Genomic DNA, 56,144 nt, shown 5'->3' with positions numbered 1-56,144 from the left:
AGGCCGGGGTCCGCGAGCGGATTACGGGTGTGTCCCTGCATGAGCGCACCGGCCGCGCCGAGCGCGAGTCCCGCCAGGACACCGAGCAGCGTGCGCGGCACCCGCAACGAACGGACGATCAGGTGATCCGGCACCCCCGCGGGATGGAAGATCGCGTCCCACACCACACCCAACGGAATCGAACGCGCACCGAGGGCGACGCTCGCGACGCAGATCACAGCCAGAAGAGTGAGGAGCAGGGCTCCCGCTGTCGCCTTTCCAACACGAACTTCCACTGTGGACATCCGCCATCCTATGCTCCGGTTAGGAAAGCCTAACCGCACAGAAAGAGTGACCCATGACCCCACCCCGGCGCGCAGCCGTCGCCTTCGCCGTGACCGCCTGCCTGGCACTCTCCGCATGCGGTGGCGGGGCTCAGGAATCCGCCTCCACCGGCACCGGCCAAAGTGGATTCCCGCGCACCGTCGAACACGTGATGGGGTCGACCACGATCGACAAGCAGCCCGCCACCGTCGCCGCGCTGGACTCCAGCTACGTCGACGCGACGCTGGCGCTCGAGACGAAGGTCGTGGCGTACACCAAATATCGCAACTACGACAAGCTGCCGGACTACCTGGGCGACGACCGCAAGTACGCCGAGGGCGCCAAGGAGATCGGCGCGCTGGAAAGCCCGGACATCGAGCAGCTGTACGACATCAAGCCGGATCTGATCGTTTCGGCGAAGGTGCGTCACGAGAAGTTCTACGCCGAGTTCGGCAAGGTCGCGCCCACGGTGTTCAGCCAGACCACCGGCGCCACCTGGAAGGACAACATCCGGATGCTCGGCAAGGCGCTGGGCAAGGAAGCCTTGGCGGAGCAGAAGATCAAGGCTTACGAGGAGCGGGCCCGCAAGGTCGGCGACGCGATCAAGGCCAAGCTCGGCAAGCCCGCCGCGGTCTCGGTGGTCCGCTTCGTCGAAGGCGAGCCGACCGTGCGGCTCTACAGCAGCGCGTCGTTCCCCGGGACCGTGATGGCGGACGCCGGTTTCCAGCGGCCCGCCGGACAGCCGGACAACAAGACGAAGATCTCCAACGACCTGAGCCAGGAAGAGATCGGGAAACTCGACGCCGAAGCGATCTTCGTCGCCACCTACGCCGACGAGACCAAGCAGGCCGAAAGCCCCAAGACGAAGTTCCAGTCGAACCCACTTTGGGGCACCCTCAAGGGAAAGGTGATCGACGTCAACGACACCACGTGGTTCACGTCGGTCAGCCTGCAGGGCGCGCACGCCATGCTGGACGACATCGCGAAGCAGTTCGGCGTGGACTCGTTCCGCGCTTAGTCCTTTGTGGACCGAACCGTCACAGCCAATGCGGCAGTGGCGGCGCGGTACCGTCCAAAGTGGATCCATCGCTGCGGCCGGTGATCCACGCCAGGACGTCACCCGGGGAGCCGGTCAGCGTGACCGGCTCTCCGGCACCCATCCGCCATTCGTGACGCGTCCCGTCTTCGCCGACGGCGACCAGCAGGACCGAGGGCAGCTCACCGCCGTACATGCCGATGGCGTTGCCGACGACGATCTCGAACTCGTCGCCGAGCAACTCCGCGACCCGCGCGAAGTCGTAGCCGAGATCGAGATCCGCCAAGTGGATGGCGGTCTCGGAAAGCCTGAGCCACAGCACGAACTCCGCCGGGATCTCACGCCCCTGCCGGGCACGCACGCGGACCGGCCAGGCGTCGTCCGGCATGCTCGACGCGACTTCGACGAACCGCGCCGCGGACGCGACGACGTCTTCGGCGATCTCCTCGGCGGACCGGTACGCACCCTTCTCGATGTCGTCGTCCCTGGCCGCCTCGCCCGCGTACATCGGCGTCTCGACACCCGATTTCGCCCAGGTGAGCAGGTTGACCAGGCCGTCGGCGTTGCGCGCCAAGTGGGACAACAGATGCGCCCTGGTCCAGCCGGGCAACCCGCTGGGGGCGTGCACGGCCGCCTCGTCCATCTGTCCTACTACGCGCGCCCATTCTTCGTGAAGGGCGCGGACGCGGTTCAGCAGCGCGTGTGCGCGTTCGGAGGCTGTCACTCCCCCAACTTAGCGCCGAAGTGCCGCCGGCGCGGCCGCCGGAACCGCCGGATTCTTCGGCGCGATCGGTTCAAGCCGCGCATACGGCGATTCCTGCGACGGCCTGCTGTCCTTTTCACCCTTGTTGGGCCAGAACGAGAAGGCCCGCTCGGCCTGCGCGGTGATGGTCAGCGAGGGATTCACGCCGAGGTTGGCCGTGATCGCCGATCCGTCCACAATGGACAAGCCGGGATAGTTGAAGACCCGGTGGTACGGGTCGATCACGCCGTTGTCGGCCGTCGTGCCGATCGGGGCGCCACCGATGAAATGCGCCGTCAGCGGGATGTCGAAGATCTCGCCCCAGGTGCCGCCCGCCATGCCGCCGATACGCTCGGCGGTGCGGAGGTTGGCCTCGTGCCCGGCGGGGATGAAGCTGGGGTTCGGCTCGCCGTGGCCCTGCTTGGACGTGTACTTGCGGCGGCCGAAGAGCCCGCGCTTGGTGTACGTGGTGATGGAGTTGTCGAGGCTCTGCATCACCAGCAGGATCACCGTGCGCTCGCTCCAGCGGTAGCCGTTGAGCAGCTTCACGGTCTGGACCGGGTGCTTGACCATGAAGTTCACGGCCTGCCGCCAGCGCGGGACCGCCGAGTCGCCTTCGGTGGCGATGGTCTGGAGCAGGCTCATCGCGTTGCTGCCCTTGCCGTAACGGACGGGCTCGATATGCGTGTTGTCGTCGGGGTGGATCGACGACGTGATCGCGACGCCGCGGCTGAAGTTCCGCTCCTCGTCGACCGAGGTGCGGGCGGCGCCGATGATGGCCTCGGAGTTCGTGCGGGTCAGTTCGCCGAGACGCGGCGAGAGCTTCGGCAGCTTGGCCGTGTCGCGCATGCTGTGGAGCAGGTTCTGCGTGCCCCACGTGCCGGCCGCGAGCACCACCTGCCCCGCGGTGAGCTTGTGCCGGAACTTGCGCGAGGTGGTCCCGGTCTTCCTGATGCTCACCTCGTACCCACCTGCGTTTAGCGGGCTAATCGCGCTCACGGTGGTCAGGGGGATGACCTTCGCGCCGTCCTTCTCCGCGAGGTAGAGGTAGTTCTTGACCAGCGTGTTCTTGGCGCCGACGCGGCAGCCGGTCATACAGGCGCCGCATTCGGTGCAGCCGGTGCGCGCCGGGCCCGCGCCGCCGAAGTACGGGTCCTCCGCGCGCTCCCCCGGCTTGCCGAAGTACACGCCGACGGGCGTCGGGTGGTACGACTCCGGCACGCCCATGTCCGCGGCGACGCCCTTCATGACGACGTCGGACGGCGTGACGCTGGGGTTGGTGACGACGCCCAGCATCCGGCTGGCCTGGTCGTAGTGCGGGCCGAGCTCGGACTCCCAGTCGGTGATGTGGGACCACTGCGGGTCCACGTAGAACGGCTTCAGCGGGCGGTACAGCGTGTTCGCGTAGACCAGCGAGCCGCCGCCGACACCCGCGCCGGCGAGCACCATGACGTCCTTGAGCATGTGGATGCGCTGGATGCCGTAGCAGCCGACCTGAGGCGCCCAGACGTAGCGGCGAAGGTCCCAGGACGTCTTCGCGAACTCGTCGTCGGCGAAGCGGCGCCCCGCCTCGATGACGGCGACGCGGTAGCCCTTCTCGGTCAGGCGCAGGGCGGCGACACTGCCGCCGAACCCGGAGCCGACGACGATCACGTCGTAGTCGAAGTCGTCTTCAGTGGTGGTGTTACTCGCAGTCACACCCTCGACTGTAACCCCGGCCACCCCTTCTGACCAGAGGTAAGTTACTCGCCGGTTACCTTCCACTCGGATGGTGCATGCTCGGAGTCGTGATCGACGATTTCGCGAAGGAATACCTGCACAGTGACCTACGAGAGATCCGTGAAGCGATGCTCCGGAAGCTCGACGGGCTCTCCGAGTACGACATCCGGCGTCCGCTGACTGCGACGGGGACCAACCTTCTCGGCCTGGTCAAGCACCTGGCGGCGTGGGAGGCCCGGTACTTCGGCGAGGTCTTCGATCGGCCGTTCCCCGGGGCGATCCCTGAGCGCGGCAGCGACTTGTGGGCGACCGAGCACGAAACCCGCGAGGAGATCATCGACCGTTACCGGCGCGTCTGGGAGCACTCCGACGCGACGATCGCCGCGCTTCCCGTCGACGCGCCCGGCCGCGTGCCGTGGTGGCCGAGGCCCGACGTGATGCTGTTCAACATCCTCGTCCACATGCTCACCGAGACCAGCCGGCACGCCGGGCACGCCGACATCCTGCGAGAGCACCTGGACGGCTCCGTCGACCTGGCCCCCACCAAAGACCCGGCCTTCTGGAAATCCCGCCATTCCGAAATCACCCGCGCCGCCCGGGCGGCCTCAGAGCGCCTTTAGCGGGCTAAACGCGACACTGGTGGGGCACATGGGGCAGGTGTGACTATTGGGCACGTGAACGCAAACCGGCCCGGATCGCGTTTAGCGGGCTAAACGCGATCCGGGCCGGGAAGCGAGGGTCAGCGGCGAACGGTCAGGCCCACCCGCTGGAACTCCTTCAGGTCCGAGTAGCCCGTCTTCGCCATCGCGCGGCGAAGCGCGCCGAAGAGGTTCACGACACCCTCAGCGTCCGAGGACGGCCCGAACAGCAGCGTCTTCAGGTCGACGGCGTAGTCCGGCCCCAGCGCCACGCGCGAACGCGGCAGCGACGGGTGCGCGGCCGCCGACGTCCAGTACAACCCCTGCCCCGGCGCCTCGGAGGCGGCAGCCAGCGGCGCGCCCAGCATGACCGCGTCGGCACCGCAGGCGATGGCCTTGGCGATGTCGCCGGACGTGCTCATCCCGCCGTCGGCGAGCACGTGGACGTACCGGCCGCCGGTCTCGTCGAGGTAGTCGCGGCGCGCGGCCGCGGCGTCGACGATCGCGGTCGCCATCGGCGTCCCGATCCCGAGCACGCTGTCGGTGCTCGTCACGCCACGGCTGGCTCCGTGGCCGACGATGACGCCGGCCGCGCCGGTGCGCATCAGGTGCATCGCGGTGCGGTAGTCGCTCACGCCGCCCGCGATCACCGGGACGTCGAGCCGCCCGATGAAGTCCTTCAGGTCCAGCGGCTCGGCGTCGCGCTGGACGTGCTCGGCCGAGATGATCGTGCCCTGCACGACGAGGATCTCGACGCCCGCCGCCAGCAGATCCGGCGTGAGCTCGGCGGCGTGCTGCGGGCTGACCCGCGCGGCCACCGTGACCCCGGACTCGCGGACGGTCTTGATCGCCTCGGTCAGCAGGTCCAGCCGGATCGGGGCGGAGTGCAGCTCCTGCAGCTCACGCACGATCGCGGTCGGGTCCTCGGTGTCCTCGGCCGCCCGGACGAGGCGGAAGATCGCGTCCTCGACGTTCGGGTGCCGCGCCCAGAGCCCTTCGGCGTTGAGGACGCCCAACCCGCCGAGCTCGCCGACGGCCACCGCGGTTCCCGGCGACACGATCGCGTCGGTGGGGTGCGTGACCAGCGGCAGCTCGAACCGGTACGCGTCGATCTGCCAGGCGGTGGACACGACCGAAGACGACCGGGTGCGCCGCGACGGCACGATCTCCACGTCATCGAGGTCATACGCCCGCCGCGCGGTGCGGCCCATGCCGATCTCGACCAGATCCCGCACGTCAAGTCCCTTCTCACCGACGACCGTTACACCCCATTGTCGCTAGGCCGCGTGGGTGACCTGCGCACGGGGCACCCGAACCGGGCCGGAAGTCACACCAGCCCCAGGTGCCCCACCCGTTTCACGTTTAGCCCGCTAAAGGCGCTCGGGGTCAGAACGAGACCTTTTCGACGGAGTCGGTCCGGAGGACGGATTCCTGCGCGAAGGCCTTCTTGTAGTCGGTCCGGATCTCCTCGATCTCGCGGTTCGCGTCGCGATCGGTGAACGGGTACACGACGACGATCACCTTCGACCTCTCCCGCGAGATCACCCCGTCCGAACCGCGCCACTGGCCGCGTCCGGTCAGCTCGGTGAATCCGTCCGGGAACCTCGGCGTGACGGCCTTGTCGGTGAACGCGGCGAACTCGGCGTCGGTCAGCTCCCCGCCGCCCGGCTTCGTCGTCCCGAAGTACAGCTCGGTGCGCTTCCACAGCTCACCCGGCGACGCCTGGAGAGCGACGGTCTCGGGTGCGGACGGCGCGGCGGAGGCGGCGGGGACGGCTGAAGCCGCCACCCCGCCGCCGAGCCCGAGGGCAGCGGCGGCGAAGACGGCGAGCGCGGTTCGGCGCGACGTGAAAGACATCGGGTTCCTCCCAGGAGACTTGATCAGCGGGCCAAGTCTCCCGGGAACGGAACCGGATGGGTAAGTGTCCTAAGGGGCGGACTAACGGGTGGTGTAGTTCGGCGCCTCGACGGTCATGGTGATGTCGTGCGGGTGGCTCTCCTTGAGCCCGGCCGCGGTGATCCGCACCAGCTGCGCCTCCTGCAGCTCGGGGATCGTCGACGCACCCGCGTAGCCCATCCCCGACCGCAGCCCACCCACCAGCTGGTGGACGACGTTCGCGAGCGGCCCGCGGAACGGGATCCGCCCCTCGATGCCCTCGGGGACCAGCTTGTCCTCGCTCAGCACGTCGTCCTGGGCGTAGCGGTCCTTCGAGTAGGACTTCGCCTCGCCGCGGGACTGCATCGCGCCCAGCGAGCCCATGCCGCGGTAGGTCTTGAACTGCTTGCCGTTGACCAGGATCAGGTCGCCGGGCGATTCGGCGGTGCCCGCGAGCAGGCTGCCGAGCATCACCGTGGACGCGCCGGACGCGATCGCCTTCGCGATGTCACCCGAGTACTGGATGCCGCCGTCGCCGATCACCGGGATCCCGGCCGGGCGCGCCGCCTGGTCCGCCTCGTAGATCGCGGAGATCTGCGGTACGCCGACCCCGGCGACGATGCGGGTGGTGCAGATGGAACCGGGGCCGACGCCGACCTTGATCCCGTCCGCGCCCGCGTCCACCAGCGCCTGCGCCCCGGCCCGGGTCGCGACGTTGCCGCCGACGATGTCGACGGTTTCGCCCAGTTCCTTCTTCAGCAGCGCGACGGTCTCGACGACGGCGCGGGAGTGCCCGTGCGCGGTGTCGACCATCAGCACGTCCACCCCGGCATCGGCCAGCGCCATCGCGCGCTTGTGCCCGTCCGGGCCGACCCCGACGGCGGCACCGACGATCAGGCGGCCGTTGGTGTCCTTGGAGGCGTTGGGGTACTGCTCGGTCTTGACGAAGTCCTTGACCGTGATCAGCCCGCGCAGCTTGCCCGCACCGTCGACGATGGGCAGCTTCTCGATCTTGTGGCGGCGCAGCAGCCCGAGCGCGGCCTCCGCGGTGACACCGACCTGCGCGGTGACCAGCGGCAGCTTCGTCATCACCTCGTGCACCGCGCGGGTGTGGTCGACCTCGAACCGCATGTCGCGGTTGGTGATGATGCCCACCAGCGTCCCGGCGGCGTCCGTGACGGGCACGCCGGAGATCCGGAACCGCGCGCACAGGGCGTCGACCTCGGCGAGGGTGTCCTCGGGCGAGCACGTGACCGGGTCGGTCACCATGCCCGCTTCGGAGCGCTTGACGACCTCGACGGCGGCCGCCTGGTCGTCGATCGGCAGGTTGCGCTGCAGCACGCCCATCCCGCCCTGGCGCGCCATCGCGATGGCCATCCGGCCTTCGGTGACCGTGTCCATGGCGGCGGAGACCAGCGGGATGTTCAGGGTGACGTTGCGCGAGAGCCGGGTGCGGGTGCTGACCGCACTGGGCACCACGTCGGACTCGGCCGGCAGCAGCAGCACGTCGTCGAAGGTCAGCCCGAGCATGGCGAACTTGCTCGGGACGGGGGCGGTGACGCTGTCGCTGGTCATAGCAGGCGAAGGGCCTTCCTGGCGGTGATGGAGGGAAGCCGCCGTGGCTGGTGGCATCGTGGCGGGGGCCTGCTCCTCATGATATCCGGGCCGGGCGGCCGCCCGGCCCGGGTGGGCGCCCGGTAGCGTGCAGGCGTGCCGCAAGATGCGTTGCCCCCAGACCCGTTCGCGGATGACCCGGACGACCCGGCCCGCGCGTTCATCGACGACGCCGACCGGCTCGACGAGCCGATCAGCGACGAAGAGCGCACCGAGTTGCTGGCCGACCTCTCCGATCTCGCCGTGTACCAGGCGCTTCTCGAGCCGCGCGGAGTACGCGGGATCGTGGTCGACTGCGGTGAATGCGACGAACCCCACTATCACGACTGGCATCTGCTGCGCGCCAGTCTCGAGCAGCTGCTCGCCGACGGCCGCATGCGGCCGCACGAGCCCGCGTTCGATCCGAACCCCGGCGACTATGTGAGCTGGGACTACTGCCGCGGCTTCGCGGACGGTGTCACAGCCAACGAAAGCGCCTACTGATCGCGTTTAGCCCGCTAAACGCGATTTGAGCCGGAAAGAGAAAGGGCCTGGTGAGAGAGATCTCACCAGGCCCTTTCGGCGTTCTGGGGTGTTACGGCGTCTCGACGGCGGCCGCGGGAGCCTGCGCTCCGGCGCCCGGCGACGGTTCGTTCCGCGAGCCGCCCGGGTCGTTGCCCGAGGCCGGCGGCGTGGTCGACGTCGTGGGCGGCGGAGGCTCACTGGTCGTGGTCGGCGGAGTCGGCGAGGGAGTCGTGGTGCCCGGCAAAGTCGTGCCGGGGTTGCCGCCTCCCGGCAGCGACGTCGGCGGAGCCGTCGGCTGCGTGGTGGGCTGCGGGGTGGTCGCGACCGGAGTCTGCGAAGGCGACTGCTGATCCGGGGGCAGCGGCTGCTGACCGGGGTTCTGCAGCTGAGCGCTCAACTGACGGTGTTGTTCGAGCAGCTGATCGCGGTTCTCTTCGTCGGTCACCTGGTTCAGCGCGGCCTGGGCCTCGTCGAGCGCCTTGCGTGCGTCGTCGAGGCGCCCGCCGGCGAGCGCGAGGTTGGCCTTCTCGAGATCGAGTTTGGCCGCCGCGGCGGCCTCGACCGACCGGGCGTGGTCGGCGTAAAGCACCTTGGTCAGGCCCCAGAGAGTGTCACCAGGCTGCGCGTCCTTCGCGGCGAGACCGGTACCGGCGAAGGCGATGGCCAGGACGGCCGCGGCGGCGGCCACCGGGACCAGCAGCCGGCGTCTTCCCCCGTGTTTACGGGCGAGCGCGGCGGTCTTCACGGTGACGACGGCGGTGTCGACGTCGACGAGTTCCGCCAGCGGCTCACTGTCGATGTCACGACGCCAGGCCAGCAGCAGGGCGTTGAGCTCTTGATCGCCGAGGTCGTCGGCCATCTTCGGATCCGAGCCGCCGAGAGCGTCGAGCAGCGCGTCATCGGCCTGGACGGCCGACAGATCAGCTGCGAACTCGGCTTCCGAGGGCGTCAGCCCTCTCTCGAAAGCCGTCAGTTCACGATCGGTCCCAGGGGAGAACCGACGGTCGCGATCGGTCACTCAGATCACCTCCTCAGCGGCCAGAACCTTACGTAGGCGCGCGAGGGCGCGATGCTGGGCCACCCGGACGGCGCCGGGGGTGGACCCCACGGCCTCTGCCGTCTCTTCGGCGGACAATCCCACGACAACCCGCAGGACCACGATCTCACGCTGTTTGTCGGGAAGGACGCGCAGCAGCTGCGACATGCGCTCGTTCAGCTCGCCTTGGAGAGCACGCTGCTCGGGACCGACGCCGCCCTCGACCTCGTCGGGGACTTCGGCGACCGGCTCGGCGCGATTTCGGGCCGCGGCGCGATGCGCGTCGGCCACCTTGTGCTGGGCGATCCCGTAGACGAAGGCCAGGAACGGGCGGCCCTGATCACGGTACGAAGGCAATGCCGTGAGCACCGCGAGACACACCTCCTGAGCAACGTCGTCTGCGGAAGCGAACGAACGCTCCTGCCTGCCAACCCGAGCGCGGCAGTACCGCACTACCAAAGGACGGATGGCCGCCAGCAACCGCTCGACCGCTTGAGGATCACCCTCAACAGCAGCGGCGACCGGCTCATCCAGTCCGTCCCCCACATTGGCCATCGCAGACAACAGTCCCAGTGTTACGTATAGGCGTGCAAAGAGTCCGGCGTGTGACTTCGGAGACCACTACCGGTGACAGCTACAGTACCGCCCGGGTCCGACACCTTCACTGACGGCCGTCATCGGCGCGCCGCCTTTCCGGCGAGCACGCTGAACCCGGGTCCTTCCTGGTTCCCTTCGCTCGTAGTCGAACTTTCAACGAGCCGGAACGCAGTGGGGTACGACGGTCCGCCCGGAGGCGGACTCGCTCGAGCAAGAGTGCCCGAGCGTCGAACATAAAAGCACGAAGCGTGACAGGGAACACAGGTACGGGCCAGGGGTACTCCCCCGGCCCGTTCGTCACCCGTTGTGCAATCTGACCGATGAAATCAGGAAAGCGTTGTCAGGAAACAAGTCCACGGCGGAATCCGTGGGCGACCGCCTGAGCGCGGTCCCGAACGCCGAGCTTGCGGAACAAGCGGCGCGCGTGGGTCTTCACGGTGTCTTCGGACAGGTACAGCTCGCGGCCGATCTGTCCGTTGCTCTTGCCCTGGCTCATCCCGCGGAGCACCTGGAGCTCGCGCTCGGTGAGCTGGACGCCGGGGTCGGACGGCTGGCGCGGCGCCGGCACCGAGGTGCTGGCGAGCGTGTGCGCCAGTGCGGCGACCAGCTCGGGACGCGAGGCGTCCCAGCGCAGGTAGCCGCGCGCGCCGCCGGCGATGGCGGCGGCGATGCTGCCCGCGTCGTCCGGGGCGCCGAACACGATCACGTTCGCTTGGGGGTTCGCAGAGACGAGCCGCCGGGTGGCTTCGACGCCAGTCGGGACAGCGCGCTGGGTTCCGACCAGCACGACGTCGACCGGCTGACGGGAGTACCGGGCCAGCAGCTCGTCACCGTGCGCTACGCAGTCGATGCGACTGACCCCTGGGACCGCGGACATCACTCGAGTGAGCCCTTCGCGGACACTGCGTCGGTCGTCGCAGATCAAGACCGTCGTCACGGGGTTTCCTTCCTGCAGCCGGGTGACATTCCACTTCCCCTATCGGACGCTTTAGCCCGAACCTTGACACGATCCGGTGGCTTTTTTTGAAAGTTCTTAGCCCGGTTGCCGGAATGGGCCCTCCAACAGGCTAGACGCCCTCAGAGGGGGACCCACGGAGATTCCCGGGCGAGCCACCTCCCGCAAGGATCCGCATGCCGTAACACTGCGTGCAACAGTTCGGCACTTCTGGATCGATACTCATCGGCGTGTCCTGCCCCGAAGTCCGCCTCGAGCAGGCACGCCACCCACAGAAGTGAATTGAATTCGTATTTCTCGGCGGTTTCGCGCGCGCTCTCTACCAGCGCTTTCGCGCGATCCCGCTCAGCGGAACCGCCATTCGCGATCGTCACGGCGAGCACAAGGCTCGATTTGACGACATGTCGGCACGCGCCCCTGGCATGCGCGGTTTCCCACGCCATTTCCGCCGGCGCGATGGCCGCCCCGGAAATGTTACCCGCCAGTTCGATTTCCGCGCCCACCCAACCGGCCCTGGTCCGGGTCCGCCAGTTGCCGCAGTGCACGTCCGCACGCGCGACCAACCGCCGGGCGGCGGTCAGCCTGCCGCGCCCGAGATTGTCCGCCGCGAGCCCCAGGAGGGCGTCCGCCCGCGCGCCCTCGGCGTCCAGACCGTCGGGGTCGGGCTCACCTGGCGGCTCCGTGATCACCAGCGCGAGCGCCTCGCCGTCGAGAACGAGGGCCGCCGCGTGCCCGCCCAACTGCCGCCGATGCGACGCCAGCGTGCTCGCGGCCAGCGACGCGAACACCGGGCCACCGTTCGCGCGCAACCCGTTCAGCAGGGTGGCCGCCGCCGCGTACCGGCCGCGGGCACCGAGCCCGATCGCGGCGAGCAGCCGTCCGCGAGGCGACGCGGGCACCGCGAACGGGTCCGGCGGCGGCACGCCGTCACCGAACGCGGCGGACCGCAAGGACGATTCCATGCGTCCTTTCTATCGCCTCGCACCGACAAGAACGTGCTCGATCCGGTCGGCGGCGGTCGTCAGTTCGCCGAGTAGTTCGATCTTGTCCGGGAGCGTGGCGGGATCCCAGCCGGGACCGCACGCGAACAGCCTGCTGCGCTGACGGCCGCGGGACACCCTGGCGAACAGTCGCGGGTCCGCGGTCGCCCGCCGCCCCGACCACAGGACGACCGCCGCCGGGACACTGCGGCGGACGGTCACCGCGAGTACTTCGGCGGGCAGGGACGCCCCGAACAGCTGGGCGCCGATCCGACGTCCCGCCAGCGCCGCGGCGAGGGCGTACATCGGCATGTTGTCGCGCTCGTCGGGGACGCAGGTCAGCAGGACCGGGCGTTGGTTACGCGGCTCGCGGAGCACCGGCGTCGCGCGGACGAGGGCGGCGTACACGCATTCGGCGAGCAGGTACTCGACCTCCGCTCCGGCGCTCACCCCGCGCCAGCGCGCACCGAGTGCGGTCAGGACCGGCGACACGACACCGGTCCAGGCCGGCAGGACGCCGAGTTCGCGGATCGTGTCGGCGAGCATGCGCTGGACCGCGCCGAAATCCATCGCGAGCGCGGCCGTGCTCAACCGCCTGGCGAGGCGGGAAGGGACGTCGTGATCTTCGGCGGCCGGCGCGGCGGCCTGCTCCGCCACTTGGACGACGGCGGATTCCGGGGGCTCCGTCGCCATCCTGGGCATCTGCTCGAGTGCGTACTTCGCCGCTTCGGCCGTCGAGGCGCCGCGAAGGAGCGCGCGCTGCATCAGTTCGAGACGGCCGATGTCGGAGCTGCCGTAGCGGCGGTGACGACCGTTGGTGTGGCGGCTCGGCCCGACGCCGTATCTGCGGTCCCAGGTGCGCAGGGTGGACGGTGCGACCCCGAGCCGGCGAGCGACGGAGGCCACCGGCAGGGTGGGTTCTTCACTGCTGGTCCGAGATCCCACTCGACCCAATATCCAGGCAGGCCGGGACAGGGGCAACCGGAGCGGAAAGTACGGCTCACACATCCGGGGGATGCCTAACGGCTGAATCGTCTTGAATCTCTTGAACAAGTATTGGCGCGCTTCTAACGTTACCGCCGTTGCACCGAATGGAGTATCCGCAGCGCAGCAGAGCAGGTAAACGCTTCGACCGGATGACGGAGGCGGTCAGGATGGCGGACACACGCAGGCTCCCGGGGCCCAACGCGGATGTATGGGACTGGCAGCTCGAAGGGTCGTGCCGAGGCATGGACAGCGCGTCCTTCTTTCACCCTGACGGCGAGCGCGGGCCGGCCAGAGCCCGCCGCGAGGCGCGGGCCAAAGCCGTGTGCCTGGCCTGCCCGGTACTGGCGATGTGCCGGAACCACGCACTCGCCGTGCACGAGCCGTACGGGATCTGGGGCGGGCTGTCGGAATCGGAACGCGAGCACATCATCAAGGCGGACAAGCGCCAATTGAGCATGTCGAACGGCTGATCCGGCCGAGTCGGCAACGCGGAAGGGCGGCATCCGGGTGGGGTGCCGCCCTTCCGCATGTCCGGGCACCGGATCGCGTTTAGCCCGCGAAACGCAGGTCGGCGCGAGAGCACCGTCAGATCGCAGTTAGCCCGCGAAAGTCGCTCTGCCCGCGGTCGCGCCCCACCTCGGCGCCGGATCGCGTTTCGCGGGCTAAACGCGATCCGGGCGCGGGAGAGGGGCGGGAAAGCAAAACGGGGCGGCCCTCCGAGTGGAGTGCCGCCCCGCTTCGGGGTGGAACTAGTGCGCGTGGCCGTGACCGGCCGCGGCGGGCTCCTCCTCGACCGGCTTCTCGACGACGGAGCTCTCCGTCGTGAGCACGAGCCGGGCGATGGAAGCGGCGTTCGCCACCGCGGACCGGGTCACCTTGACCGGGTCGACGATGCCGGCGGCCAGCAGGTCGGTGAGCTCACCGGTGGCGGCGTTGAAGCCGTGCCCCCAGTTCTGCTCCTGGACCTTGTTCACGATGACCGCACCCTCGTGGCCCGCGTTGGTCGCGATCCAGAACAGCGGGGCGGACAGCGCGTCGCGGACGATGCGCACACCGGTCGCTTCGTCACCCTCGAGGCCGAGGCCGCCGTCGAGCTCCTTGACCGCGTGCACCAGAGCCGAGCCACCGCCGGGCAGGATGCCCTCTTCGACGGCCGCCTTGGTCGAAGCCACGGCGTCCTCGATGCGGTGCTTGCGCTCGTTCAGCTCGGTCTCGGTGGCCGCGCCGACCTTGATCACCGCGACACCGCCGCCGAGCTTCGCCAGCCGCTCCTGCAGCTTTTCGCGGTCCCAGTCGGAGTCGGTGTTCTCGATCTCCTTGCGGATCTGCGCGACACGGCCCGCGATGTCGTCCTTGGTGCCGGCACCGTCGACGAGCGTGGTGTCGTCCTTGGTGACGACGATCCGGCGGGCGTTGCCCAGCTGGGCCAGCGTGGTCTCGGACAGCTTGTGCCCGATCTCGGCCGAGATGACCTCACCGCCGGTGACGACCGCGAGGTCGTCCAGGAACGCCTTGCGGCGGTCGCCGAAGAACGGCGCCTTGACCGCGACGGCGGTGATCGTCTTGCGCAGCGAGTTCACCACGAGGGTGGACAGCGCTTCGCCGTCGACGTCCTCGGCGATGATCAGCAGCGGCTTCTTGGCCTCGACGACCTTCTCCAGCACCGGGAGCAGGTCGGCCAGCGACGAGATCTTCTCGCGGACGAGCAGGATGTAGGCGTCCTCGAGGATCGCCTTCTGCTCCTCCGGGTTGGTCGCGAAGTGCGCCGAGAGGAAGCCCTTGTCGAACTGGACACCCTCGGTGATCACGAGCTCGGTCGCCAGCGTGGACGACTCCTCGATCGTGATGACGCCGTCTTCGCCGACCCGCTCGACGGCCTCGCCGAGCAGGGCGCCGATGGCCGCGTCACGCGAGGTGACGGTGCCGACCTGGGCGATGTTGTCGCGGCCCTTGACCGGGGTCGCCTTCTCCTTGAGCACCGCGATGACCTTCTCCGCGGCGGCCTCGATGCCACGGCCGACGGCGGTCGGGTTGGCACCGGCGGCGACGTTGCGCAGGCCGACCTTCACCAGCGACTGCGCGAGCACGGTCGCGGTCGTGGTGCCGTCACCGGCGACGTCGTTGGTCTTGGTGGCGACGCTCTTGGCGAGCTGGGCGCCGAGGTTCTCGAACGGGTCGTCGAGCTCGATCTCGCGAGCGACGGTGACGCCGTCGAGGGTGATGGTCGGGCCACCGAACTTCTTGTCGAGCACGACGTGGCGACCGCGCGGGCCGAGGGTGACCTTGACCGCGTCGGCGAGCTTGTTCACCCCGCGCTCGAGCGCGCGACGAGCGTCCTCGTCGAAACTGATCTGCTTGGGCATGGCCTGTTCCGCTTACCTTCCAGTTCTAAAGCTCGGAAAACACGAACGCCCCGTTCCCCGGCAATGCGGGGCCCGGGGCGTCATGCGCTGAGAGCGGACGTCAGTTGATGACGGCCAGCACGTCGCGAGCGGAAAGGATCAAGTAGTCCTCACCGTTGTACTTCACTTCGGTGCCGCCGTACTTGGAGTAGATGACGACGTCGCCGACGGAAACGTCGAGCGGGACGCGGTTGCCCTTGTCGTCGATGCGGCCCGGGCCCACGGCCAGAACCTTGCCCTCCTGGGGCTTCTCCTTGGCGGTGTCGGGGATGACGAGGCCGGAAGCGGTCGTCTCCTCGGCCTCACTCGTCTGGACAACGATCTTGTCCTCGAGCGGCTTGATGTTCACGCTCACCGGGTTGACCTCCACGGTCGTCGAAAGCGTTGGCAGGATGAGTTACGGCTCCTACCACCCCCGCCGTCGCGGGTGCCGGGGCGTGTTCGGGCCGTGCAATTAGCACTCTAGCCATGTGAGTGCCAGCTTCGCAAGGAGGGTCCGCTCACCTTGTCCGCGAGCCCCTGACCGGCCGTTTTGTTCCGCCCCGGTTCCACCGGAGCGCGTTTAGCCCGCGAAACGCAGGTCGGCGAGGTCGGTCACCAGGGCATCGGGAGCCAGGGCGGCGAGGGCCCGGCGCTTCGCCGGCGTCTTCGCGAGAGCGATCGAGGCGACACCGGCGGCGCGAGCGGCCAGGATGTCCGCGGCCGAGTCGCCGACCATGACGCACTGTCCCGGCGACGTGCCGAGCGCCTTCACCGCTGCGTCGAGGAGCGCGGGCTCGGGCTTCAGCCGCGCCGGGTCGCTCGTCGTCCGCGCGCTGATCCCGCGAACGAGCTCGGCGAGGTCGTGCAGCCCCAGGAACGCCCTGACCGCGTCGACGGAGTTGTTGCTGACGATCGTCACCGTGAACCCCTGCGCACGCCAGTCACGCAGCACGTCCGCGACACCGGGCGACGGCGAGACCTGCGCGACGGCCTCCCCTTCGAAACGGCTGAGCTGTCGCTCGACGACGTTCGCGGCGTTCGGCCCGCATGAGGCCGCGAACCGGAGCACGTCGAACGGATCGGCCGAAGCGATCACCTCGGGTTCGACGAGTCGTTTCAGCCTGTCGGCCACCTCCCTCGCCGGAAGCCGGGCGAACACGTCGCACACCGGGCCGTCGAAGTCGAGGAAGACGTGGTCCTTCTCCCGCAGAAGCTCCCGCACCCCACCCATGCCCCCCACCTTGCCACCGACCTGCGTTTAGCCCCCTAATCGCGATCCGGAGGGGCCTTACGGACCAAGCCGGTTTCTGGTTAGGTTCCGACCATTGGGGTCGGTCCTGTTCAGCAGACCTAGTCACTGGGGGTATACGCCCATGCCGCGTCCCTTCCGTCCCGTTTCCCTCGCGCCGCCCCGGCGCCGGTCCAGACGGACCGCCGGGCTCGCGATCCTCAGCCTCACCGCCGGTCTCCTCGCCGCTGTCCCCGCTGAAGCCGCTCCGGCGGATCAACAGCGTCAGCGGGACTTCGCGGCCGCCGCGCAGGAGTTCGGCGTTCCCGAGAACGTCCTGCTCGGCGTCTCCTTCCTGGAGTCCCGCTGGGATTTCAACGCCGGCACCCCGAGCACGTCCGCCGGCTACGGCCCGATGCACCTGACCGACCTGCGCGAAGCGGGCACGGGCACGCATCACGACGACGGCGAGGAGGATCCGCGCGGCGACGACGCCCGCACGGCGAAACTCCCGGTGACGCCGGCGCCGAAGCCTCCCCCGCCCGGTCTCCAGACCATCGACGAGGCGGCCACGCTGATCGGCCAGGACGTCGCGACGCTGCGCACGAACACCACGCAGAACATCCGCGGTGGCGCCGCGCTGCTGGCGAAGTACCAGCGCGAAACCGGCGACTGGAGGGCCGCCGTCGCGCGCTACAGCGGCGCGAAGGACGCGGAGGGCGCGCAGTCCTTCGCCGACGAAGTCTTCGACACGATCTCCAAGGGCGTCAGCCGCAGGACCGACGACGGTCAGAACGTCACCCTCGCCGCGTCACCGGTGAGCCCGGCGCGCGCCGAGGCGGAAGCCCCGAAGACGGAGTGCCCGAAGAAGGTCTCGTGCCTTTCGGTGCCGGCGCCGTACCAGGAGCTGCCGAACAACGACTACGGCAACCACGACAAGGCGGACCGGCCGAAGAGCCAAAAGGTCGAATACATCATCATCCACGACACCGAGGGCTACTGGGACACGGCGATGGACCTCGTCCGTGACCCGACCTACGTGAGCTGGCACTACACGATCCGTTCGTCGGACGGCCAGATCGCGCAGCACGTGCCGACCAAGGACGTCGCCTGGCACGCGGGCAACTGGTACGTCAACGCGAAGTCCGTCGGCATCGAGCACGAGGGCTTCGCCGCGAAGGGCACTTGGTACACGGAGGCGATGTACCGCACCTCCGCGAAGCTCGTCGGCTACCTCGCGCGGAAGTACGACATCCCGCTCGACCGCGCGCACATCCTCGGCCACGACAACGTCCCCGGCACCATTCCCTCGACCATCAAGGGCATGCACTGGGACCCGGGCCCGTACTGGGACTGGGCGCACTACTTCGACCTGATGGGCGCGCCGCTGTCCGGTTTCGGCCGCCCCGGCTCGCCGCTGGTGACCATCACGCCGGACTTCGCCACGAACCAGCCCGCCTTCACCGGCTGCGAGACCGCGGGAAAGCCTTGCCCGGCAAGGGGTTCCGGTTCGGTCGTGCTGCGCAGCGAGCCGAACGACACGGCACCGCTGCTGAAGGACATCGGCCTGCGCCCGGACGGTTCGGCGAGCACGATGGCCGTTTCCGACATCGGCAGCCGCGCGGAGACCGGGCAGCGCTACGTCGTCGCCGAACGGCGTGACGGCTGGACGGCGATCTGGTACCTCGGCCAGAAGGGCTGGTTCCGCGATCAGCGCACGACGAGCCCGGCGTTCGGCCTGGTCGTCACGCCGAAGCCGGGTCTGGCGACCGTGCCGGTGTTCGGCCGCGCGTATCCCGAGGCGGAGGCGTACCCGGCGAACGTGCCGGTGCAGCAGGTGATCCCGCTGCCGTACACGTTCTCGGCCGGGCAGCGGTACTCGCTCGGCAACGTCCTCGGTTCCGAGTACTACTCGGCGACGACGTTCGACCCGGCGAACCACGTGGTCGTCAAGGGCAAGACGAAGTACGTGCAGATCCAGTTCGGACACCGCATCGCGTTCGTGAAGGCGGACGACGTCCGGATCCTGCCCGCCGTCTGAACCCGTCCCCGGGGTCAGGAGTCCAGCGCGACCTTGACCCCGGGGGCGTGCTCGGTGTTCCGCCGCGTCTTCGACCAGCCGTTGCGGCCGCGCACCAGCCGGAACAGCGCCCGCCACGACGTGATGTAGAACGTGTAGATGTACAGCGCGTAGGCGAAGCCCATTCCGATCCCGCGCAGGAAATTTCGGCTCTTCAGGCATTTGAACTGGTAGATCGGGCCCCACACGATGAACGGCAGCAGCCCGAAAGAGCCGTAGATCGCGAACAGGATCCACGCGCCGTCGTCGGCGAACCAGGTCCACACCTGCGCCGGATCCCCCGCGGTGCTGAAGAGCAGCAGGATGAACGGGATCGGGTACAGCAGCGAGCCGAGCAGCTGCATCCACGGCTGCGCGAGGTAGTACATCATCTCCGCCGCGCCCAGCGTGCTCACATGCGGCGAATCCCAGATCCGCCGGAGATACCGCGAACACTGCATCGTGCCCTGGCCCCAGCGCGTGCGCTGCACCAGGAATCGACGCAGGCTGTACAGACCTTCCTGTTTCACATGGGAATCCGGCGTGTAGCCGGTCCGCCAGCCCGCGGTCAGCAGGTGCACGCCGAGTTCGAAATCCTCCAGCAGCGAACCGCGCCACGGCTGCTCGTCCGGCCCGGCGATCGAGTCCAATGCGGACAGTCGCGTGAACTGACCGTTGCCGCCCATGGAGATCGTGCCGGTGAACCCGCGCGAGGTCTGGATGGCCGCGATGGCCGTGCGGAACTCGAGATCCTGCATCTGGGCCAGCTTCAGCCCGAACGCGCGGGAGAACCAGTTCTTCCCCGGCGGACGGGTGCCCGCGTTGCCCATCCAGACGTCGAGTTGCACGGCGCCGATCGTCTCGTCGCCGAAGAGATGGTCCGCGGCGCACACCTCGAGGCAGTTCTCCGCCGGCCGTCCGTCCGCGTCGACGACCACGACGACCACGTCGTCACGGCTCGCGTCCGGGCCCATCCAGTCGTTGAGCGCCTGATAGGCCGCGTTGAGCGCGTCGCCCTTGCCCGTCCTCGCTTCCGGACGGCGGCGGGGGACGAGGTGCAGATACGGGTCGTAGCCGCCGTTGCGCCGCCAGATCGACCGGACCACGCGGGCCGTGCGGTCCTCGGAGTCGTCGTCGACGACCCAGACGTGCGCCTGCCGGAACGTCGAACGCAGGTACCGCACGGTTTCCCGGATGACGGTCTGTTCGTCCCGGCAGGGAACGAAGAAGTGCCAGGTGAAGTCGTCGGCGTCACCGACGGGCGCGGGTTTGCGCCGCAGGTACGGCACGACGATCACGACGACGTACACGATGAACGCCACGCTCATGGTGAGCGCGAAGGCCTGCGTGATCGCGAGAAGGATCTTGATCGAGCCGCCGCCCATCAGGCGGTCCCGCGTTCGGCGCGGGGCTTGCGGGTGCTCAGCCAGACGAACAGGACGAGGGCGACCGCGCCACCGAGGACGCTGACCATCGAGCCGAGCAAGGTGTGACCCCAGTAATAACCCTCGTCGATACCCATCACGTTCACGAGACCGACGATGGCCAAAACCCTCATCTGATTGACAAGAATGACGACGATCGCGGAAATCGCCAACGAAGTGAAGAGCCGCTTCGCATTTCCCGGACGGAAATACAACATGACGGCGGTCACCAGCAGCAGTGGCAGCAACATGAATGCCGACGAGCATTCCGGAGTCATTCTTAACCCGAGTGGAGTATCGCCCGACAACCCAAAGTAGACAGTCTCGCGTTCACCGGCGACGAAGACACCCGATGTGGTGATGACCCTCAGTATCAGACCCGAGAGCTGGACCTCGAACACCCGGTACAGACGTTCGGCCAGCACCAGGCCGACCGCGACGGCGATCACCGCCAGCACCGCCATACGCAGCGTAAACCGGTGGTGACTCGGCAAAGGAGCGCTCGCAACGGCCACGGTGACCCTCTCAGGAAAGACGCAGCAGACGACGGGGATCCGGCGCAGCGGACAGGAACTCGCCGACGAGAGTAAGTCAGCGAGAACCGGCCCTTTCGACCGGGGTTCGCATTTCCAACGTGATCATGGGCCCTTTCGGCACGATCGTGGAAAAACTGACTAGGCCGAAAGAGTGATGCGTTCGGCGACCTGCGGCAATTTCTTCGAGGACCACCCGATCCGGTGATCCTCGCAGTTTTCCGTTCAATTTAAGAAACACTCGGCGATAGACGATCCGCGAGCCGAGTCAGGCCAGCTGAGGATTCGTCCGCAACGGTTGTGCCCTCGTGCCGACCGCAGACTAGAGAAACCCCCACGAATCAATTCGGAGGACCAGTTGAAGAACACGCACCTCTTGCGACGAGGCGGAGTACTCGCCGCTGTGGTGGCGAGCGTGGCTCTCGCCGGTGCGGTGCCCGCCTCGGCGGCCCCCGGCGACGGCTCCGCGTATGGCGTCAAGGTCGATGTGAAGCTCCTCGGCCTCGACGCGGTGAAGGCCGGGCCGCTCGCCGAGGCGAAGACCTCCGGGCCGACCACCAACAGCCTCGCGAAGGCCAACCTCACCGGTGTGCTGACCGCGGGCGCGATCAACACCGAGGCCAAGCGCGACGACAACTCCGGTGCCGTGACGGCCAAGGCCAGCACCGCCGACGTCGGCTTGCCGCTGCTGAAGGGTGCCCTCGGCGACGTCGGCATCAAGGTCGTCGAAGCCACCTGCACCGCGACCCAGAAGGGTGTGCAGGGCGCGACGAACCTGGTCGGCGCGAACCTGGGCAGCGCGGGCGCGGTCGACGCGACGCCCGCCCCGAACACGCAGATCAAGGTCGGCCTCGGCACCGTCAACGTCGCGACGATCATCCTGAACGAGCAGATCAAGAACCAGGACGGCAGCCTCACGGTCAACGCCATCCACGTGAAGCTCCTCGGTGACGCCCTCACCCCGCTCGGTTCCGGCGACGTGATCGTCTCGTCGGCGACCTGTGGCCCGGCCGGTCTGCCCGTGCCGCTCGCTTCGGGCGCGGGACTGTGGATCGGTCTCGGCCTGCTCGGTGCCGTCGCCATCCCGGTCGGCATCCGCGTGGTCCGCAACCGGCGTCCGGCGACCACCGCCTGACCAGGGTGAAGTGAGGTCGAAATGTACAAGTTGCCTGGCGCCGGAGTCGGCGTCGCCGGTGGCGGGGTGGGTGCCCTCGCCGCCACCGGGGCCGATGTCGGCTGGTGGCTGGCCGTCGGCGTGATCCTGCTGGTTCTCGGAACCATCGCGGTCATCGCGGGCTACCGCCGCACGAAACGGCTCGGCGAGATGGGGAACTGACGCTCCCCTGGACGGAACGGCCGCCGGCGTGGGCCCCTCGCACGCCGGCGGCCATCACCCGCGTTGATGCGGGACACTCGAATACGTGGATGAGGAGCGCGAACGCGTGGATGTGATGTTGCTGGCCGGGACGCGGCCGGAGGCGGTCAAGCTCGCGCCGCTGGCGCTGGCACTGGCGGAGCACCCGCACCTACGGCCCTTCGTCGTCCACAGTGGACAGCATCCAGGCATGGTCGAACAGGCGCTGATCCCGTTCGGCCTGCCTGTCGACGCCTGGCTCGACACCCCGCCCAGGGCCACCGGCACCCAGGCGGAACTGGTCTCCGGCCTGCTTCCCGCGCTCGACGAGGTGCTGCGCCGGGTCGCGCCGGCCGCGATCGTCGTCCAGGGCGACACGACGACGGGACTCGCGGGCGCGCTCGCCGCGTTCTGGCAGGGCATCCCGGTCGTGCATCTGGAAGCGGGACTGCGCACCCACGACCTCGCCGCGCCGTTCCCCGAAGAGGGGACGCGGCAGATGATCTCGCGTATCGCCGCCCTGCACCTCGCGCCGACGCCGGGCGCCGCGGCCGCACTGCGCACGGAAGGCGTTCCGCGCCAACGGATCGCCGTCACCGGCAACACCGTCGTCGACGCCGTGATCGCGATCGCCGAACGTGATCTCCCCGCGCGGGACACCGCGCTCGCCCTACTGGAGATGGAAATCGCCGAGGCGGGTGAGCGGCTCGTCCTCGTGACGTCGCACCGGCGTGAGTCCTGGGGTGAGCCGCTGAGCCGCACGCTCGCGGCCATCGAACTGATCGTCGCGGAACACAGCGACGTCCAGGTGCTGTTCCCGGTGCATCCCAATCCGGCCGTGCGGGACCAGGTGACGGCCGCGCTCGGCGGGACGCCGAGGGTGACGATCACCGAACCGCTCGAATATCCCGATCTCGTGCGCGCGCTGCGGCTCGCCGAGCTCGTCCTGACCGATTCCGGTGGTATCCAAGAGGAAGCGCCGACGTTCGGCACACCCGTCCTGGTGCTTCGCGACGTCACCGAACGACGTGAAGCGATCGAGTCCGGCTGCGCCTGGCTGGTCGGGACGGACACCGGTCTCATCGCCGACACCGCGGCGAAGATCCTGAGTGGCGATCTGCATCCGACGCACGCCGGAAACCCTTACGGAGACGGCAATGCCGCCGCGTTGTCGGTGGCGGCACTGGAGGAACTGCTCAATCTCGCCCCGGCGCCGCGCACCGCCGCCGAATCCCGCTAGATCGAGACGATCTGCACCGGCAGGGCCGGGTTGGCGGAGAAGTCGAGTGAGGCTCGCGGCCGTCCGGCGGCGACCACGTGCGCACCGAGCGCGGCGATCATCGCGCCGTTGTCCGTGCACAGCCGCGGCCGCGGGACACGCAGGGTGATCCCGGCTTCGGCGCAGCGCTCGGCGGCGAGTTCGGACAGTCGTGAATTCGCCGCCACGCCACCGGAGATCACCAGCGTGTCCACGCCGTGTTCCTTCGCCGCGCGGATCGCCTTCATGGTGAGGACGTCGGCGACGGCCTCTTGGAACGACGCGGCGACGTCGTCGACGGGGATGTCCTCGCCACGACGCTCCGCGCCCTCGACCCAGCGCGCGACAGCGGTTTTCAAGCCGGAGAAGGAGAAATCGAACTTGGCGTCGCGCGGACCGGTCATCCCCCGGGGGAACGCGATGGCCGCGCCGTCGCCGTTCTTGGCGGCCTTGTCGATGGGCGGGCCGCCCGGGTACGGAAGGCCGAGGACGCGGGCGACCTTGTCGTAGGCCTCGCCCGCGGCGTCGTCCACAGTGGACCCGAGCTCGGTGATCTCGGACGCGATGTCGTCCACCAGCAGCAATTGCGTGTGCCCGCCCGAGACGAGCAGGGCGAGGCAGCGCTCGGGCAACGGGCCGTGCTGGAGCGTGTCGACGGCGATGTGCCCGGCGAGGTGGTTGACGCCGTAGAGCGGGATGTCGAGCGCGGCGGCGTACGCCTTGGCGGCGGCGACGCCGACGAGCAGCGCACCGGCGAGACCGGGCCCGGCGGTGACCGCGATGGCGTCCACATCGGACAGTTTCAGCCCGGCCTTGGCGAAGGCGCGTTCGACCGTCGGGACCATCGCCTCCAGGTGCGCGCGGCTGGCGACCTCGGGCACGACGCCGCCGAAGCGGGCGTGCTGGTCGACGCTGGAGGCGACCTCGTCGGCGAGGAGTTCGACCGTGTTGTCGTCGTGCAGGCGGACGAGGCCGACACCGGTCTCGTCGCACGAACTCTCGATGCCCATGATGATGCGCGGCATCAGCCCGCCACCTCGTCTCGGACCTGGGCCCGCGGGCGGGCCATCGTGTAGGCGTCGGCGCCGGAAGGCTGGTAGTAGCGCTTCCGGAGGCCGACGCGTTCGAAACCGTGCCGCTCGTAGAGCGTGATCGCCGCGTCGTTGTCGGTGCGGACTTCGAGGAAGACCGGCGCGGCGAGCTCGTCCGCGCGGTCGAGCAGCGCTTTCAGCAGGATGGTGCCGATGCCCTGGCGCTGGTGGCCGGGGTCGACGCCGATCGTGTGGATGCTCGCCTCGTAGTCGCCGCGACGGCCGACGACGGCGAGCCCGGCGTACCCGATGACCTCATCGGTCTCATCCGGACGGGCGACGAGATAGTGGCCGCCGGCGTCGAGCTCCGCGTGGAAGGCGTAGGCGGTCCACGGAGAATCGCCGGGGAAGAGAATCTTCTCTATCTCGACACAGCGCGGGATGTCCTTGCGGCGTAAGGGTTCCAGCCTCACGGCGTGGTCACCTTCTTGCGCGCGGCCGGTTCGACGGCGTCGGGGCGGCGGAGGTAGAGGGGGGTGAGCGGCGCGGGCTCTTGGTCGAAGTCGGCTGCTTTGACCAACCCGAGAGGCGACGGGAAGCGCGGTTCGATCGGCTGGACTCCGAGGGCGTCCGCGTAGAGGAGGGCGCCGTCGCCCGCCGCGACCTTGATGGTGGTCTCGAGGTCGGCGGGTCGCTCGACGTGGGGGCCGTCGGTGCGGGAGCCGTCGGCGGCGTACGCGGCCCAGTAGACCTCGCGGCGCCTCGCGTCGGTGAGGACGAGGAAGGGCGCTTCGCCGGGGGCGACGTCGGCGGCGATCGCGTCGAGGCTGCAGACCGGGTAGGCGGGGATGCCGAGGGCGTGAGCGAGCGACGCGGCGGTGGCCATACCGGCGCGAAGGCCGGTGAAGGGGCCGGGACCGACGCCGCAGACGATGGCGTCGAGGTCGCGAAGCGTGACGCCCGCGGCCTTGACGGCTTCGAGGGCGTGCGGCGTGATCAGCTCGCCGTGGGCGCGCGGGTCGACCGTGACGCGGTCGCCGCGTGACTCGAGGGTGTCGCCGTCCAGGGCGACGAGGCCCGCGGTGACCGCCGGGGTCGAGGTGTCGATGGCCAGTACCAGCACGGTTACCCAGCCTACGACCAGCGCCCCGGAGCGCGTTTAGCGGGCTAAACGCGATCGGGTGGCGTGGCCGCTCCCCTGGCCCCGGCTCGCGTTTAGCCCGCTAAAGGCGACGCGCACCGGCCCTGCCGCCGGCCCCCGCACCCCGCACCCCGGATCGCGATTAGGGGGCGAAACGCGATCTGGCGCCCCTGCCTGCGGATCGCAGTTAGCCCGCTAAAGGCGCTCCGGTGGGCCTTCACCTTCCGGACCCACAGATCGCGATTAGGGGGCTAAACGCAGGTCGGCGGGGGCGTGTGAAGCAGGTCGCAGGGGGCGGGCGGCCTGGGCGGTACGGTTCCGAGAGCGGGGTTCCTTGGCGCCAAGCGCCCCGGCCGGCGGAGTCGAGCAGGAGGTCACACGTGCCCGATCGGTTGTTCCCCACGCTGGCGAGCGGCCCCGACAAGGAGGCGCTCCGCTTCGGCGACACCTCCCTCACCTACGCCGACGTGGCGGCCATCGCCGGCACACTCGCCCGCGATCTGCCGGCAGGCCGCGTCGCCGTCTGGGCGACGCCCTCGGTGCATACCAGCGTCGCCGTGATCGCCGCCCTGCTCGCGGGCGTCCCCGCCATCCCGCTCAACCCGAAGATCGGCGAGCGCGAACTCGCGCACATCCTCACCGACAGCGAACCCGTCCTCGTCCTCGCCGAGCCAGGCGCCGACCTGCCGACTGGCCTCGACGGCCTGCCGCGACGCGACATCGTCCTCGAAGGCGCACCGGTCGCTCTCCCAGCGGAACCGGACGCCGAAACCCCGGCGCTGATCGTCTACACCTCCGGCACCACCGGCCCGCCCAAGGGCGTCGTCCTCCCCCGGCGCGCGATCGCGATCACCCTCGACGCGCTCGAGGACGCCTGGGCATGGACCGCCGACGACGTCCTCGTCCACGGACTCCCGCTGTTCCACGTGCACGGCCTGATCCTCGGCATCCTCGGGCCGCTCCGGCGCGGCGGCTCGGTCCGGCATCTCGGTCGCTTCTCCACCGAAGGCGTCGCACGCGAGCTCGCCACCGGCGCGACGATGATGTTCGGCGTCCCGACGATGTACCACCGCATCGCGGGCGAAGTCGGCGAAGACCCGTCGCTCGCCAAGGCGCTGAGCAGCGCTCGCCTGCTCGTGTCCGGTTCGGCCGCGCTGCCCGTCCACGACCATCAGCGCATCACCGCGGCGACCGGCAGGCGCGTGATCGAGCGCTACGGGATGACCGAAACCCTCATGAACACCAGCATCCGCGCCGACGGCGAGCACGTTCCCGGAACAGTCGGCGTCCCGCTGCGCGGCGTCGATCTGCGCCTCGTCGACGAAGCGGGCGAGCCCGTCGAGGAGGTCGAGACCGTCGGCGAGATCCAGGTCCGCGGGCCGAATATGTTCACCGAGTACCTCAACCGCCCCGACGCCACCGAAGCCGCCTTCGACGACGGCTGGTTCCGGACCGGCGACATGGCGACCCGCGACGCGGCTGGGTACGTGAAGATCGTCGGCCGGAAGGCGACAGACCTGATCAAGAGCGGCGGCTACAAGATCGGTGCGGGCGAGATCGAGAACGCGCTCATGGAGCATCCCGGTGTCGCCGAGGTCGCCGTGACCGGCGAGCCCGACGACGACCTCGGCGAGCGCATCGTGGCCTGGGTGGTGCCCGAGGGAGAACGTCCGGCGGAGTCGGAGCTCGCCGACCATGTCTCACGCCTGTTGTCGCCGCACAAACGGCCGCGGGTGGTCCGCTATCTGGAAGCGTTGCCGCGCAACGACATGGGCAAGGTCATGAAGCGGGCGCTCGGATGAGCAGGCCCTCGGCGCGGTCTGTCATCAAGGAGATCGCGACCGGTTTCGAGGATCTGGACGTTCCGCGTTCCGAGGAGCCGGACGACGGGCCGATCGACTGGCCGGGCTATCGCTCGGCGCGCGAGGCCGCCGAGGAGCGGACCGGCGAGAGCGAATCCGTGCTCTGTGGGACCGCCATGATCGGCGACGTCGAGGCGGTGGTGATCGCTTTCGAGTTCGGCTTCCTGGGCGGCTCGATCGGCAGGCGGACCGGAGATCGCGTCGAGGCGGCGTTTGCGCGGGCCGTGGCGTCCCGATTGCCAGTGGTGTCGCTGATCGCGACCGGCGGCAGCCGCATGCAATACGGGATGCGGGCGCTTTCGCAGTTGCAGCGCATCGCGCGGGCGGCGGCCGGGGCTCGGTCGGTGCCGCAGATCTCGGTGCTGCGCGATCCGACCACGGGTGGCGGCTGGGCGACGCTCGGTGCGAGCGCCGACGTCGTCCTCGCACTGCCCGGGGCGCAGGTCGGCTTCGCCGGTTCTCGCGTGCGGCCCGCCGGCGCATCCCCGGAGGCATACACGGCAGAGGCGAAACTCGCGTGGGGCCAGGTCGATCAGATCGTGACGCCGGCCGACCTTCCTTCGGCATTGGAACGGTGGCTGCGCCTGCTGACTGCGTCGACGGCGGACGCCGCCGAGCCGCCCGGAGCGCTCGGATCCACGGACCTGCCCGACAGTGGCTGGGATGCGGTCCAGGCGGCACGCTCCGCCGAGCGACCGCGGGCCGCGGAGTACCTCGACGCGCACTTCGACTGGCGAGAGGAGCTCTCAGGCGACAGGTGCGGCGGAGTCGACTCAGGTGTCTTGTGCGGTTTCGGCTGGCGAAGCGGCCGAGCGATCGCGTACGCGGCACAGTGCGGAACGGCGACGCTGCCCGCGGGGTTCCGGACCGCGGCGCGTCTGGTGCGGCTCGCGTCGAGGCTCAGGATCCCGGTGCTCACCCTCGTCGACACTCCCGGAGCGGCGAACGACGAGGCGGCCGAGCGGGCCGGTGCGGGCGCGGCCATCGCGGAGTTGTTCGAGGCGGTCGCGAGCGCGGCCGTGCCGATCACGACGCTGGTGATCGGGGAAGGCGGATCCGGGGGCGCGCTCGCGTTCGCGGCGCCGGGGTCGACCTGGGTGACACCCGACGCGTACTTCTCGGTGACGTCGCCCGAGGCGGCCGCGGCGATCCTCAAGCTGCCCGCCGACGAAGTTCCCGCACTCGCCGACCGACTGCGGCTACGCCCCCAAGACCTGGTCGACCTGGGAATCGCGCGTTCCGTCGTGCGCCCCGCGGATCGCGTTTAGCCCGCGAAACGCAGGTCGCCCCGCACAGATCGCGATTAGGGGGCGAAACGCAGGTCGGGCGGCCGGATCGCGATTAGCCCGCTAAACGCAGGTCGGGCGTGCGGGTCGCCCAGGAGCCGTGGGGCTCCAGGGTGACCAGGCGGACATCGTCTTCCCGGCGCTCAAGACGTACGACGAGGTAGTCGTCCGACAGACGCTCGGCTGCCCCCTCGCCCCATTCGACGACCAGGGCCGACCGCTCGAGTTCTGTGTCGAGGTCCAGGTCGTCCAGCTGCGAGAGATCCCCGCCGAGCCGGTACGCGTCGACGTGCACCAGCGCGACCCCGGCCGCACCCGCCGGATGCACCCGCGCCAGCACGAACGTCGGCGAGCTGACCCGCCCGCCGACCCCGAGACCGTCCGCGATCCCGCGGGTCAGCGTCGTCTTGCCCGCCCCGAGCGGCCCGGCGAGCAGCACCAGATCGCCCGCACGCAGCGAACGCCCGAGCTCGCGCCCGAAGTCCATCGTCGACTCGGGAGTCGGGAAAGCGAAATTCATCAGCGTTGCCACCACCAGGTCCGCCGTTCGGAAGTCTCACCATCGGTGCCCGTGCATCGTTGCACCAAGTCGATCAGGTGGCTGTTCACCAGCTCGGGTTGTTCCAGCTGCACCATGTGTCCCGCGCCGCGCACGCGCACCAGCTCCGCGTCCGGCAGCTCCGCCGCGATCCGCTCGGCGTGCGCGATCGGCGTGAACCGGTCGGAATCACCGCCGACGACCAGCACGTGCGCGTGCTTCAGCCCGGCGAGCGCGGCGTACCGGTTGTGACTGCCGAGCGTGTCGACGAAGTTCACGAGCCCGCGCACCGGCGTCACTTCGAGCATTTCCAGCATGAAGTCGACGAGCCGCGGCGACACGTCCCGGCTGCCGAAAGCCAGCCTGCGCACGGCTTGCCGGGTCAGCTGTCCGCCCGCCGCGCGCACGAACTCGACGAGCCCCGGCTGCCAGCCGGCCAGGCCGCCGACGCCTCGCGTGAGCGGGTTGTACTTCGAAAGCAGCGACCGCGGCAGCCCCCGCGCGCCGACCTCGCCCGCGGCGGTCGCGATGAACGCGACGCCGCAGACCCGGTCGTCGAACAGTTCGGGATGCTCCGCGGCGAGCTCCATGATCACCATGCCGCCCATCGAGTGCCCCATGAGCACGATGGGCCCCTCCGGCACCACCGAGCGCAGGACCATGTCGAGGTCGCGCGCCAGCTGCTCGATGGTGCTGGTCTCGGCGGTCGCGGCGCCGGATTGCCCGTGCCCGCGATGGTCGTAGTAGATCTGACGCACCCGCGGCAGCTTCAGCGAAGCGAGGTCTCGCCGCTGAAAGTGCCAGCAGCGCTTCGACAACGCGAAACCGTGCACGCCGACGACGGTCAGCTCCGGTTCTCCCCCATCGGCCGGATCGATCTCCTCGACCGCGAGCGGCGTGCCGTCCTCCGCCGCCACTGTCGATGTCCGGTCCGGTTCCAAGTCCCCCAACGGCTCGTCCACGAACGGATCCTCACTCTGCCGCCGCTGCTGTGCGGCGACGGCGATCGCGGCGGCGGTGCCGGTGGCCACCGCACCGACGCCGCCGACGATGGCCAGCAGTCTTCGTGAAGGTGTCACGAGCCTGCCTCCAGATACGTCCGGTGGACCCGCGGGCGGTACATCGAAGTCACGATCTCGTAGTCGATCGTCCCCAGCTTGTCGGCCCATTCCCGCGCCGTGGGCCCGTCCTTGCCGAACAGGATCACCTCGCTGCCGATGGACGGCTCGTCGTCTCCGCAGTCGACGATCAGCTGGTCCATGCAGACGCGGCCGACGACCGGCCGCCGCTTCCCGGCGAGCCATACGTCCATGCGGCCGGACAGCGACCGCGGTACGCCGTCCGCGTAGCCGACCGGGACCAGGGCGAGGGTGGTGTCGCGCTCGGCCGTCCAGCTGTGGCCGTACGAAACCGATTCGCCGGACGGGATTCGCTTCGTGAGCACGACGGACGATTTGAAGGTCATCGCCGGGCGCAGGTCGTCGTCGGTGGGCACCGGGTTCAGCCCGTAGATCGCGATCCCGGGGCGAACGAGGTCGAAGTGCAGGTCGGGCCTGGTCAGCACGGCGGCGGAGTTCGCGATATGCCGCATCGGGTTCAGGCCGGCCGCGCGGGCGATGTCGTAGGCCTCGTCGAACCGCTTCGCCTGCGCGTCGATGGAGGGGTGGCCTGGCTCGTCGGCGCAGGCGAGGTGCGACCAGATGGCGACGACCTCGATGAGCGGTTTCGCGGCCGCCGCGGCCTTGACCAGGGCCGGCCATTCCGCAGGTGGGCAGCCGTTTCGGCTGAGCCCGGTGTCGATCTTGAGGTGAACCCTGCAGATCGCGTTTAGCCCGCTAAAGTCGCGTGCCCGGCGCGCGCCGTCGACCACGCGGGCCAGCTCGTCCAGGGAGCTCACGGCGACGTCGATGTCTTCGGCGACAGCGGGCGCGAAGTCGGCTTCGGGGGTGTCGAGCCAGCTGAAGAGCCGGACGCCGATCCCGGCCCGGCGCAGCGCGAGCGCCTCACCGAGGGAGCAGGTGCCCAGCCAGGTGGCGCCGCCCTCGACGGCGGCCCGGGCGACCTCGAGGGCTCCGTGCCCGTAGCCGTCGGCCTTGACCACGGCCATCGTCTGGGCCGAGGGGGCGCGGGAAGCGAGCAGGGCGACGTTGTGCCGGATGGCGGACAGGTCGATGACGACCTCGGCACGCGGGAAACTGGCGGTCATAACGACCACCAGTTTCCCACGAACCGGCTCAGGACAGGCGCGCCCCGTCGGTGGCGGAGAACACGTGCAGCTCGTCGGGACGGATCCGCAGGTGCAGGGTGTCGCCCATGGCCGGCGGTGTGCGCGGGTCCACACGGGTGACGACGTTCGACTTCGCGCCCTCGGCGTCGGTCTCGGCCAGCTTGCCGTAGACGTACGCGTCCGAGCCGAGCTCCTCGACGAGGTCGACCTTGATCGGCAGGGTGCCGTCTTCGCTGGTGGTCACCTCGAGCGACTCGGGACGGAAGCCGAGAGTGACGGTGTCGCCGTCGGCCTTGGCGAGGATCTCGCGGGTCAGCGGCACCCGGGCGCCACCCAGCTCAGCGCCGTCCTCGGTGAGCTTCGCGGTGACGAGGTTCATCGCGGGCGAGCCGATGAAACCGGCGACGAAAGCGTTTGCGGGCTTGTCGTACAAGGCGCGCGGGGTGTCGCACTGCTGCAGGAGACCGTCCGAGAGGACGGCGACCCGGTCGCCCATCGTCATGGCCTCGACCTGGTCGTGCGTGACGTAGACGGTGGTGACGCCGAGGCGGCGCTGCAGCGCGGCGATCTGCGTACGGGTGGAGACACGCAGCTTCGCGTCGAGGTTCGACAGCGGCTCGTCCATGAGGAAGACCTGCGGCTCACGCACGATGGCGCGGCCCATCGCGACACGCTGGCGCTGACCACCGGAGAGCGCCTTCGGCTTGCGGTCGAGGTACTGCTCGATGTCGAGCAGTTTGGCCGCGTCGAGCACCTTCTGCTTGATCTCCGAAGCCGGACGACCCGCGATCTTCAGCGCGAAGCCCATGTTCTGGCCCACGGTCATGTGCGGGTACAGCGCGTAGTTCTGGAACACCATCGCGATGTCGCGGGCGCGCGGCGGCAACTGCGTGACGTCGCGGTCGCCGATCCACACGGCGCCTTCGTCGATGTCCTCGAGGCCGGCGAGCATCCGCAGGCTGGTGGACTTGCCACAGCCGGAAGGCCCGACCAGCACGAGGAACTCGCCGTCGGCGATCTCGAGGTCGAGTGCGTCCACGGCGGGCCGCTCGGAGCCCGCGTAGCGCCGGGTCGCCTTGTCGTAGGTGATCGTGGCCATCGGTTCAGTCCTCTTTCGGTTTCGCGGAAATGCCGTGCCCGAGTTCGCGGGCTTCGAGATGCCGCTGCTGGATCCGGCGCCCTTCGGCGCGGTCCGCTTCGGTCGGCTCGAGTGGGGTGTAGCCGTGCTGTTCCTGCCAGCGGGGAGGTTCCGTGCTGGAAGCGAGGGCCCAGGCCGCCTGCCGCGCGGCACCGACCGCGACGTACTCGGCGACTTCGGGGATGACGACGGGCACGCCGAACACGATCGGCGCGACCGCGCGGACGGCGGCCGACTGCGCGCCACCGCCGATCAGGAGGACACGACGGACTTCGAGCCCCTGTTCGCGCAAGGCGTCGAGCCCGGCGGCCAGACCGCACAGCATGCCTTCGACGGCCGCGCGGGCGAGGTTCTCGGGCGTCATGTTCGCGCGGGTCAGGCCGAAGAGCGTGCCGTTGGCGTCCGGGAGATTCGGCGTCCGCTCACCGTCGAGGTACGGCAGGAAGGTGAGGCCGCCGGAACCGGGTGTGGCGGCGAGCGCCAGCTTGTCGAACTCGGCGAGCTCGACGCCGAGCATCGCGGACGTGGCCGTGAGCACGCGGGCCGCGTTGAGGGTGCAGGCCAGCGGGAGGAACCGGCCGGTGGCGTCGGCGAATCCCGCGACGATGCCGGAGGGGTCGGCGCTCGCCGTCTCGGAGACGCCGAAGACGGTGCCGCTGGTGCCGAGCGAGACGACGACGTCGCCGGGGACGAGTTCGAGACCGAGGGCGGCGGCCATGTTGTCGCCGGTTCCGGCCGAGACCAGGATCCCGTCCGCGGTGTGGCCCGCGGCTTCGGCGGGGCCGATGACCTTGGGCAGTTCGGGAGTGCGGCCGCCGAAGGCGTGTGCGAGGAGGTCTTGGCGGTATTCGCCGGTGGCGGGCGAGAAGTATCCGGTGCCGGAGGCGTCGCCGCGATCGGTGACCGGCTCGGCGCCGTCGCCCAGCAGCCGCCAGGTCAGCCAGTCGTGCGGGAGCAGGACGCGGGCGACACGATCGGCCAGTTCGGGCTCGTTCTCCGCCATCCAGCGCAGCTTCGTGACGGTGAAGCTGGCGACCGGCAACGAGCCGACGGACTTCGCCCAGTTCTCGGCACCGAGTTCGGCGCCGAGGTCTTCGGCCGCCTTCGCGGACCGGATGTCGTTCCACAGCAACGCGGGCCGGACGACCTCGCCGTCTTCGTCGAGGGTGACCATGCCGTGCTGCTGACCACCGATGCCGATGGCGCCGACGCCGTCGAGGAGGCCGTCCGAGGCCTCGCGGAACGCGTCCCACCACGCGGAGGGCGCGACCTCGGTGCCGTCGGGATGCGAGGCGCGGCCGGTGCGGACGATCTCGCCGGTGCTCGCGTCGCAGACGACGGCCTTCGTCGACTGGGTCGACGAGTCGATTCCGGCGACCAGGTCAGAACTCATATTCCGGCCCCTCCGGTGCGCATTCGACCTGCTCGATGGCGGTCCCCGCGGTCAGCGCCGCCTCGATCTCCTCGGTCGGCGTCTCTTCGTCGGTGATCAGGAGGTCGTAGTCGCCGATGTCGCCGTACGCGTAGGTGGCGGTGCGGCCGAACTTGGAGTTGTCGACGACCAGGACGTTGCGATCGGCGGTGCGCAGTGCGGCCTTCTTGAGTTCGGCGTAGTCCTGGACCGGGTGGAACAGGCGGCCGACCGCGACCGCGGCGACCGAGACGAACGCGATGTCGGCGTGCGTGCGGTCGAGGAACGCGACGACGTCCGGGCCGGCGCACGAGTCGAACTCGTGGTGGTAGCGCCCGCCCGCCAGGACGACCTCGACGCTCTTGGCGGACCCGAGGATGCGGGCGGCTTCGAGCGAGTTGGTGATGACGGTGAGGTCCTCGAGCTGGGCGAGGCGGCGGACGAGAGGGAAGAGCGTCGTCGAGTCGTCGACGAAGACCGTCTGGCCGGAGTGGACGTGTGCCGCGGCGGCCTCGCCGAGCGCGTCCTTGGTGGCCTGGTTGAAAGTGTCGCGGAAGCGGGCGGCCGACTCCATGGTCGTCGCGGGGTAGGCCTCGACCTTGCCGCGGAGTTTGCGGAGGAGACGGCGGTCGGCGAGGTCGTCGAGGTCGCGGTGCATCGTCATCAGGCTGACGCCGAAGCGGGTGGTGAGGTCGTCGATGCGGACCTCGCCGGTGGCGATGACGTGGTCGAGGATCTCCTGGCGTCGCTGCTCGACGGCGGCGTCCGAGGGCCTGGTCTTAGACATGGGCGACACCGTTCACGACCCGGACCTTCGCGGTCTCGGCGGGGTGGGTGTCGGCGCTCACACCTGCTTCTTACCAGATTATTCGCCCCGAGTTAACACGTAACTCGATAACTCCCGCATTTTTTCCCACTCGCGCCGCCTGCCCCGCCGACCTGCGTTTTGCGGGCTAACCGCGCTCTGATGGCGCCCGCCCGCAGAATGTGGGTATCTGAGGGCGCCCGACCGCAGAGCGCGGTTAGGGGGCAAAACGCAGGTCGGGGCCCTGGTCAGGAGGTCAGGGAACGGACGGACCGAAGGGCATCGGGGATCGCGCCGAGGATGCCGGAGGCCGAGGTGGGGGCGCCGTCGGCGGCGAGGGACCCCGCGAGCGAGTGGACGTGCGCCGCCGCCCCGGCCGCCAGCCACGGATCGAGCCCGGCGGCGAGCAGCGCGCCCACCAGACCGGACAGCACGTCCCCCGAACCCGCCGTCGCGAGCCACGACCCCCGCGGCGTGTTGACCAGCGCACGCCCATCCGGCGCCGCGACCACCGTGCAGTGCCCCTTCAACAGCACGACGGCGTCGTACTTCCGCGCGGCCGCCCGCGCCGCCGCGACCCGGTCCGCCCCCGGCGGCGAACCCATCAGCCGCTCGAACTCGCCCGCGTGCGGAGTCAGCACGAGCGGCGTGTCCGGATCGCGCGCGTCGAGCACGTCGGGCGAACGCGCGATGATCGTCGTCGCGTCGGCGTCCGCGCACACCGGCACGCCGCGACCGAGCACGAACCTCAGCACCTCCCGGCCCTCGTGCCCGGTACCGATCCCCGGCCCGACGACCCACGCCTGCACCCGGCCCGCGTCGGTCACCGAACCCGTCGCGATGACCTCGGGCCACTGCCCGCGCACCACGTCCGCCGCATGACCGGCGTACCGCACGAGCCCGGACGTCGCCCGCACCGCCGCGCCAGCCGCGAGCACGGCCGCGCCCGGATACGTCGCCGACCCGGCGGCCACCCCGACCACGCCCTGGCTGTACTTGTCGTCATCCGGCCCGGGCACCGGCCACGCGGCCGTGACATCCGCCGTATCGAGTCGCCGCAGATCGGGCTCGCTGAGCCGCAGCCCGATGTCCACCAGGGAGACCTCGCCACAGGACGCGGGCGCGAGGGCGTGCACCGGCTTGAGCGCGCCGAACGTGACCGTCCGGTCGGCCACGACCGCAGGACCGTCGACGGCGCCCGTGTCCGGATCCACCCCGCTCGGCAGATCGACCGCGAGCACGGGCGCGCTCACGTGCTCCAGCAGCGCGGCGGCGTCCGGCCGCAACGGCCCGCGCGCCGAGATCCCGACGATCCCGTCGACGACGAGGTCGGCCCGCCGAATCCACTGTGGACCGTCCTCAAGGGACACGACCTTGCCGCCGGATCGCTTCAACGCGGCCAAACCCGGGCCGTGCGCGCGTTCGGGCTTCAGCAGGATCGCGGAGACGGCCACGTTGCGGCGACGCAGGAACGCGCCGGCCCACAGGGCGTCACCACCGTTGTTCCCCGACCCGACGAGCAACGTCACCCGCCGCCCGGACACCGAACCCGTGTGTTCGGCCAGCATCTCGGCGGCGTGCACCGCGAGACCGAAAGCCGCGCGCCGCATGAGCTCGCCGTCGGGCGTGACGGCGAGCAACCGGTCCTCCGCCGCGCGAATCCGTTCCGTGGTCCAGATTCCCTGCACGACGCCTCCGGTCTCTATTCGACGGTGACCGACTTCGCCAGGTTACGCGGCTTGTCGACGTCGTACCCGCGCGTGCGGGCGATCTCGGCGGCCAGCACCTGCAGCGGCACCGTGGAGACCAGCGGCTGCAGCAGGGTCGGGACGGCCGGGATCTCGATCAGTTCGTCGGCGAACGGGCGGACGGTCTCGTCGCCCTCCTCCGCGATCACGATCGTGCGGGCGCCGCGTGCCTGGATCTCGCTGATGTTCGACACCAGCTTCGAGTGCAGCACCGCACGCCCCTTGGGCGACGGCATCACGACTACGACGGGGAGGCCTTCTTCGATCAGCGCGATCGGGCCGTGCTTGAGCTCGCCGGCCGCGAAGCCCTCGGCGTGCATGTACGCCAGTTCCTTGAGCTTCAGCGCGCCTTCGAGGGCGACCGGGAACCCGACGTGACGGCCGAGGAACAGCACGGCCTTCGAGTCGGCGATCCGGCGGCCGAGGTCACGGACCTGGTCCACAGTGGACAGGACCTTCTGCACCGCGGCGGGCATCGCCTCGAGTTCGGCGAACTCGCGGGCGACCTCGTCCGGGTACTTGGTGCCGCGGGCCTGCGCGAGGGCCAGGCCGACCAGGTAGTTGGCCGCGATCTGCGCGAGGAACGCCTTGGTCGAGGCGACACCGATCTCCGGACCGGCGTGCGTGTAGAGGACGGCGTCGGATTCGCGGGGGATCTGCGCGCCGTTGGTGTTGCAGACGGCCAGGACGCGGGCCTTCTGCTCGCGCGCGTGACGGACGGCTTCGAGGGTGTCCGCGGTCTCGCCCGACTGGGAGACGGCGACGACCAGCGTGGCGCGGTCCAGCACCGGGTCGCGGTAGCGGAACTCGCTGGCCAGCTCGACCTCGACCGGGAGGCGGCACCAGTGCTCGATCGCGTACTTGGCGACGAGGCCCGAGTGGTACGCGGAACCACAGGCGACGACGAAGACCTTGTCGACGTCGCGCAGGTCCTGGTCGGAGATGCGCTGCTCGTCCAGGATGATCCGGCCGCCGTCGAAGTGACCGCGCAGCGTGTTCGCCAGCGCCTCCGGCTGCTCCTCGATCTCCTTGAGCATGAAGTACTCGTGGCCGCCCTTTTCCGCGGCCGAGAGGTCCCAGTCGACGGTGAACGGCTTGGCCTGGGCGGCGTCGCCGTGGAAGTCGGTGACCTCGTAGCCGTCGCGGGTGATCACGACGAGCTGGTCCTGCCCGAGCTCGACCGCCTCGCGGGTGTGCTCGATGAACGCGGCGACGTCGGAGGCGACGAAGTGCTCTCCCTCGCCGACGCCGACGACCAGAGGTGACGAACGGCGGGCGGCGACGACGGTGTCCGGCTGGTCGGCGATGGTCACGACCAGCGTGAACGCGCCCTCGAGACGACGGCAGACGGCGGCGACGCTGGCCGCGAAGTCGCCCTTCGTGTCGCCCTCGGTGTAGGCGCGGGAGATGAGGTGCGCGGCGGTCTCGGAGTCGGTGTCGCTCGCCATCTCGACGCCTTCGGCCTCGAGCTCGGCGCGCAGGGCGGCGAAGTTCTCGATGATGCCGTTGTGCACGACGGCGACGCGCTGGGAGGCGTCGCGGTGCGGGTGCGAGTTGCGGTCGACCGGGGCGCCGTGGGTGGCCCAGCGGGTGTGGCCCATCCCGGCGGTGCCGGTGAAGGCGTCCCTGCCGACGGTGTCGAGCTGGGTCTCCAAGTTGGCCAGGCGGCCCGCTTTGCGTTCTACGTTCAGCGCGCCGGCGCCGTCGAGGACCGCGACGCCTGCCGAGTCATAGCCGCGGTACTCCATCCTGCGCAGGCCGCCGATGACGACGTCCAGGGCCGGGCGGTGTCCGACGTATCCCACGATTCCACACACGGCCACCAGCCTAACGACGGGAATCCGGCCCCCTCGCCCGGGCGCCCACGCGTCGCGTTTAGCGGGCTAAACGCGACGCGCAGGGCGGCGCGCGGGCCGGACGGGGGTGCGGGCAGTAAGGTCACGACCATGGCCAGCAAGCCCAAGCAGCTGCTCGCGGAGCTGTCCCACCCAGGTCCGCACGACGTTCTGCGCGGCAACCTCGCCCTGGTCGGACTGCCCGGTGTCGTGTTCACGCCCCGTTCCGGGCTCGGTCTGCCCGCGATCGCCTTCGGGCACGGCTGGCTGCAGCCGACCGGGAGCTACCGGCATCTGCTCCGGCACCTCGCGAGCTGGGGCATCGTCGCGGCGGCTCCGGCCACCCAGCGCGGGCCGCTGCCTTCGCACCGGCTGCTGGCCGGCGACCTGCTCACCACGCTCGAGCTGATCACGACGGTCCGCCTCGGACCGGACGGCATCAGCGTCGACCCGGCGAAGCTCGGCCTCGCCGGGCACTCGACCGGCGGTGGTTCGGCGGTGCTGGCCGCCGCGCAGGCGGCCGAGAACGACGAGCGGCCCGAGATCCGCGCCGTCGCGACCATCACTCCCGCGCAGACGCTGCCGCCGGCGACGGTGTCGGCCCGGTCGGTGACCGTGCCCGGCCTGCACCTCGCGGCGAGCGAAGACCTGGTCGCGCCGCCGGTCGGCCATGCCGAAGCCATCGCGGACGCGTGGGGCGGGCCGGTGCAGCTGCGCAAGCTCGGGAAGTCGTCGCACCTCGGCGTCACCGAAGGCAGGCACTGGAGTCAGCTGTTGCTGCACGGGAAGCCGCACCGCGGGACCCAGCAACTGGCGCGGGCGCTGTTCACCGCGTTCTTCCTCACGCACCTGACGGGGACGACGAAATACCAGCCCCTGCTGGACGCCGACGTCAAACGCGCCCCCATCGAGCTCCAAGACGAGCCCGCCGCCTGACCCGCCCGGATCGCGTTTAGCGGGCTAAACGCGATCCGGGGGTGAAACAGGTCAGTCGACCATCCACGAGTTGTTCGAGAAGTCGTCGTCGTCGAAGCCCTTGTCGTCACGGGCGTGACGACCACGACGGCGCGCGGGCGTGCCAGGCGCTTCAGGCGCCGCGGCATTCGGAGCGGGCGTCGGCGCCTGAGGCGGGACGTCCACCGTCGTCGGCATCCCGGGCACCCCAGGGGCGACCGGAGGAGGCGGCGGAGGCGCCACCGGCCGCGGCGCGTCAGGCCGCGCCCCGAACTCGGCGAACCGGGCGTCCGGCTTGTCGTCGTCCTCGATGTCGAAGCCGATGGTGTGGCTGCGGTCGGCGGTCGTCTTGCCGGTCAGCCAGCCGCCCGCCTCCTTGCTCCGCTTCCCCAGCTCCTGCATGTGAGCGGCGTACTTGTCGTGGATGGCGGCGTCCTTCTGCATGGTCTCCACCGCCTGGGCCTTGGCGTCGGCGAGATGCCGCTCCCGCAGCCCGCGCTGCTCCAACTGCTCCGTGATGGCGGCGTCCTGCCTGGACATGGCGGCCGCCAGCCGGTCGACAGCGCTCATCGGTCCTCCCTCGTTCCCCGGTCAGGCGATCATCGCTCGTAGCTGATCGAACGGTCGCCACCCTCGTCGTCGAGCGATCCGCTGATCCGGCCGCCCGCACCACTGGTCTCGAAAATGCCACCCTCGACGCGGTACTGGCTCGACCCGCGCTGCGTGTCACCCCCGCCACCGCCTGCCGCGCCGCCCATGGCGCCCATGCCACCCATCATGCCGCCCATTCCGGCGGGCGAGCTTCCGGCACCGGCACCGCCGGCACCCGCGGGCGCCGGATCCATCCCGCCGGGAGCCATCCCGAGACCGCCTTCGGCCCCGGCCGGCTGCGCGCCGCCTCCGGACTGCATACCCGCTTCCAGCGACCCGGCTTCGTTCAGCGAGCCCGCCGAAGCACCCTCCATGGGGCTCCCGAGCGCGCCTTCGAAGCTGCCGCCGCCTCCGCCGCCACTGGCGGTCGGCACGGTGCCATCGCCACCGGCACCCGAAGCGCCACCACCACCGGCGGCTTCGGCTCCCGCGGACGCCCCGGCGGTCCCTTCGGCGCCGACACCGACCTCGACTCCGCCAGGAGCACTGAAGCCGCTGCCACCGCCACCGCCGGGAGCCATCCCGGCCTCGGCCGGAGCGGGCATCGTGCGGATGTCGTCGGTCTTGCCGGGCTGCGGGTTGCCGGGATTCCGGTCGTCGAGACCGTTCTTGAGGTCGTCGCCGGGCTTGAGTTCCTTCTTCTCACCCTTTTCGTCGAGGGTGTAGGTGGTCGGCTCGCCCTTGCCGTCGTCGACGGTCACCACGGTCGGGCCGTTCGGACCGTCCGGCTGCTCGGCGGTGATCTTGAGGTTGCCGTCCTGGATGTGGATCTTGCCGTCCGGGCCGGGCCGGTAGACGCCGTCAGGGCCGGGCTCGCCTTCCTTGACCGTGCCCTTCGGCCCGAACTCGCCTTCCTTGCCGTCCTTACCCTCTTCGCCGGGCTTGCCGTCCTCGCCCTTCGGGTCGTCGAAGTCGAGCTTGTAGTCCTTCTCGTTGCCCTTGCCGTCGTCGACCTTGATGTCCATTTTGCCGTCTTTATCCGGCTCGGTCATCTCGATCTTGTTGTCGCCCTTTTGGACGGTCATGGTGTCCTGACCGTCGATGCCGTCCTTGATCGCCTCACCCGTCGCGGGGTCGATCGGGTACGGCTTGCCGGTCTCGGGGTCGATTTCCAGCGGCTTGCCGGTGACCGGGTTCGTGCCCTCGGCGGGCTTGTCCTCGGGCTTCGGCGTCTCGGGGACCTCCGCGGCCGGCGGCGTGCTGGCACCGCCACCACTTCCGCTGCCACCGCCGCTCCCGCTGCCACTTCCGCCACCGCTCCCGCTGCCACCGCCGCTGCCGCCGCCGGTGTCCTTGTCCTTGCCCTTGCCGTCATCGGGGGGCGGCGTCTTCTCGGACCCGGGCGCGGGGAACGGGTTCGTGTAGTCCTCCATGAACCGCGAAAGTTCGTGGTACTGCGTGTTGATCGTCTCGGTCGCGTTCTTGCAGAGCTTCTTGAAGTTCTCGTACCGCTCACCGAATTCGGTGGCGAAAGAACCCTTCAGCCACTGCTTCGCGGCCCCGATCGCGTAATCCTTGTTCTCGTCGTTCAGCTTGCAGTCGTCGTGACGCAGCCGTTCGGCGAGGTTGTTGCCCGGACACGCGGAGTCGAGCCAGTACGCGACGTCCATGAGCTTTTCTTTGGAATCGACCTTGCCGTTCGCGATGTCGACGACCTGCTTCGCGATGTACAGGGGCGCCGTCGCGACCTTGTCGACCCGGAGCTTCAGCGTCTCGTCGACCTTCAGCTTGAGCGCGCTGTAGATCTTGTCGATGGTCGAAGGCACCAGTTTGATGGCGCCTTCCATCTGCGCGATGAGCTCTTTCGCGTCGGGCTGGATCCGCTGTTCGTACTTGACCTTCGCGGCCGTCGCGCCCTCACCCTTCCAATCGTGGAAGAGCGTGGTCAGCGCCGAACTCGCGTCCTTCTGGGTCTGCTCGACGATCTTCTTGGCGTCGGAGAGGTCATCGACCTCGTCGAACATCTTCTGGAAATTGATCTCACGGTTCTCGTGGAACCGGTCCCAGATGTCGGTCTTGTAGCTGATTTCGCCCGACTTCTCCGGCATCTTGTTCCAGACCTGCTCGGCCCAGTCGGAGAAGAAGTCCAGTGCCGGCTTTCCGAGGTCGAGCACCTGGTCGGATTTGGTGGTCGCACCCCCGGCGGCAGGCCTGGACATGGAGTCGAGGTCCTTGTCGGCCTGTTTCGTCTCGGCCGCCTGCTTCTTGTCCCCGGCCGCGTTCGAGTCACGTTCGGCGACGGCCTTCTTGTAGGCCGCTTCCCGGTCACCCCACGGCATCATCAAGGCGTCTTTGGTGCCCTGAGTGACGTAGGGGTCCTTCAGCATTTCGTCGATCTGTGCCTGCGTCGGTTGACTCATTACTGGGCTCCCGCCTTGTTGGCAGCCGCGGCGTTCGCCTGGTCGGACGAGGTGTACCGGGTCGACGCGGTGCTGACGCCGCCGGCGAGCTGGGTGAGCTGGCCCGCGTAGCCCTTCATCGCGTCGGAAATGGCGAGAATCCCGGTGGCATAGCCCTTTTGATAGTCCTTGTGGACCCGGCCGAAGTTCTCGGGTCCGACCTGGGTCGGACCCACCTTCCCCGCCTCGGACGTCGTTTTCTCAGCCGCGCGCTCCAACGACGTCGACGCCGTGAGCATCGCCTCTGAATCGGCTTTGTAGCCCCCGTCCGGCATGACCGGTGCCCCCTTCGTCCCGCTGTATCCGCCTCGTTGTCCTACCTACGACGCACGCCGGCGGCATCAGGTGCCGTCGCATATGCACACAGAATGTACCCACCGGTCATCGAGACCGCAGGGACATTCACACCTTTGCTAACTCAAACGATTTCGGCGCAAGAAGCCTGGTAAACCGCGTTTTCGCGGTTTCGCACCCGCCTCGACGGCCTCGGCGAGCACGGTCGCCGAGGCCCGGATGTCGACCAGGCGGTCCAGCTCGTCGAGGTCGAGGTCGACACCGAACTCCACCTCGACGGTCGCCAGGAGCCGGACGCGGCGCCGGGAGTCGACCCCCATCTCGGCGAAGGGCGTGTTCTCGTCGATGGTCTCCGGATCGACGTCGAAGGTCTCGCAGACGAGGGCCTTGATCTCGTCGACGTACTCGCTCCCGTCAGCTGCCATGGGTGGATTCTGTCCCATCCGCCGTCCAGTACCGCGTTCTGGCCGCGGAACGCGCGACCTTGCCGCTGGAGGTCCGCGGCAGGCCGCCGGGTTTCACCAGGAAGAAGGCACGGAGACGCACGTCGTGCCGCTCGGCGACGGCTCGGGTGGCGGCTCGCTCGATCTCGGATTCGTCGAAGTCGGGGGCCTTCCGGGCGCGCTCGGCGACCACGACGACGCCCTCGCCTTCGTCACCGTCGACCGAGAAAGCGGCGACCCGCTCGGGCCCGAGAAGGGGATGCGAGGCGGCGACCGTCTCCTCGATGTCGTGCGGGCTGTGGTTACGGCCGTCGATGATGATCAGGTCCTTGATGCGGCCGGTCACCGAGAGCCTGCCGTCGCGGATCGTGCCCAGGTCGCCCGTGCGGAGCCAGCCGCCCTCGCCGTCGAGTTCGGCGTCGAACACCTCGGCGGTCAAGTCCGGCCGCCGCCAGTACCCGGCCGCCACGTTGGGCCCCTTCACCCAGATCTCGCCCACTTCGCCTTTAGCGGGCAAAACGCGATCCGGGGTGGGGACGACGCGGACCCGCTGTCCCCTGGGCCAGCCGATCTCGACGACCTCCCGGCCGTCCACTTCGGTCACCACGGGGCCGTCGGAATCGCCGCTGGCGACGTAGACCGTGGCCTCGGCCAGACCGTAGGACGGCCGGAACGCGCCACGCGGGAAGCCGTGGGGTTCGTAAGCGGCGAGGAACTCCCGGACGGTCGCCGCCCGGACCGGTTCACTGCCGCTGAGCGCGATCGACACCGTCGAAAGGTCGTACTCGGCGCGCTTCGCCTCGGGCACGGCCTCGGTCACCAGGTCGTACGCGAAGTTCGGGGCCGCCGTGAGCGTGTTCGGATAGGACGACATCAGCAGCAGCCAGCGCTCCGGCCGCCGGATGAACTCCAGCGGCGCGATGAACACCGTCCGGCCGCCGGAGCGCATCGTCCCCGCGAGCAGTTGCGCCAGCCCCATGTCGTGGAAGAACGGGATCCAGCCGACGCACGTGGTGCGCTCGTCGACGTCGTAGGCGTCGCAGATCTGCCAGCAAGCGGCCGACAACGCCCGATGCGTGACGATCACGCCGGCGGGTGATCGCGTCGTGCCGGAGGTGTACTGCAGGTAGGCGGGGTCTTCGGGGGAAACCGGCGAGGGCAGCGACCGGTCCGCCGGATCCGCCGGCAGGGTGTCGACGGCGATGATCTCGCGGGGCGCCGGAACCGGCTCGGTCCCGGCGAACTCCGTCAGCCGCTCGACCAAGGCTTCCGAGGTGAGCCAGATGTCGGCGTCGCAGTCGTTGAGGACGCCGACCAGCCGCTCGCGGTGAGCGCGGACGTCCGGCGCGGACAGCGGCACCGCGACGGCCCCGGCGTACAACGCGCCGAAGAACGCGACGACGTAAGAGAGGTCCTGCCGCGCTGTGATCGCGACGCGGTCTCCCGGCCGGATCACCTCACGCAGCTTCGCCGCGACCGCCCGGACGTGGACGAGCAGCTCCGCCCAGGTCAGCGTGTCCTCGACGGGTTCGTGCCGGTTCGAGCAATCGAGGTGCGTGTACGCCGGGCGCTCGACGTCGGCGCGTTCGAGCAGCCGCCCTACGAGCGGGGTCCGCAGAACTTCTTCGGGCACTTCTGAGCGCACTGGCACATCCTCCGGCCGCGGCATGGGCATCATACGAACGTGGACGACTTCTTCGTGCTGGACGATCCGGCGGATCGCGTCAAGGCCCTGCGCGACCGCGAGCTCAGCTCGAACCCGGGCGGCGCCGCGGCCGAGACGCCGAACCTCCTGCTGATGGACGGCGCGGACCACCGGCGGCTGCGCGCGGTCGTCAAGGAGGTCATCGCCCTGGTGGAGCCGCTCCCGGAGGCCGTGCTCACCGACCTCCGGAGCGCGATTAGCCCGCTAAAGTCGCTCCGGCGGTTCGATCTGGTGGCCGATTTCGCCAGGCCCGCGGCGGCCAGGGTGACGGAGGCGGTGCTCGGCACGGTCGAGCCACTCGGCGAGAAGCTGCTGACGAACCTTTCGGAGACCGCCGCGAACCTGGACGTCTGGTCGGGCGGGCCCGCCGGTGCCGACACCGCCGCGCTGAGGGTCGCGATGTTCTTCCTGAAGGCGACGGCCGTCGAAGGCGGCGGGCTGGCGCTGCTCCGCGAAGCACACGAAGCGGGCCGGATCACCGAGGACGAGCTGATGATCACGCCGGTGATGCTCGCCCACGCGGCGTACGAGAACTCCATGAACTTCCTCGCCCTCGCCGGCCTCGAACTCCTACGCCGCCCCGACGTTCTCGACGACGTACGCGGCCTGATCCACTCAGTCGCCCCGACCCGCTTCGCCGCTCGACGCGTGACCACGCCGTTCTCCTTGGCGGGCAAGGACTTCACGACCGGGGACAAACTGGCCATCCCGCTGGGCCCCGACGCCGAGCTCGCCTTCGGCCTCGGCAGGCACACCTGTCCCGGCTCGCGGGTCGCGGTCGCCGAGGGCGAAGCCGCGCTTCGCGCCCTCGCCGAGATCCTGACTCCCGACCACGTCGCCGAAGACGTGCGATACAAGACGCACGCCGTCTTCCACGGCGTCGAGCGAGCCATCGTCACGCTGCGAACCTGACCGCTCAGGTCGCCAGCCAATCGGTGTTGGCGAAATCGTCGTCGTCACCCCGCGCGGCCGCCGCCCGCCGGTGCCGCCCGGCCGGACGCTCTTCCGGAACGGGAGCCGGAGCAGGCGGCGGAGATGTCGGTGCGGGAGGAGCGGGCGGCCGGAACGCGACCGGCTGCTCCTCCGCCGTCCGATACCCGGCCCGACGCTCGTTCTCGGCCTCGTCTTCTTCGAACCCGAAGTCGCCGTCGTCCTCGACCTTCTCGCTCAACGTCGACTCGGTCGCCCAGCCGCCCGCGGCCTCCGCGCGCCGCTTCTGCTCGCTTCGCGCCGCCAAGGCCGCGCTCGTCTCCTGCTTGAGCTGGTCGCCCGCGGTCCGGGTCTCCTCGATCGTCTTGGCCGCGCGGTTGTCGACCAGGTACATCCGGTCGCCGTTCTCGCGCTCCAGCCCGGCCAGCTTGTGCCGGAGCGTGGCGAGATCCTCTTCAGGATTCACTGACCCCTCCCCTAGCGGAAGCCGATGACGCCGTCGTCGTCGAGCGAGCCGCTGATCCGGCTGCCCGTCGTCGTCGCGGTGTCGAAAAGGCCGCCGTCGACCCGGTATCCGCTGGACGTGCGCTGCTGATCTTCACCGGACCCTTGCCCGCCTCCGGCCGCGCCGCCGCCCATCATGCCCATGCCGCCCATCATCCCCGCACTGGCCGCGGCCGGATCCTGGGCGCCCCCTCCCGGAGCGGAGCCGAGCCCGGACGACGTCGTGGGCGAGGCCCCGCCGCCACCGGTCCCGGCCGGATCCGACGTCTCGCCGAGTCCGTTGTCCCCACCGGCGAACGGGTCGCTCAGCGACTGGGCCGACGTCGATTCGGGATCACCTCCGGCCGCCACCGGTTCGGCCTGAGCGGGCGCTCCGCCGCCGGCCCCTCCGGACGTGGCGTCATGCGGACGGGCAGCCGGCTCGGCCTGCTGAGGTGCGGCCTCTTCGACGGGCTGTGCGGCGGCATGCCTTCCGGCCGTCTGCGGTGTCGATTCCGGGCTCGCGTGGCGGCCGACCGCCGGCTCGTCCTCGCCCAGCGTGTACTTCGACGGATGCCCCGAACCGTCGTCGACGGTCACCAACGTCGGCCCGTCGGGACCGCTCGGCCGTTCCGCGGTGATCTTGAGGCCGCCGTCCTCGATGTGGATCTTGCCGTCGGGACCCGGCTGATGGACCTGCCCCGGAGGCGCCGTCGGACGCGAGGCCGCCTGCTGGTCCATCCGCTCGGCGGTGTCCCGGTGCACCGGGCCGCCCGCCGCGTCACCGGTTCCCGGCGTGGCCTTGCCGTCGCCGAAATCGAGGTCGTAGTCCTTGACCTGACCGGTGCCGTCCTGGACGGAGATGTCCATCTTGCCGTCGGCGCCGGGTTCGACCATGGAGATCTTGCGGTCGCCCTGCTCGACCGTCACCGTCTCGGGCCGGGTGTCTTCCTTGATCGCTTCGCCCGTGCGGGGGTCGATCGGGTACGGCTCGCCGGTGGCCGGATCGATGTCGAGCGGCTTGTCCGTGACCGGGTTCTTCTCCTGGCCCGGGACTTCGGGCTTTTCCGGCTCCGGGAGTTCGGTGTTGCTCGGCGTCATACGCCCGGCACCGCCCCCACCGGACGACGGGCCACCGCCACTGGAGGACGGGCCACCGCCGCCGCTGGAGGACGGACCGCCACCGCCCTTCTCGACGGGTGGCTTTTCGACGGGCTTCTCGCCACCCGTTTCCGGGGTCTTGCCCAGATCTGCGAACGGATTCTCGACCACTTGACCGAGCGAATCGACGTACGCCTTCCACGCGCCGTTGATCGCGTCACGCGTGTTCTTGCACACCAGCTGGAAGTTCTCGATGTGCTTGCCGAACCAGCCGAGGAAGACGTTCTTCAGCCAGGCCACCGCCTGAGGTTTGAGGACCTCGTCGATGGTGCTCTGGTCGATGTCGCCGGCGTCGTCGTTGAACGCGTCCTTCGCTTCGATGCTCAGGAACTTGATGCAGTGGATGATGTCGTTCTGGCTGCACGAGCCGTCGGCGATGCGGATGATGCGCTCGATGTCCTGCGCCGTGGCACCGTCGATGTTGTCGGTGTACCACTTCTGCAGCCACTCGACCTTCTCACGGCAGAACTTGCCCACCGAGGCATTGGTCCGCAGAAGTCCGTCGCCCGCCGCCTTGAACGCTTCGGCGACCAGACCGGATTTGTCCGAATAGGCCTTCTGGTAGGCGCGCGCCTGCTCGGCCGCTGGGCCTTCCCAGGTGCCGAGCGAGTTCCCCAGCTTCCCGGAGACGTCCTGCGCCGACCCGGCGATGGCCGTGCCGACCGCCGTCAATTCGTCCGCGCTCGCCTTGAACAGGTTGAACGGGATGTTGTCCTGCTCATGGTAGAGCCGCTGCAGTTCGCCGAGTGAAATCGCCGCCCCGCCGCCTGCCAGGGACAGCGCGCGGACGTAAAGCGGGTGGAAGATCTCGTAGACCTTGAACCCCGACAGCCCGGGGACCATGATGTCGTTCGAATTCGCGCAGCCCGGATCGGTCTCGGTGGCACGCCCGGCGATCTCCTGGGTCTTCGCCGCGTCCTTGTTGAGCGCGTCACGATCACCCTGCCGTCCGGCGGCCTGGTTCGCGTCGTACTTCTCGTGCGCGGTCTTGTAGGCCTTCTGGACGTCCTCGAGATAGGCGTCGTTGGAGCCGATGTCGCTCTCGGTGATCCAGTCACCGTTCATCGACTTGATGTAGTCGCGGAAGCCGTTCCGCTCGGCTTCGCTGGCGAAACCGCAGCTTTCCGGCGTCTCGTCCTCGATGTAGTCGATGTAGTTGAGGGCGAGTTCGCGTTTCGTGTCGCGGTCGATGTTCGGATCGTTGAGGATCTTCTCGACTTCGGCCCGGCTGGGAATGTCGTGGCCGCCACCGCCACCGACGTCTGCGAGGCCCATCAGTGCTTCCTCATCTCGGCGGCGTTGGAGTCCTCATTGGACTGGTAAAGGTCCTTGGACGCCGCGAGTTTGCGCCCGAACTCGTCCGACGCGGCGAGATAGCTGCGCGCGCATTTCGCCAGGCGCTGGATGCTCGCGGAATAGCCGTTGAAGCAGTCCCCGTGTGCCGGACCGAAGCTCGCCGCGCTCAGGTTGATCTGCTCGACCGCCCCGATCGGCCCTTCACAGGCCTGCTTGGGCAGATCCTGCAGAACCTTGGCCGCCTCGTTCAGCTGCGCCGGATCGACCTTGTGCCCTTTACCCGCCACCGTCACCCTCCCCTAGGTATACGCACACGGAATGTACCGGGCCGGTAACCGCAGCGCAGCGACTTGGGGAGAACGTGAGAGGGCTTACGAGGCGGAGGAGACGACTCCCGCGAGCCTGTCCGCGGCCGCCTGCGCGGTGTCGTGCGCGGGGGCCTCGACCATGACGCGGACGAGCTGCTCGGTGCCCGAGGGGCGCAGCAGGACACGGCCTTCCTCGCCGAGTTCGGCTTCGACGGCGCCGACGGCGTCGCGGACCGCGGCCGAGACGGCGACCGCCGCCTTGTCCGCCACCGGGACGTTCACCAGCACCTGCGGCAGACGGTTCATGACGGCGGCGAGGTCGGCGAGCGACTTGCCGGTGGACGCCATGCGGCTCATCACGCGCAAGGCGGTGAGGAGCCCGTCGCCGGTGGTCGCGTAGGCGGGGAGGACGACGTGGCCCGACTGCTCGCCGCCGAGCGCGAACCCGCTCGCGCGGAGCTCTTCGAGGACGTAGCGGTCGCCGACGGCGGTGGTGACGAGGTCGATGCCGTGCGCGCGCATCGCCAGGTGCAGGCCGAGGTTGCTCATCACGGTCGCGACCAGGGTGTTCTTGGTCAGCTCGCCGGTCTCGGCGAGGGCGAGCGCGAGGACGGCCATGATCTGGTCGCCGTCGATCAGTTCACCCGCGGCGTCGACCGCGACACAGCGGTCGGCGTCACCGTCGTGCGCGATCCCGAGGTCGGCGCCGTGCTCGACGACGGCCGCGCGCAACGCGTCCGGGTGATTCGACCCACAGTGTTCGTTGATGTTGACGCCGTCCGGGTCGGCGTGGATCGCGATGACCTCGGCGCCTGCCTTGCGATAGACGTCGGGGGCGGCGAAGGAGGACGCGCCGTTGGCGCAGTCGACGACGACGCGCAGGCCTTCGAGCGAGTGCGGGGTGGCCGACAGCAGGTGCTCGACGTAACGGTCACCCGCGTCGGGGACGTCCTTCACCCGGCCGACGCCGATGCCGGTCGGGCGGGTGACGGGAGCGGCGAGACCGGCTTCGATCTCGTCTTCGATCCCGTCGGGAAGTTTGTGGCCGCCCGCCGCGAAGAGCTTGATGCCGTTGTCGGGCATCGGGTTGTGGGAGGCGGAGATCATCACGCCGAGGTCGGCGTCGAGCGCGCCGACCAGATACGCGACGGCGGGCGTCGGGAGGACGCCGAGGCGGAGCACGTCGGCGCCGGCGGACGTGAGGCCCGCCACGACGGCGGCTTCGAGCATCTCGCCGCTGGCGCGCGGGTCACGGCCGACGACCGCGACCGGGCGGTGCGAGCGGTCGTGGGCGGCGAGGACGCGGGCGGCGCTGGCGGCGAGCGAGAGCGCCAGCTCCGGGGTCAGCTCCTCGTTGGCGAGGCCACGTACGCCGTCGGTACCGAATAGACGAGCCATCTGTCGACCTCCTTGAAAAACCACCACGACAACCTAGCCAGTGCCCCTGCCCGGCCTCCCGCACCCCCGGTTCGCCTTTAGCGGGCTAAACGCGACGCGCGCGACTTTAGCGGGCTAAACGCGACACGGGTGGGGCACATGTGGCGGGTGTGACAGGTGGGACTGGGGGCGAGCGGGGAACCGAAGGACCCCGGAAACACGGAAGCGCCCATCCGAAAGACGGATGGGCGCTTCCGCGGGTTGCGCCAGAGGCGCGATCAGCGCTTGCTGTACTGCGGAGCCTTACGGGCCTTCTTGAGGCCGTACTTCTTCCGCTCCGTGGCGCGGGCGTCACGGGTCAGGAAGCCGGCCTTCTTCAGCGCCGGGCGGTCGTCGGCGTCGACCTCGACGAGCGCACGGGCGATCGCGAGGCGGAGCGCGCCGGCCTGGCCCGAGATCCCGCCACCGTGCAGGTTGGCGAAGATGTCGAACGAGTCGGGCTTGTCGACCGTCACCAGCGGCTCACGGATGAGCTGCTGGTGCACCTTGTTCGGGAAGTACTCTTCGAGCGTGCGGCCGTTGAGCTTGAACTCACCGGTACCGGGAACGACGCGGACGCGGACGACGGCTTCCTTGCGGCGGCCGACGGTCTGGGCGTTGCCACCGGCGGCACGCGACGGACGCGGGGCGGCGGGGGTTTCGCTGGTCGCGACGGCGTCGGCCGGGGTCCCCGCGGTCTCGACAGCCTCGACGGCCTCGGTCTCGGTGCTGGTCACAGACTGTTCCTCACTCACTTCGCGACCTGCGCGATCTTGGTGATCTCGCGCGCCTGCGGCTGCTGCGCGGCGTGCGGGTGCTCGGCGCCGGCGTAGACCTTGAGCTTCTTCGCCTGGGCGCGGCCGAGCTTGTTCTTCGGGAGCATGCCCTTGACGACCTTCTCGAGCAGGTGCTCGGGCTTGGTGTCGAGCAGCTCGCCGAAGGAGCGCTTCCGCAGACCACCGGGGTAACCGCTGTGCCGGTACGCGAACTTCTGCTCGCGCTTGTTACCGGTGAGCGCGACCTTCTCGGCGTTGACGATGATGACGAAGTCACCGGTGTCCACGTGCGGGGCGTAGGTCGGCTTGTGCTTGCCGCGCAGCAGCGTGGCGACCTCGGTCGCGAGCCGGCCGAGCACGACATCCTCGGCGTCGATCACGTGCCAGGCACGAGTGACGTCGCCGGGCTTGGGGCTGTACGTGGGCAAGGGTCTACCTCGTCGTCAACATTGCGTGTGGGTTCTGTGCGGGCCTAGCGCTTACGCGCCGCAGCGCACAACGACATATGAAGATACCCCCACGCCCGACCCTACTGCGAAGCGGGGGTCGGTCCGGGGTCCCATACTAGGACCGGCGCCCGGCGGGCGCCCCGCAACTGTACCTCGCCGGTGTGGCGGAACCGCCCACGGCATCATCCTTCGCGGGAGAGGATGAGACGATCCGGACGCGCACCGCGCGCGGGGGACTCGATCAGGGGAACGGCGATGAACAAACGTCCAACGACCATCTTGTGCGTGCTGAGCGCCGTGCTGGCGCTGACCACCGCCTGCGGCCAAGGGCGCGCGGGCACGGCCGTGCCGAAGGGCGACGACGCGGCGACCTACGTCGGCACGAAGTTCGAAACCGCGATGAACAAGCTGCAGGACACCATCGGCCAGCAGCGCGACGTCACCAGCGAGTCGGGCGCCTACTTCCGGTTCGACGAGAAGTACATCCGCAGCACGATCTCCTCGGCCCGCACCGGCTCGCCGGAAAGCCGGGTCAGCCGTCAGCGCTCGCAGAAGAACCCGGACGACAGCATCGACTGGTACACCCCCGGGGACGGAGCCGTCGAGTACGTGTACCTCGGCCCCGTCTACAAGAGCCTCGCCCCGACGCCGTGGGTTTCGATGCTGAAGTCCGAAGCCGGGCTGACCATCCCCTGCGCGTGGGTCGGCATCATCACCGCCTGCAAGATGGCGGACGCGATCGCCGTGTCCTACAACGCGGACAAGAAGATCGTGAAGGGCGCCAAGAGTCTTCCGGAGAACCGGATCGAGCTGACCGCCGACGTCCCGTTCGGCAAGTTCATGGAACGGCGCGTGGAGATCCTGCCGACGTCGATCAGCAGCGCGGTCACGGCCGAGATGAAGAAGGCCCCGGTGCACACCACCGTCTCCCTCAACCCGGACGGGACGCTGAGTCAGATCGTGATGGAGGCCAAGATCGAGGGCGGCGGGCACAAGATCGAGCTGCGCTACGACTTCCGCTTCACCGGCAAGGCGAGCACGCAGGATCTGCCGAAGCTGCCGGACGCCTCGCAGATCACCGTGCTGCCGGACAAGGCCGCCAAGGACGACTTCAACCGCCGCTTCAACGAGCTGAAAGGCGTCTGAGGCATGACCGAACAGCAGCCGCAACAGCCGCAGCAGTGGTGGCAGCCCCCGGCGAATCCCGGGAGCCAGCAGCAGGGCTGGCAACAGGAAGGCCAGGCCACCGGACCGCATGCCGGGCAGTGGCAGCAGAACGACGCGGGCGCCGCGAACACCGGCTCCTACACCGGGCAATGGCAGCAGCAGCCCGGCGTCACCGGCTCTTTTTCCGGGCCCTGGCAGCAAAGCGCACCCCCGGCGCAGGGCACGGGGTGGCAGCAACCGCAGCAGCAGCCGATGCCACAGCCGATGCCGCAGCAGCAGGATTGGCAGGCACAGCAACAAAGTCCGGGCACTCCCCCGCAGGGTCAGTACGGCGGAGGGTTCCAGCCCGCGCAGCAGGCACAACCGTCTCAGTACGGCGGGCTCGGCGCCTTCGGGACGGAGCCCGCGAAGAAGCCCAAGGCTTCCAAGAAGACCTTGCTGATCGGCGGGATCGCGGCCGCCGTCGTGATCGCGGGCGGCGTCGGGGCCTGGCTGCTCGGCGCCTTCGCCGGTGACACGCTCGATCAGAAATCGGTCCAGGACGGTGTCGTCCGCGTGCTCAACGAAAACTACGGGGAGCCGGACGTGAAGAACGTGAGCTGTCCTTCCGGCCAACCGGTGGAGAACGGCGCCACGTTCGACTGCTCGATCGACCTTTCGGGACAGCAGAAGAAAGTCACCGTCCGGGTGCTGAACACCACCCCGGAATTCGAGGTCGGCGCGCCGCACTGAGCGGTACGGACACGGAAAGCCGCGACGGAGACCGTCGCGGCTTTTCCTTTGACACAAACGAAACGGCGGGCTCGGCATCCGAGGATGCCTGCCCGCCGTTGCTCGTTCGGAGCCGGGAGACTCAGAACAGGCCGGTGACGCCCTGCTCCGTGGCCTGGTAGCCGTCGGCCAGCTGCGGCAGCACGCCGGCGACCTGCGCGAGCAGCTGCTTGAGCTCCTCGAACTTGTTGTCCCACTCCTGCTGAGCGGCCATGTACGCGGTCTTCGCGTCACCGTCCCAGGTGTTGACCAGCGGGGCCAGGTCGCTCTTCAGCTGCCCGAAGAGGGACTCCAGCTCGCCACCGGTGTTCTTGCAGTCGTCGGCCGCCGCGTGGATCGTGGCGTAATCGACCTTCATCTCGCCCATAAGTTCCTCCAGTAATCAGAAAGTCTTGGTTTTGGTGCGGTGTAGCCGAATCAGCCGAGGACGCCGAAGCCCTGGTTGACCGACTTGATGAGCTCCTGCTGCTGCTGCTCGGTCGCGTTGTACTTCGAACCGGCCTGCTCGAGCAGGTCACCGATGTTCTGGAGGGCCTGGTTGAGCCCACGGCCCGCCTCGTCGAAGCGCTTCATCACGTTGTTGAACGCGATCGAAGCGTCACCGGTCCAGCCCGCGCGGGTGGCCTCGATGTTGTCGCGAAGCTTGCTCAGGTTCTGGTCCATCGAAACGCGGACCTCGGTCACGCGCTTCTCGGACTGAGTGAACTGCTCAACTGTCCCGGTAAATCCGCCAGCCATGGGAGCTACCCCCTTCGTTCGTGGTTTATCCGTACTCGGTGAAGTTCGTTTGGTACGGACCTACGACGGAGACACTGCCACGTCTGGTTCCCTCTTGTCGCTCGTTGGTTTCAAGTAGTTGCTTGCGTTAACGCTCCCGGCGGGAACCGCACGCGGGAATCCGGCCCGCGCCCTGCGAATCACGCGGGAAAAAGGGCTTCCACCACGCGATTTAGCGAATGCACAGTGGGCGGTCAATCGCCGCGGCTCATGATTCGCGACTGCGAAAAGTCCTCGTCGTCGTCACCCACACGTGGCCGTCTGGACACGGGTTCCGGCCGAAGGGGAACCAAGTCCGCCGCCGAAGGCAACGCCGGAACCGGAAGACCGGCGCCCGCGCGGAACCGTTTCGCGGCGTTCCGGACGACGGCGGGGGTCGGTGCGGTCTCACCGCCCGCGAGCCGTCCCTTGCCGAATTGCTTCGCGAGTTCGGCGTTCTCGCCCCGGCGGCGTTCGTAGCGCGCCTTGGCCGTACGGGCGACCTGCCGGGCATAGGTGACCGCGTCGCGTCCTGTGCGCGCGAAGTGCTCAGCGGCGGTCTCGGGTTCGGGTGGCATGAGCCTCCCCCTTCAGTTGACGACCACCATCGTTTTGACGACCTGCTCGCAGGCCGCGCTCACCCGTTGCTCGTGCGGTGAGCCGGTGCCGTACTGGCAACCGATGTGGACGCGGATCTTTCCTTGAGCGACGACGTACCAGTCGACGCGGGCACTCGGTTTGCTTTCGCGGTAGTAGATGACGGACTTGCCGGCGTATTCCGCGGCGCCGTTGAAGCCGCTGTACTTGTCCGGCTCCAGCCGTGCCAGGCCGCCGAGTTCGTCGACGAGCTTCTGTCTGTCGGCCGTCGCGTCGTAGTCCATCACGTTCTCCTGGGCGACCACGAGGTCGTCGCCGGTGAGCGAGTCGCTCGGGTGGATCACCACCTGGCGTTTGGCGACGCGGTCGTCGGTCTGCGTCCAGTCCAGTGGCGCGATGAAGCGGTAGTCGTACTGGGCGAGCGTCCGGCCCTCCGGCTCGGCCTCCCCGCTGTTGACCGCGAAGAGGACGCCGCCGACGATCGCCGCCACGACCACCACGGCCGCGGCGATGATCCAGGGCGTCTTCTTGTTCTTCCCGCCGCGCTCGGCGGACTTGGTCTCACGGGCGGGCTCGCCCGGCCGCCACGGCGGCGGGGGCGGGGGCGCCACCCCCTGCTGGCCCATCGGCGGCGACGGCGGCCCCTGCTGCCGCGTCGCGTTTAGCGGGCTAAACGCGCTCTGCGGGGGCGGGCCGGGAGGGAACGGGGGGCGCGGGGCATCGGGACGCCGATCGGCGGGCGCGGGGGCACCGCCGACCCGGGAGACCGCGGAGCCCGCCAGCGAACCCGTCCGGTCCGGGTCGATCAGCACGGCACGCAACGCGCCGCGGGCGACCACGGTCTCCGGCTGGTCCAGCGTGGTGGGGACGACCCCGGTCCGCTCGTGCACCAGCCGGGACACCATCGGGATCCGGCTCGACCCGCCCACGAGGAAGATCGCCGTCAGCTGCTTCGGCCGCAGCCCGGAATCGCCGATCGCGGCCACGGTCAGCTCGACCGCGCGCCCGAGCGGCCCCGCGATGAGCCGCTCGAGGTCCTCCCGGGTCACATGCGCGTCGGCGAACGGCGGCGGCATCGGGACGTCGGTGTACGCGTGCCGCGACAGCGTTTCCTTCGCGCCGCGCACGTCCTGCCGCAGCACGCGGCGCCGCCGCCGGTCCGTGAGTTCGCGGCCCTCGACGAGCTTCCGCCATTCCGGCGGATCGACGGACGACACCAGCGAACCCACGTGCTCCAGGAGCGCCTGATCGACGTCCGCTCCCCCGAAGCTCGGATCCCCCCGGGTCGCCAGCACCTGGAACCCGGCGCGTTTAGCGGGCGAACTGCGATCCGCCGGGCT

At 69.5% G+C, this 56,144-nt stretch carries 56 protein-coding genes (2 of these 56 cut by a window edge); 14 read left to right on the top strand and 42 right to left on the bottom strand.

Annotated features, from left to right (window positions below):
• Nucleotides 1-284, bottom strand: partial view of a FecCD family ABC transporter permease gene (locus tag AMK34_RS27975; RefSeq protein ID WP_051972690.1) — the start only. Its footprint begins 724 nt before the window's first position; the window shows 284 of its 1,008 coding nt (coding positions 1-284); the start codon lies at nt 282-284; its stop codon lies off the left edge, out of view.
• A gap of 53 nt (nt 285-337) precedes the next feature.
• On the opposite strand from AMK34_RS27975, the gene AMK34_RS27970 reads away from it, so the two are divergent.
• On the top strand, nt 338-1,321 hold the full coding sequence (locus AMK34_RS27970) for an ABC transporter substrate-binding protein (protein WP_174492070.1): 984 nt from the start codon (nt 338-340) through the stop codon (nt 1,319-1,321).
• A gap of 19 nt (nt 1,322-1,340) precedes the next feature.
• Here AMK34_RS27970 and AMK34_RS27965 read toward each other — a convergent pair whose 3' ends face one another.
• Together AMK34_RS27965 and AMK34_RS27960 are read right to left on the bottom strand one after the other, a co-directional pair.
• Nucleotides 1,341-2,063, bottom strand: a complete 723-nt coding sequence (locus AMK34_RS27965; protein WP_073847350.1) for a maleylpyruvate isomerase N-terminal domain-containing protein — start codon at nt 2,061-2,063, stop codon at nt 1,341-1,343.
• Nucleotides 2,064-2,072: 9 nt separating this feature from the next.
• On the bottom strand, nt 2,073-3,779 hold the full coding sequence (locus AMK34_RS27960) for a GMC family oxidoreductase N-terminal domain-containing protein (protein ID WP_073847349.1): 1,707 nt from the start codon (nt 3,777-3,779) through the stop codon (nt 2,073-2,075).
• A 77-nt stretch (nt 3,780-3,856) separates the two neighbouring features.
• On the opposite strand from AMK34_RS27960, the gene AMK34_RS27955 reads away from it, so the two are divergent.
• Nucleotides 3,857-4,420 carry a DinB family protein gene (locus AMK34_RS27955; RefSeq protein ID WP_073847348.1) on the top strand — a complete coding sequence of 188 codons (564 nt, stop codon included), beginning with the start codon at nt 3,857-3,859 and terminating at the stop codon, nt 4,418-4,420.
• Between the two features lie 119 nt (nt 4,421-4,539).
• Here AMK34_RS27955 and AMK34_RS27950 read toward each other — a convergent pair whose 3' ends face one another.
• The 3 genes from AMK34_RS27950 to guaB all read right to left on the bottom strand — a co-directional run bounded on the left by AMK34_RS27950 (nt 4,540) and on the right by guaB (nt 7,888).
• Nucleotides 4,540-5,673, bottom strand: a complete 1,134-nt coding sequence (locus tag AMK34_RS27950; protein ID WP_034304399.1) for a GuaB3 family IMP dehydrogenase-related protein — start codon at nt 5,671-5,673, stop codon at nt 4,540-4,542.
• A gap of 151 nt (nt 5,674-5,824) precedes the next feature.
• Complete coding sequence (locus AMK34_RS27945) at nt 5,825-6,295, bottom strand: DUF3574 domain-containing protein (protein ID WP_073847347.1); 471 nt, start codon at nt 6,293-6,295, stop codon at nt 5,825-5,827.
• Nucleotides 6,296-6,376: 81 nt separating this feature from the next.
• On the bottom strand, nt 6,377-7,888 hold the full coding sequence (gene guaB, locus AMK34_RS27940; RefSeq protein ID WP_038519695.1) for an IMP dehydrogenase: 1,512 nt from the start codon (nt 7,886-7,888) through the stop codon (nt 6,377-6,379).
• Nucleotides 7,889-8,023: 135 nt separating this feature from the next.
• Between guaB and AMK34_RS27935 the strand changes: the two genes are divergently transcribed.
• Nucleotides 8,024-8,410 carry a DUF5319 domain-containing protein gene (locus tag AMK34_RS27935; RefSeq protein WP_005166667.1) on the top strand — a complete coding sequence of 129 codons (387 nt, stop codon included), beginning with the start codon at nt 8,024-8,026 and terminating at the stop codon, nt 8,408-8,410.
• A 91-nt stretch (nt 8,411-8,501) separates the two neighbouring features.
• On the opposite strand, the gene AMK34_RS27930 is transcribed toward AMK34_RS27935, so the two are convergent.
• From AMK34_RS27930 to AMK34_RS27910, 5 genes are all read right to left on the bottom strand, one after another.
• The gene (locus AMK34_RS27930; RefSeq protein ID WP_073847346.1) at nt 8,502-9,449 is read right to left on the bottom strand and encodes an anti-sigma-D factor RsdA; all 948 of its coding nucleotides are present in this window, start codon (nt 9,447-9,449) and stop codon (nt 8,502-8,504) included.
• Nucleotides 9,450-10,022: a sigma-70 family RNA polymerase sigma factor gene (locus tag AMK34_RS27925; RefSeq protein ID WP_026467317.1), complete on the bottom strand. Its 573-nt coding sequence runs from the start codon at nt 10,020-10,022 to the stop codon at nt 9,450-9,452.
• A gap of 382 nt (nt 10,023-10,404) precedes the next feature.
• Nucleotides 10,405-11,001, bottom strand: coding sequence for a response regulator transcription factor (locus tag AMK34_RS27920; RefSeq protein ID WP_003073605.1), 597 nt, complete (start codon nt 10,999-11,001; stop codon nt 10,405-10,407).
• Nucleotides 11,002-11,141: 140 nt separating this feature from the next.
• Nucleotides 11,142-11,981, bottom strand: coding sequence for a hypothetical protein (locus AMK34_RS27915; RefSeq protein ID WP_073847345.1), 840 nt, complete (start codon nt 11,979-11,981; stop codon nt 11,142-11,144).
• Between the two features lie 9 nt (nt 11,982-11,990).
• Complete coding sequence (locus AMK34_RS27910) at nt 11,991-12,905, bottom strand: MerR family transcriptional regulator (RefSeq protein ID WP_174492115.1); 915 nt, start codon at nt 12,903-12,905, stop codon at nt 11,991-11,993.
• A gap of 230 nt (nt 12,906-13,135) precedes the next feature.
• Here AMK34_RS27910 and AMK34_RS27905 point away from each other — a divergent pair, with 230 nt between their 5' ends.
• Complete coding sequence (locus AMK34_RS27905; RefSeq protein WP_073847344.1) at nt 13,136-13,456, top strand: WhiB family transcriptional regulator; 321 nt, start codon at nt 13,136-13,138, stop codon at nt 13,454-13,456.
• Between the two features lie 279 nt (nt 13,457-13,735).
• Here AMK34_RS27905 and groL read toward each other — a convergent pair whose 3' ends face one another.
• From groL to AMK34_RS27890, 3 genes are all read right to left on the bottom strand, one after another.
• Nucleotides 13,736-15,349: a chaperonin GroEL gene (gene groL / locus AMK34_RS27900; protein WP_038519714.1), complete on the bottom strand. Its 1,614-nt coding sequence runs from the start codon at nt 15,347-15,349 to the stop codon at nt 13,736-13,738.
• 100 nt (nt 15,350-15,449) lie between these two features.
• Nucleotides 15,450-15,743 (bottom strand): co-chaperone GroES, encoded by a 294-nt coding sequence (gene groES / locus AMK34_RS27895; protein ID WP_007031106.1) that lies wholly within the window; start codon nt 15,741-15,743, stop codon nt 15,450-15,452.
• Between the two features lie 207 nt (nt 15,744-15,950).
• Nucleotides 15,951-16,601, bottom strand: coding sequence for an HAD family hydrolase (locus AMK34_RS27890; protein ID WP_038519717.1), 651 nt, complete (start codon nt 16,599-16,601; stop codon nt 15,951-15,953).
• A gap of 142 nt (nt 16,602-16,743) precedes the next feature.
• On the opposite strand from AMK34_RS27890, the gene AMK34_RS27885 reads away from it, so the two are divergent.
• Nucleotides 16,744-18,639 carry an N-acetylmuramoyl-L-alanine amidase gene (locus tag AMK34_RS27885; RefSeq protein ID WP_073847343.1) on the top strand — a complete coding sequence of 632 codons (1,896 nt, stop codon included), beginning with the start codon at nt 16,744-16,746 and terminating at the stop codon, nt 18,637-18,639.
• Nucleotides 18,640-18,653: 14 nt separating this feature from the next.
• On the opposite strand, the gene AMK34_RS27880 is transcribed toward AMK34_RS27885, so the two are convergent.
• Both AMK34_RS27880 and xrtP read right to left on the bottom strand, forming a co-directional pair.
• Nucleotides 18,654-20,042, bottom strand: coding sequence for a glycosyltransferase (locus AMK34_RS27880; RefSeq protein ID WP_073847342.1), 1,389 nt, complete (start codon nt 20,040-20,042; stop codon nt 18,654-18,656).
• Complete coding sequence (xrtP, locus tag AMK34_RS27875) at nt 20,042-20,545, bottom strand: exosortase P (RefSeq protein ID WP_038519723.1); 504 nt, start codon at nt 20,543-20,545, stop codon at nt 20,042-20,044. The genes AMK34_RS27880 and xrtP overlap by 1 nt, the downstream gene beginning before the upstream one ends.
• A 427-nt stretch (nt 20,546-20,972) precedes the next feature.
• On the opposite strand from xrtP, the gene AMK34_RS27870 reads away from it, so the two are divergent.
• The 3 genes from AMK34_RS27870 (at nt 20,973) to wecB (ending at nt 23,208) form a co-directional block, all read left to right on the top strand.
• A complete protein-coding gene (locus tag AMK34_RS27870; RefSeq protein WP_038519725.1) occupies nt 20,973-21,749 on the top strand; it encodes a choice-of-anchor P family protein in 777 nt (258 codons plus the stop codon).
• Between the two features lie 21 nt (nt 21,750-21,770).
• Complete coding sequence (locus tag AMK34_RS27865; protein WP_038519727.1) at nt 21,771-21,950, top strand: LPXTG cell wall anchor domain-containing protein; 180 nt, start codon at nt 21,771-21,773, stop codon at nt 21,948-21,950.
• Between the two features lie 106 nt (nt 21,951-22,056).
• On the top strand, nt 22,057-23,208 hold the full coding sequence (wecB, locus tag AMK34_RS27860; RefSeq protein WP_073847617.1) for a non-hydrolyzing UDP-N-acetylglucosamine 2-epimerase: 1,152 nt from the start codon (nt 22,057-22,059) through the stop codon (nt 23,206-23,208).
• On the opposite strand, the gene tsaD is transcribed toward wecB, so the two are convergent.
• The 3 genes from tsaD to tsaB are packed head-to-tail and all read right to left on the bottom strand — an operon-like array spanning nt 23,205 to nt 25,380.
• Entirely contained in the window at nt 23,205-24,251 is a 1,047-nt protein-coding gene (gene tsaD / locus AMK34_RS27855) for a tRNA (adenosine(37)-N6)-threonylcarbamoyltransferase complex transferase subunit TsaD (protein ID WP_038519731.1), read from the bottom strand. The genes wecB and tsaD overlap by 4 nt on opposite strands.
• Nucleotides 24,251-24,730, bottom strand: coding sequence for a ribosomal protein S18-alanine N-acetyltransferase (gene rimI, locus AMK34_RS27850; protein WP_073847341.1), 480 nt, complete (start codon nt 24,728-24,730; stop codon nt 24,251-24,253). Before rimI ends, tsaD begins: the two co-directional genes overlap by 1 nt.
• On the bottom strand, nt 24,727-25,380 hold the full coding sequence (tsaB, locus tag AMK34_RS27845; RefSeq protein WP_073847340.1) for a tRNA (adenosine(37)-N6)-threonylcarbamoyltransferase complex dimerization subunit type 1 TsaB: 654 nt from the start codon (nt 25,378-25,380) through the stop codon (nt 24,727-24,729). The genes rimI and tsaB overlap by 4 nt, the downstream gene beginning before the upstream one ends.
• A 398-nt stretch (nt 25,381-25,778) precedes the next feature.
• On the opposite strand from tsaB, the gene AMK34_RS27840 reads away from it, so the two are divergent.
• Entirely contained in the window at nt 25,779-27,200 is a 1,422-nt protein-coding gene (locus tag AMK34_RS27840) for an acyl-CoA synthetase (protein ID WP_073847339.1), read from the top strand.
• Nucleotides 27,197-28,528 carry a carboxyl transferase domain-containing protein gene (locus AMK34_RS27835; protein WP_073847338.1) on the top strand — a complete coding sequence of 444 codons (1,332 nt, stop codon included), beginning with the start codon at nt 27,197-27,199 and terminating at the stop codon, nt 28,526-28,528. Before AMK34_RS27840 ends, AMK34_RS27835 begins: the two co-directional genes overlap by 4 nt.
• A gap of 73 nt (nt 28,529-28,601) precedes the next feature.
• Here the strand turns inward: AMK34_RS27835 and tsaE are convergent, their stop codons facing one another.
• The 8 genes from tsaE to glmS form a co-directional block, all read right to left on the bottom strand.
• Nucleotides 28,602-29,066, bottom strand: coding sequence for a tRNA (adenosine(37)-N6)-threonylcarbamoyltransferase complex ATPase subunit type 1 TsaE (tsaE, locus tag AMK34_RS27830; RefSeq protein ID WP_073847337.1), 465 nt, complete (start codon nt 29,064-29,066; stop codon nt 28,602-28,604).
• On the bottom strand, nt 29,066-30,163 hold the full coding sequence (locus tag AMK34_RS27825) for an alpha/beta fold hydrolase (protein WP_038519739.1): 1,098 nt from the start codon (nt 30,161-30,163) through the stop codon (nt 29,066-29,068). The genes tsaE and AMK34_RS27825 overlap by 1 nt, the downstream gene beginning before the upstream one ends.
• On the bottom strand, nt 30,160-31,290 hold the full coding sequence (alr, locus tag AMK34_RS27820; protein ID WP_073847336.1) for an alanine racemase: 1,131 nt from the start codon (nt 31,288-31,290) through the stop codon (nt 30,160-30,162). Before alr ends, AMK34_RS27825 begins: the two co-directional genes overlap by 4 nt.
• 28 nt (nt 31,291-31,318) lie before the next feature.
• Nucleotides 31,319-32,410, bottom strand: coding sequence for an ABC transporter ATP-binding protein (locus tag AMK34_RS27815; RefSeq protein WP_038519743.1), 1,092 nt, complete (start codon nt 32,408-32,410; stop codon nt 31,319-31,321).
• A gap of 4 nt (nt 32,411-32,414) precedes the next feature.
• Nucleotides 32,415-33,842, bottom strand: a complete 1,428-nt coding sequence (gene xylB / locus AMK34_RS27810; RefSeq protein WP_073847335.1) for a xylulokinase — start codon at nt 33,840-33,842, stop codon at nt 32,415-32,417.
• Entirely contained in the window at nt 33,832-34,647 is an 816-nt protein-coding gene (locus tag AMK34_RS27805) for a DeoR/GlpR family DNA-binding transcription regulator (protein WP_073847334.1), read from the bottom strand. The genes xylB and AMK34_RS27805 overlap by 11 nt, the downstream gene beginning before the upstream one ends.
• Before the next feature lie 266 nt (nt 34,648-34,913).
• On the bottom strand, nt 34,914-36,353 hold the full coding sequence (locus tag AMK34_RS27800) for a bifunctional ADP-dependent NAD(P)H-hydrate dehydratase/NAD(P)H-hydrate epimerase (RefSeq protein ID WP_073847333.1): 1,440 nt from the start codon (nt 36,351-36,353) through the stop codon (nt 34,914-34,916).
• Nucleotides 36,354-36,367: 14 nt separating this feature from the next.
• Nucleotides 36,368-38,230: a glutamine--fructose-6-phosphate transaminase (isomerizing) gene (gene glmS / locus AMK34_RS27795; RefSeq protein ID WP_073847616.1), complete on the bottom strand. Its 1,863-nt coding sequence runs from the start codon at nt 38,228-38,230 to the stop codon at nt 36,368-36,370.
• A gap of 129 nt (nt 38,231-38,359) precedes the next feature.
• Between glmS and AMK34_RS27790 the strand changes: the two genes are divergently transcribed.
• Nucleotides 38,360-39,184 (top strand): dienelactone hydrolase family protein, encoded by an 825-nt coding sequence (locus AMK34_RS27790; RefSeq protein WP_016331128.1) that lies wholly within the window; start codon nt 38,360-38,362, stop codon nt 39,182-39,184.
• 51 nt (nt 39,185-39,235) lie between these two features.
• Here AMK34_RS27790 and AMK34_RS27785 read toward each other — a convergent pair whose 3' ends face one another.
• The 5 genes from AMK34_RS27785 to AMK34_RS27765 all read right to left on the bottom strand — a co-directional run bounded on the left by AMK34_RS27785 (nt 39,236) and on the right by AMK34_RS27765 (nt 44,658).
• Nucleotides 39,236-39,772, bottom strand: a complete 537-nt coding sequence (locus tag AMK34_RS27785) for a hypothetical protein (protein ID WP_073847332.1) — start codon at nt 39,770-39,772, stop codon at nt 39,236-39,238.
• A 29-nt stretch (nt 39,773-39,801) separates the two neighbouring features.
• Nucleotides 39,802-42,213, bottom strand: coding sequence for a hypothetical protein (locus AMK34_RS27780; RefSeq protein ID WP_073847331.1), 2,412 nt, complete (start codon nt 42,211-42,213; stop codon nt 39,802-39,804).
• Nucleotides 42,213-42,527, bottom strand: coding sequence for a hypothetical protein (locus AMK34_RS27775; RefSeq protein WP_016331125.1), 315 nt, complete (start codon nt 42,525-42,527; stop codon nt 42,213-42,215). Before AMK34_RS27775 ends, AMK34_RS27780 begins: the two co-directional genes overlap by 1 nt.
• Before the next feature lie 138 nt (nt 42,528-42,665).
• Complete coding sequence (locus AMK34_RS27770; protein WP_241832879.1) at nt 42,666-42,971, bottom strand: acyl carrier protein; 306 nt, start codon at nt 42,969-42,971, stop codon at nt 42,666-42,668.
• The gene (locus AMK34_RS27765) at nt 42,961-44,658 is read right to left on the bottom strand and encodes a fatty acyl-AMP ligase (RefSeq protein ID WP_073847615.1); all 1,698 of its coding nucleotides are present in this window, start codon (nt 44,656-44,658) and stop codon (nt 42,961-42,963) included. The genes AMK34_RS27770 and AMK34_RS27765 overlap by 11 nt, the downstream gene beginning before the upstream one ends.
• 15 nt (nt 44,659-44,673) lie before the next feature.
• Between AMK34_RS27765 and AMK34_RS27760 the strand changes: the two genes are divergently transcribed.
• Nucleotides 44,674-45,606: a cytochrome P450 gene (locus tag AMK34_RS27760; RefSeq protein WP_073847329.1), complete on the top strand. Its 933-nt coding sequence runs from the start codon at nt 44,674-44,676 to the stop codon at nt 45,604-45,606.
• A gap of 4 nt (nt 45,607-45,610) precedes the next feature.
• On the opposite strand, the gene AMK34_RS27755 is transcribed toward AMK34_RS27760, so the two are convergent.
• The 6 genes from AMK34_RS27755 to rplM all read right to left on the bottom strand — a co-directional run bounded on the left by AMK34_RS27755 (nt 45,611) and on the right by rplM (nt 51,492).
• Nucleotides 45,611-46,090, bottom strand: coding sequence for a hypothetical protein (locus AMK34_RS27755; protein ID WP_073847328.1), 480 nt, complete (start codon nt 46,088-46,090; stop codon nt 45,611-45,613).
• Nucleotides 46,091-46,101: 11 nt separating this feature from the next.
• Nucleotides 46,102-48,543 (bottom strand): hypothetical protein, encoded by a 2,442-nt coding sequence (locus tag AMK34_RS27750; RefSeq protein ID WP_073847327.1) that lies wholly within the window; start codon nt 48,541-48,543, stop codon nt 46,102-46,104.
• Complete coding sequence (locus tag AMK34_RS27745; RefSeq protein WP_016331119.1) at nt 48,543-48,851, bottom strand: type VII secretion target; 309 nt, start codon at nt 48,849-48,851, stop codon at nt 48,543-48,545. Before AMK34_RS27745 ends, AMK34_RS27750 begins: the two co-directional genes overlap by 1 nt.
• An 84-nt stretch (nt 48,852-48,935) precedes the next feature.
• Nucleotides 48,936-50,270, bottom strand: a complete 1,335-nt coding sequence (glmM, locus tag AMK34_RS27740) for a phosphoglucosamine mutase (RefSeq protein WP_073847326.1) — start codon at nt 50,268-50,270, stop codon at nt 48,936-48,938.
• Nucleotides 50,271-50,527: 257 nt separating this feature from the next.
• Nucleotides 50,528-51,025, bottom strand: coding sequence for a 30S ribosomal protein S9 (gene rpsI / locus AMK34_RS27735; RefSeq protein WP_038519777.1), 498 nt, complete (start codon nt 51,023-51,025; stop codon nt 50,528-50,530).
• Nucleotides 51,026-51,039: 14 nt separating this feature from the next.
• Nucleotides 51,040-51,492: a 50S ribosomal protein L13 gene (gene rplM / locus AMK34_RS27730; protein WP_016331117.1), complete on the bottom strand. Its 453-nt coding sequence runs from the start codon at nt 51,490-51,492 to the stop codon at nt 51,040-51,042.
• A 276-nt stretch (nt 51,493-51,768) separates the two neighbouring features.
• Between rplM and AMK34_RS27725 the strand changes: the two genes are divergently transcribed.
• On the top strand, nt 51,769-52,659 hold the full coding sequence (locus tag AMK34_RS27725; protein ID WP_038519780.1) for a hypothetical protein: 891 nt from the start codon (nt 51,769-51,771) through the stop codon (nt 52,657-52,659).
• 3 nt (nt 52,660-52,662) lie between these two features.
• Entirely contained in the window at nt 52,663-53,412 is a 750-nt protein-coding gene (locus AMK34_RS27720) for a DUF4333 domain-containing protein (RefSeq protein WP_073847325.1), read from the top strand.
• A gap of 121 nt (nt 53,413-53,533) precedes the next feature.
• Here the strand turns inward: AMK34_RS27720 and AMK34_RS27715 are convergent, their stop codons facing one another.
• The 4 genes from AMK34_RS27715 to AMK34_RS27700 form a co-directional block, all read right to left on the bottom strand.
• Nucleotides 53,534-53,818 (bottom strand): WXG100 family type VII secretion target, encoded by a 285-nt coding sequence (locus AMK34_RS27715; protein WP_073847324.1) that lies wholly within the window; start codon nt 53,816-53,818, stop codon nt 53,534-53,536.
• Between the two features lie 50 nt (nt 53,819-53,868).
• On the bottom strand, nt 53,869-54,189 hold the full coding sequence (locus AMK34_RS27710; protein WP_073847323.1) for a WXG100 family type VII secretion target: 321 nt from the start codon (nt 54,187-54,189) through the stop codon (nt 53,869-53,871).
• Nucleotides 54,190-54,422: 233 nt separating this feature from the next.
• Nucleotides 54,423-54,785: a hypothetical protein gene (locus AMK34_RS27705; RefSeq protein WP_038519792.1), complete on the bottom strand. Its 363-nt coding sequence runs from the start codon at nt 54,783-54,785 to the stop codon at nt 54,423-54,425.
• Nucleotides 54,786-54,797: 12 nt separating this feature from the next.
• Nucleotides 54,798-56,144 carry the 3' portion of a type VII secretion-associated protein gene (locus tag AMK34_RS27700; RefSeq protein ID WP_073847322.1) on the bottom strand. 597 nt of this gene lie beyond the right edge of the window, so the window shows 1,347 of its 1,944 coding nt (coding positions 598-1,944); the start codon falls outside the window, past its right edge; its stop codon occupies nt 54,798-54,800.

The organism is Amycolatopsis sp. CB00013 (genome assembly GCF_001905755.1).
Classification (GTDB): domain Bacteria; phylum Actinomycetota; class Actinomycetes; order Mycobacteriales; family Pseudonocardiaceae; genus Amycolatopsis; species Amycolatopsis japonica.
Note: the sequence above shows the minus strand (reverse complement) of the source record. Positions and strands in the feature narration are given on the sequence as shown.

Excerpts from the sequence above, each read along its gene's own strand:
- tsaD (WP_038519731.1), bottom strand. The coding sequence starts at position 24,251 with ATGCCGCGCATCATCATGGGCATCGAGAGTTCGTGCGACGAGACCGGT.
- groL (WP_038519714.1), bottom strand. The coding sequence starts at position 15,349 with ATGCCCAAGCAGATCAGTTTCGACGAGGACGCTCGTCGCGCGCTCGAG.
- AMK34_RS27880 (WP_073847342.1), bottom strand. The coding sequence starts at position 20,042 with ATGGGCGGCGGCTCGATCAAGATCCTTCTCGCGATCACGCAGGCCTTC.
- AMK34_RS27780 (WP_073847331.1), bottom strand. The coding sequence starts at position 42,213 with ATGAGTCAACCGACGCAGGCACAGATCGACGAAATGCTGAAGGACCCC.
- AMK34_RS27770 (WP_241832879.1), bottom strand. The coding sequence starts at position 42,971 with ATGGCAGCTGACGGGAGCGAGTACGTCGACGAGATCAAGGCCCTCGTC.
- AMK34_RS27715 (WP_073847324.1), bottom strand. The coding sequence starts at position 53,818 with ATGGGCGAGATGAAGGTCGATTACGCCACGATCCACGCGGCGGCCGAC.
- AMK34_RS27765 (WP_073847615.1), bottom strand. The coding sequence starts at position 44,658 with ATGCCGCGGCCGGAGGATGTGCCAGTGCGCTCAGAAGTGCCCGAAGAA.
- tsaE (WP_073847337.1), bottom strand. The coding sequence starts at position 29,066 with ATGAATTTCGCTTTCCCGACTCCCGAGTCGACGATGGACTTCGGGCGC.
- AMK34_RS27865 (WP_038519727.1), top strand. The coding sequence starts at position 21,771 with ATGTACAAGTTGCCTGGCGCCGGAGTCGGCGTCGCCGGTGGCGGGGTG.
- AMK34_RS27915 (WP_073847345.1), bottom strand. The coding sequence starts at position 11,981 with ATGGAATCGTCCTTGCGGTCCGCCGCGTTCGGTGACGGCGTGCCGCCG.
- AMK34_RS27705 (WP_038519792.1), bottom strand. The coding sequence starts at position 54,785 with ATGCCACCCGAACCCGAGACCGCCGCTGAGCACTTCGCGCGCACAGGA.
- AMK34_RS27835 (WP_073847338.1), top strand. The coding sequence starts at position 27,197 with ATGAGCAGGCCCTCGGCGCGGTCTGTCATCAAGGAGATCGCGACCGGT.
- glmM (WP_073847326.1), bottom strand. The coding sequence starts at position 50,270 with ATGGCTCGTCTATTCGGTACCGACGGCGTACGTGGCCTCGCCAACGAG.
- AMK34_RS27885 (WP_073847343.1), top strand. The coding sequence starts at position 16,744 with ATGCCGCGTCCCTTCCGTCCCGTTTCCCTCGCGCCGCCCCGGCGCCGG.
- AMK34_RS27815 (WP_038519743.1), bottom strand. The coding sequence starts at position 32,410 with ATGGCCACGATCACCTACGACAAGGCGACCCGGCGCTACGCGGGCTCC.
- AMK34_RS27905 (WP_073847344.1), top strand. The coding sequence starts at position 13,136 with ATGACGGAGGCGGTCAGGATGGCGGACACACGCAGGCTCCCGGGGCCC.
- AMK34_RS27790 (WP_016331128.1), top strand. The coding sequence starts at position 38,360 with ATGGCCAGCAAGCCCAAGCAGCTGCTCGCGGAGCTGTCCCACCCAGGT.
- AMK34_RS27890 (WP_038519717.1), bottom strand. The coding sequence starts at position 16,601 with ATGGGTGGGGTGCGGGAGCTTCTGCGGGAGAAGGACCACGTCTTCCTC.
- AMK34_RS27710 (WP_073847323.1), bottom strand. The coding sequence starts at position 54,189 with ATGGCTGGCGGATTTACCGGGACAGTTGAGCAGTTCACTCAGTCCGAG.
- AMK34_RS27945 (WP_073847347.1), bottom strand. The coding sequence starts at position 6,295 with ATGTCTTTCACGTCGCGCCGAACCGCGCTCGCCGTCTTCGCCGCCGCT.
- xylB (WP_073847335.1), bottom strand. The coding sequence starts at position 33,842 with ATGAGTTCTGACCTGGTCGCCGGAATCGACTCGTCGACCCAGTCGACG.
- xrtP (WP_038519723.1), bottom strand. The coding sequence starts at position 20,545 with ATGGCGGTGCTGGCGGTGATCGCCGTCGCGGTCGGCCTGGTGCTGGCC.
- alr (WP_073847336.1), bottom strand. The coding sequence starts at position 31,290 with ATGACCGCCAGTTTCCCGCGTGCCGAGGTCGTCATCGACCTGTCCGCC.
- AMK34_RS27925 (WP_026467317.1), bottom strand. The coding sequence starts at position 10,022 with ATGGCCAATGTGGGGGACGGACTGGATGAGCCGGTCGCCGCTGCTGTT.
- AMK34_RS27805 (WP_073847334.1), bottom strand. The coding sequence starts at position 34,647 with ATGTCTAAGACCAGGCCCTCGGACGCCGCCGTCGAGCAGCGACGCCAG.
- AMK34_RS27725 (WP_038519780.1), top strand. The coding sequence starts at position 51,769 with ATGAACAAACGTCCAACGACCATCTTGTGCGTGCTGAGCGCCGTGCTG.
- guaB (WP_038519695.1), bottom strand. The coding sequence starts at position 7,888 with ATGACCAGCGACAGCGTCACCGCCCCCGTCCCGAGCAAGTTCGCCATG.
- AMK34_RS27970 (WP_174492070.1), top strand. The coding sequence starts at position 338 with ATGACCCCACCCCGGCGCGCAGCCGTCGCCTTCGCCGTGACCGCCTGC.
- AMK34_RS27955 (WP_073847348.1), top strand. The coding sequence starts at position 3,857 with ATGCTCGGAGTCGTGATCGACGATTTCGCGAAGGAATACCTGCACAGT.
- AMK34_RS27785 (WP_073847332.1), bottom strand. The coding sequence starts at position 39,772 with ATGAGCGCTGTCGACCGGCTGGCGGCCGCCATGTCCAGGCAGGACGCC.
- AMK34_RS27775 (WP_016331125.1), bottom strand. The coding sequence starts at position 42,527 with ATGCCGGACGGGGGCTACAAAGCCGATTCAGAGGCGATGCTCACGGCG.
- AMK34_RS27720 (WP_073847325.1), top strand. The coding sequence starts at position 52,663 with ATGACCGAACAGCAGCCGCAACAGCCGCAGCAGTGGTGGCAGCCCCCG.
- AMK34_RS27750 (WP_073847327.1), bottom strand. The coding sequence starts at position 48,543 with ATGGGCCTCGCAGACGTCGGTGGCGGTGGCGGCCACGACATTCCCAGC.